Annotated in this window: 49 protein-coding genes, 1 tRNA gene, 1 pseudogene and 1 riboswitch; of the genes and pseudogenes, 32 read left to right on the top strand and 19 right to left on the bottom strand. The window is 65.2% G+C overall.

The window, feature by feature from the left end; all coding sequences use genetic code 11:
• Positions 1 to 176: pseudogene (locus BJ122_RS19695) on the top strand (IS481 family transposase); the annotation flags it as partial.
• Between the two features lie 328 nt (positions 177 to 504).
• On the opposite strand, the gene BJ122_RS16940 reads toward BJ122_RS19695, so the two are convergent.
• Complete coding sequence (locus tag BJ122_RS16940; protein WP_110782372.1) at positions 505 to 1,014, bottom strand: GcrA family cell cycle regulator; 510 nt, start codon at positions 1,012 to 1,014, stop codon at positions 505 to 507.
• Between the two features lie 491 nt (positions 1,015 to 1,505).
• Here BJ122_RS16940 and BJ122_RS16945 point away from each other — a divergent pair, with 491 nt between their 5' ends.
• The 3 genes from BJ122_RS16945 (at position 1,506) to BJ122_RS16955 (ending at position 4,904) form a co-directional block, all read left to right on the top strand.
• On the top strand, positions 1,506 to 2,723 hold the full coding sequence (locus BJ122_RS16945; RefSeq protein ID WP_110782373.1) for an aspartate aminotransferase family protein: 1,218 nt from the start codon (positions 1,506 to 1,508) through the stop codon (positions 2,721 to 2,723).
• A complete protein-coding gene (gene argF / locus BJ122_RS16950) occupies positions 2,723 to 3,664 on the top strand; it encodes an ornithine carbamoyltransferase (RefSeq protein WP_110782405.1) in 942 nt (313 codons plus the stop codon). Before BJ122_RS16945 ends, argF begins: the two co-directional genes overlap by 1 nt.
• A gap of 214 nt (positions 3,665 to 3,878) precedes the next feature.
• Positions 3,879 to 4,904, top strand: coding sequence for an Hsp33 family molecular chaperone (locus tag BJ122_RS16955; RefSeq protein WP_110782374.1), 1,026 nt, complete (start codon positions 3,879 to 3,881; stop codon positions 4,902 to 4,904).
• Here the strand turns inward: BJ122_RS16955 and apaG are convergent.
• A complete protein-coding gene (gene apaG / locus BJ122_RS16960; protein WP_110782375.1) occupies positions 4,901 to 5,293 on the bottom strand; it encodes a Co2+/Mg2+ efflux protein ApaG in 393 nt (130 codons plus the stop codon). The genes BJ122_RS16955 and apaG overlap by 4 nt on opposite strands.
• A gap of 301 nt (positions 5,294 to 5,594) precedes the next feature.
• Here apaG and BJ122_RS16965 point away from each other — a divergent pair, with 301 nt between their 5' ends.
• The 3 genes from BJ122_RS16965 to BJ122_RS16975 are packed head-to-tail and all read left to right on the top strand — an operon-like array spanning position 5,595 to position 8,568.
• Positions 5,595 to 6,833 carry an OpgC domain-containing protein gene (locus BJ122_RS16965; RefSeq protein ID WP_110782376.1) on the top strand — a complete coding sequence of 413 codons (1,239 nt, stop codon included), beginning with the start codon at positions 5,595 to 5,597 and terminating at the stop codon, positions 6,831 to 6,833.
• Positions 6,830 to 7,591: an SGNH/GDSL hydrolase family protein gene (locus BJ122_RS16970; RefSeq protein WP_110782377.1), complete on the top strand. Its 762-nt coding sequence runs from the start codon at positions 6,830 to 6,832 to the stop codon at positions 7,589 to 7,591. Before BJ122_RS16965 ends, BJ122_RS16970 begins: the two co-directional genes overlap by 4 nt.
• A complete protein-coding gene (locus BJ122_RS16975) occupies positions 7,591 to 8,568 on the top strand; it encodes an SGNH/GDSL hydrolase family protein (protein ID WP_103011655.1) in 978 nt (325 codons plus the stop codon). The genes BJ122_RS16970 and BJ122_RS16975 overlap by 1 nt, the downstream gene beginning before the upstream one ends.
• A gap of 190 nt (positions 8,569 to 8,758) precedes the next feature.
• On the opposite strand, the gene BJ122_RS16980 is transcribed toward BJ122_RS16975, so the two are convergent.
• The gene (locus BJ122_RS16980; protein WP_110782378.1) at positions 8,759 to 9,958 is read right to left on the bottom strand and encodes an O-succinylhomoserine sulfhydrylase; all 1,200 of its coding nucleotides are present in this window, start codon (positions 9,956 to 9,958) and stop codon (positions 8,759 to 8,761) included.
• A gap of 65 nt (positions 9,959 to 10,023) precedes the next feature.
• Positions 10,024 to 10,103, bottom strand: a riboswitch (SAM riboswitch).
• Positions 10,104 to 10,214: 111 nt separating this feature from the next.
• Between BJ122_RS16980 and BJ122_RS16985 the strand changes: the two genes are divergently transcribed.
• Both BJ122_RS16985 and BJ122_RS16990 read left to right on the top strand, forming a co-directional pair.
• On the top strand, positions 10,215 to 11,321 hold the full coding sequence (locus tag BJ122_RS16985) for a 2'-deoxycytidine 5'-triphosphate deaminase (RefSeq protein WP_110782379.1): 1,107 nt from the start codon (positions 10,215 to 10,217) through the stop codon (positions 11,319 to 11,321).
• A 130-nt stretch (positions 11,322 to 11,451) separates the two neighbouring features.
• Positions 11,452 to 12,873: an MATE family efflux transporter gene (locus tag BJ122_RS16990; RefSeq protein WP_110782380.1), complete on the top strand. Its 1,422-nt coding sequence runs from the start codon at positions 11,452 to 11,454 to the stop codon at positions 12,871 to 12,873.
• A 171-nt stretch (positions 12,874 to 13,044) separates the two neighbouring features.
• Here the strand turns inward: BJ122_RS16990 and BJ122_RS16995 are convergent, their stop codons facing one another.
• Complete coding sequence (locus BJ122_RS16995) at positions 13,045 to 13,632, bottom strand: methylated-DNA--[protein]-cysteine S-methyltransferase (RefSeq protein WP_110782381.1); 588 nt, start codon at positions 13,630 to 13,632, stop codon at positions 13,045 to 13,047.
• 202 nt (positions 13,633 to 13,834) lie between these two features.
• Here BJ122_RS16995 and BJ122_RS17000 point away from each other — a divergent pair.
• Positions 13,835 to 13,908: transfer RNA gene (locus BJ122_RS17000), tRNA-Gly, on the top strand.
• A gap of 193 nt (positions 13,909 to 14,101) precedes the next feature.
• Here the strand turns inward: BJ122_RS17000 and BJ122_RS17005 are convergent.
• Positions 14,102 to 14,608: a hypothetical protein gene (locus BJ122_RS17005; RefSeq protein ID WP_110782382.1), complete on the bottom strand. Its 507-nt coding sequence runs from the start codon at positions 14,606 to 14,608 to the stop codon at positions 14,102 to 14,104.
• 268 nt (positions 14,609 to 14,876) lie between these two features.
• On the opposite strand from BJ122_RS17005, the gene BJ122_RS17010 reads away from it, so the two are divergent.
• A complete protein-coding gene (locus BJ122_RS17010; protein WP_110782383.1) occupies positions 14,877 to 16,493 on the top strand; it encodes an alpha-amylase family glycosyl hydrolase in 1,617 nt (538 codons plus the stop codon).
• Between the two features lie 10 nt (positions 16,494 to 16,503).
• Here BJ122_RS17010 and BJ122_RS17015 read toward each other — a convergent pair whose 3' ends face one another.
• Positions 16,504 to 16,857 carry a PRC-barrel domain-containing protein gene (locus BJ122_RS17015; protein ID WP_110782384.1) on the bottom strand — a complete coding sequence of 118 codons (354 nt, stop codon included), beginning with the start codon at positions 16,855 to 16,857 and terminating at the stop codon, positions 16,504 to 16,506.
• 260 nt (positions 16,858 to 17,117) lie between these two features.
• Between BJ122_RS17015 and BJ122_RS17020 the strand changes: the two genes are divergently transcribed.
• The 3 genes from BJ122_RS17020 (at position 17,118) to BJ122_RS17030 (ending at position 18,911) form a co-directional block, all read left to right on the top strand.
• Positions 17,118 to 17,687 carry a response regulator gene (locus tag BJ122_RS17020; protein WP_245407774.1) on the top strand — a complete coding sequence of 190 codons (570 nt, stop codon included), beginning with the start codon at positions 17,118 to 17,120 and terminating at the stop codon, positions 17,685 to 17,687.
• 87 nt (positions 17,688 to 17,774) lie between these two features.
• Positions 17,775 to 17,984, top strand: coding sequence for a hypothetical protein (locus BJ122_RS17025; protein ID WP_110782386.1), 210 nt, complete (start codon positions 17,775 to 17,777; stop codon positions 17,982 to 17,984).
• A 93-nt stretch (positions 17,985 to 18,077) separates the two neighbouring features.
• Positions 18,078 to 18,911, top strand: coding sequence for an MBL fold metallo-hydrolase (locus BJ122_RS17030; RefSeq protein ID WP_110782387.1), 834 nt, complete (start codon positions 18,078 to 18,080; stop codon positions 18,909 to 18,911).
• A 4-nt stretch (positions 18,912 to 18,915) separates the two neighbouring features.
• On the opposite strand, the gene BJ122_RS17035 is transcribed toward BJ122_RS17030, so the two are convergent.
• Complete coding sequence (locus BJ122_RS17035) at positions 18,916 to 19,572, bottom strand: DNA-3-methyladenine glycosylase family protein (protein WP_110782388.1); 657 nt, start codon at positions 19,570 to 19,572, stop codon at positions 18,916 to 18,918.
• Positions 19,573 to 19,693: 121 nt separating this feature from the next.
• Here BJ122_RS17035 and gluQRS point away from each other — a divergent pair, with 121 nt between their 5' ends.
• Positions 19,694 to 20,575, top strand: coding sequence for a tRNA glutamyl-Q(34) synthetase GluQRS (gluQRS, locus tag BJ122_RS17040; RefSeq protein ID WP_110782406.1), 882 nt, complete (start codon positions 19,694 to 19,696; stop codon positions 20,573 to 20,575).
• 78 nt (positions 20,576 to 20,653) lie between these two features.
• Positions 20,654 to 22,003 carry an ATP-binding protein gene (locus BJ122_RS17045; RefSeq protein ID WP_245407775.1) on the top strand — a complete coding sequence of 450 codons (1,350 nt, stop codon included), beginning with the start codon at positions 20,654 to 20,656 and terminating at the stop codon, positions 22,001 to 22,003.
• Here the strand turns inward: BJ122_RS17045 and BJ122_RS17050 are convergent.
• Positions 21,927 to 22,820, bottom strand: coding sequence for a YihY/virulence factor BrkB family protein (locus BJ122_RS17050; RefSeq protein WP_181418978.1), 894 nt, complete (start codon positions 22,818 to 22,820; stop codon positions 21,927 to 21,929). The genes BJ122_RS17045 and BJ122_RS17050 overlap by 77 nt on opposite strands.
• Before the next feature lie 128 nt (positions 22,821 to 22,948).
• Here BJ122_RS17050 and BJ122_RS17055 point away from each other — a divergent pair, with 128 nt between their 5' ends.
• The 7 genes from BJ122_RS17055 (at position 22,949) to BJ122_RS17085 (ending at position 27,585) form a co-directional block, all read left to right on the top strand.
• Entirely contained in the window at positions 22,949 to 23,143 is a 195-nt protein-coding gene (locus BJ122_RS17055) for a twin transmembrane helix small protein (protein ID WP_110782389.1), read from the top strand.
• Positions 23,144 to 23,181: 38 nt separating this feature from the next.
• Positions 23,182 to 23,754 (top strand): cob(I)yrinic acid a,c-diamide adenosyltransferase, encoded by a 573-nt coding sequence (locus BJ122_RS17060; RefSeq protein ID WP_110782409.1) that lies wholly within the window; start codon positions 23,182 to 23,184, stop codon positions 23,752 to 23,754.
• 111 nt (positions 23,755 to 23,865) lie between these two features.
• A complete protein-coding gene (locus BJ122_RS17065) occupies positions 23,866 to 24,615 on the top strand; it encodes an electron transfer flavoprotein subunit beta/FixA family protein (protein WP_110782390.1) in 750 nt (249 codons plus the stop codon).
• On the top strand, positions 24,615 to 25,562 hold the full coding sequence (locus tag BJ122_RS17070; RefSeq protein ID WP_110782391.1) for an electron transfer flavoprotein subunit alpha/FixB family protein: 948 nt from the start codon (positions 24,615 to 24,617) through the stop codon (positions 25,560 to 25,562). Before BJ122_RS17065 ends, BJ122_RS17070 begins: the two co-directional genes overlap by 1 nt.
• A 166-nt stretch (positions 25,563 to 25,728) precedes the next feature.
• Positions 25,729 to 26,610, top strand: a complete 882-nt coding sequence (locus BJ122_RS17075; RefSeq protein ID WP_110782392.1) for a 3-hydroxybutyryl-CoA dehydrogenase — start codon at positions 25,729 to 25,731, stop codon at positions 26,608 to 26,610.
• Positions 26,611 to 27,043: 433 nt separating this feature from the next.
• Entirely contained in the window at positions 27,044 to 27,235 is a 192-nt protein-coding gene (locus BJ122_RS17080; protein WP_110782393.1) for a hypothetical protein, read from the top strand.
• Positions 27,236 to 27,384: 149 nt separating this feature from the next.
• Positions 27,385 to 27,585 carry a hypothetical protein gene (locus tag BJ122_RS17085; protein ID WP_103011639.1) on the top strand — a complete coding sequence of 67 codons (201 nt, stop codon included), beginning with the start codon at positions 27,385 to 27,387 and terminating at the stop codon, positions 27,583 to 27,585.
• A 32-nt stretch (positions 27,586 to 27,617) separates the two neighbouring features.
• Here BJ122_RS17085 and tlpA read toward each other — a convergent pair whose 3' ends face one another.
• Complete coding sequence (gene tlpA / locus BJ122_RS17090) at positions 27,618 to 28,298, bottom strand: thiol:disulfide interchange protein TlpA (RefSeq protein ID WP_103011638.1); 681 nt, start codon at positions 28,296 to 28,298, stop codon at positions 27,618 to 27,620.
• Positions 28,299 to 28,399: 101 nt separating this feature from the next.
• Between tlpA and argH the strand changes: the two genes are divergently transcribed.
• The 4 genes from argH to BJ122_RS17110 all read left to right on the top strand — a co-directional run bounded on the left by argH (position 28,400) and on the right by BJ122_RS17110 (position 34,173).
• Entirely contained in the window at positions 28,400 to 29,797 is a 1,398-nt protein-coding gene (gene argH / locus BJ122_RS17095) for an argininosuccinate lyase (RefSeq protein ID WP_110782410.1), read from the top strand.
• 80 nt (positions 29,798 to 29,877) lie between these two features.
• Positions 29,878 to 30,132 carry an LPS translocon maturation chaperone LptM gene (gene lptM / locus BJ122_RS17100; protein ID WP_103011792.1) on the top strand — a complete coding sequence of 85 codons (255 nt, stop codon included), beginning with the start codon at positions 29,878 to 29,880 and terminating at the stop codon, positions 30,130 to 30,132.
• Positions 30,133 to 30,139: 7 nt separating this feature from the next.
• Positions 30,140 to 31,405 (top strand): diaminopimelate decarboxylase, encoded by a 1,266-nt coding sequence (gene lysA / locus BJ122_RS17105; protein WP_110782394.1) that lies wholly within the window; start codon positions 30,140 to 30,142, stop codon positions 31,403 to 31,405.
• 251 nt (positions 31,406 to 31,656) lie between these two features.
• The gene (locus BJ122_RS17110; RefSeq protein WP_110782395.1) at positions 31,657 to 34,173 is read left to right on the top strand and encodes a TIGR02302 family protein; all 2,517 of its coding nucleotides are present in this window, start codon (positions 31,657 to 31,659) and stop codon (positions 34,171 to 34,173) included.
• Positions 34,174 to 34,449: 276 nt separating this feature from the next.
• Here the strand turns inward: BJ122_RS17110 and BJ122_RS17115 are convergent, their stop codons facing one another.
• The 5 genes from BJ122_RS17115 to BJ122_RS17135 all read right to left on the bottom strand — a co-directional run bounded on the left by BJ122_RS17115 (position 34,450) and on the right by BJ122_RS17135 (position 40,274).
• Entirely contained in the window at positions 34,450 to 35,919 is a 1,470-nt protein-coding gene (locus BJ122_RS17115) for a pyridoxal phosphate-dependent decarboxylase family protein (RefSeq protein ID WP_245407776.1), read from the bottom strand.
• Positions 35,916 to 37,169: an ATP-grasp domain-containing protein gene (locus BJ122_RS17120; RefSeq protein WP_103011633.1), complete on the bottom strand. Its 1,254-nt coding sequence runs from the start codon at positions 37,167 to 37,169 to the stop codon at positions 35,916 to 35,918. Before BJ122_RS17120 ends, BJ122_RS17115 begins: the two co-directional genes overlap by 4 nt.
• On the bottom strand, positions 37,150 to 38,769 hold the full coding sequence (locus BJ122_RS17125) for a hypothetical protein (RefSeq protein WP_181418979.1): 1,620 nt from the start codon (positions 38,767 to 38,769) through the stop codon (positions 37,150 to 37,152). Before BJ122_RS17125 ends, BJ122_RS17120 begins: the two co-directional genes overlap by 20 nt.
• Positions 38,770 to 38,914: 145 nt before the next feature.
• Entirely contained in the window at positions 38,915 to 39,286 is a 372-nt protein-coding gene (locus tag BJ122_RS17130) for a response regulator (protein ID WP_103011791.1), read from the bottom strand.
• 1 nt (position 39,287) lies between these two features.
• Positions 39,288 to 40,274, bottom strand: coding sequence for an MJ0042-type zinc finger domain-containing protein (locus BJ122_RS17135; protein ID WP_110782396.1), 987 nt, complete (start codon positions 40,272 to 40,274; stop codon positions 39,288 to 39,290).
• A gap of 228 nt (positions 40,275 to 40,502) precedes the next feature.
• Here BJ122_RS17135 and ftsE point away from each other — a divergent pair, with 228 nt between their 5' ends.
• From ftsE to BJ122_RS17155, 4 genes are all read left to right on the top strand, one after another.
• Entirely contained in the window at positions 40,503 to 41,162 is a 660-nt protein-coding gene (ftsE, locus tag BJ122_RS17140; RefSeq protein WP_110782397.1) for a cell division ATP-binding protein FtsE, read from the top strand.
• Complete coding sequence (locus BJ122_RS17145) at positions 41,155 to 42,126, top strand: cell division protein FtsX (protein ID WP_110782398.1); 972 nt, start codon at positions 41,155 to 41,157, stop codon at positions 42,124 to 42,126. Before ftsE ends, BJ122_RS17145 begins: the two co-directional genes overlap by 8 nt.
• 170 nt (positions 42,127 to 42,296) lie before the next feature.
• Positions 42,297 to 43,001, top strand: a complete 705-nt coding sequence (locus BJ122_RS17150; RefSeq protein ID WP_110782399.1) for a YdcF family protein — start codon at positions 42,297 to 42,299, stop codon at positions 42,999 to 43,001.
• Positions 43,002 to 43,068: 67 nt separating this feature from the next.
• Positions 43,069 to 43,863: a lysophospholipid acyltransferase family protein gene (locus BJ122_RS17155; protein ID WP_110782400.1), complete on the top strand. Its 795-nt coding sequence runs from the start codon at positions 43,069 to 43,071 to the stop codon at positions 43,861 to 43,863.
• Between the two features lie 154 nt (positions 43,864 to 44,017).
• On the opposite strand, the gene BJ122_RS17160 is transcribed toward BJ122_RS17155, so the two are convergent.
• The 4 genes from BJ122_RS17160 to BJ122_RS19075 form a co-directional block, all read right to left on the bottom strand.
• On the bottom strand, positions 44,018 to 44,665 hold the full coding sequence (locus tag BJ122_RS17160) for a gamma-glutamylcyclotransferase (protein WP_110782401.1): 648 nt from the start codon (positions 44,663 to 44,665) through the stop codon (positions 44,018 to 44,020).
• Between the two features lie 36 nt (positions 44,666 to 44,701).
• The gene (locus tag BJ122_RS17165) at positions 44,702 to 45,535 is read right to left on the bottom strand and encodes an acyl-CoA thioesterase (protein WP_110782402.1); all 834 of its coding nucleotides are present in this window, start codon (positions 45,533 to 45,535) and stop codon (positions 44,702 to 44,704) included.
• Between the two features lie 289 nt (positions 45,536 to 45,824).
• Positions 45,825 to 48,308, bottom strand: coding sequence for a glycogen/starch/alpha-glucan phosphorylase (locus tag BJ122_RS17170; protein WP_430694796.1), 2,484 nt, complete (start codon positions 48,306 to 48,308; stop codon positions 45,825 to 45,827).
• 7 nt (positions 48,309 to 48,315) lie between these two features.
• The gene (locus tag BJ122_RS19075) at positions 48,316 to 48,573 is read right to left on the bottom strand and encodes a hypothetical protein (RefSeq protein WP_146227216.1); all 258 of its coding nucleotides are present in this window, start codon (positions 48,571 to 48,573) and stop codon (positions 48,316 to 48,318) included.
• Between BJ122_RS19075 and BJ122_RS17175 the strand changes: the two genes are divergently transcribed.
• Complete coding sequence (locus tag BJ122_RS17175) at positions 48,563 to 48,994, top strand: hypothetical protein (protein WP_110782404.1); 432 nt, start codon at positions 48,563 to 48,565, stop codon at positions 48,992 to 48,994. The two genes, BJ122_RS19075 and BJ122_RS17175, sit on opposite strands and share 11 nt — an antisense overlap.
• Positions 48,995 to 49,020: 26 nt before the next feature.
• Here BJ122_RS17175 and BJ122_RS17180 read toward each other — a convergent pair whose 3' ends face one another.
• Entirely contained in the window at positions 49,021 to 49,797 is a 777-nt protein-coding gene (locus tag BJ122_RS17180; protein WP_430694797.1) for a DUF2865 domain-containing protein, read from the bottom strand.
• Between the last annotated feature and the right edge of the window lie 284 nt (positions 49,798 to 50,081).

The following is a 50,081-nucleotide window of genomic DNA, read 5'->3' on the forward strand; positions in this document are numbered from 1 at the left end:
GCCTCTGGCAGGTGCCACGCGCCTTGCGCGGTGAACGCCTCGCCGTGCGGCCGCTCGACCAGGACGGTCGCTATGGAATCTTCTTCGGATCGTGGCCAGTCGCAACGATCGACTTGACCACGCCCAAAAGTGTCAGTGATGTCCCCGAACAGGTGTCCGACATGTCGCCGGGCTAAACAACAAGCGCGGGCATGACGCCTTATTAGTTCACGGCCACGGCAATAACTGGTCGTGCCGCGTGTTCGCGGGTACGTATTGAGGGGCAACGCAGCGCAACATCGGTGCACCACGCGGCCATGCGGCCGCGGTGCCCGATGAAACGCCACCTGATGGCTTCGCTGGTTGTTGGTGTTGCTGTTGTCAGCGCCTGCGCAATATCGCGGGAAAAATCGGCTGACAAAATCGACTAATCAAAAAGGCTGATAACTAATTGGGTATCTATTGCGGCACAGCCTGACGCGCATGTGTCGGTGCGCGGACCTTGCCGCGCCCCGCCGTCGCGCATTAGCGCGTCGGCTTGGACTGGGTGCGCCGGCGATCGTTGGCCGGTTGATAGGCAATGCGCGAGTGATGCGCACAGTAGGGCAGTCCCGGCAGCGCTTTGCCGCCGCAGAAGAAGAATTCCGGATTGCTCGGGTCGCCGATCGGCCAGTGGCAGGTGGCTTCGTTCAGTTCCAGCAGGGTCAACCGCTGATTCATCGGCACCACATTATCGTAGGCTACCGGATCCGGCTCGGCTTCCACTTCAAACACATGCGCCAGCGCCGTGTTGCCGCGGGCCACCGGCCGGGTCACGCGCATCATATGCGGTGCCGGACGAGCCTTGCGCGGACGCGGCGCTGCGGCGGAGGGGCTCTTGGCACGGCCAGAAAGCCCCAGCCTGTGGACCTTGCCGATCACGGCGTTGCGCGTCACGTTGCCCAGCTCTGCAGCAATCTGGCTGGCGGACAGACCGCCTTCCCAGAGCTTTTTGAGCTGTTCGACGCGATCGTCGGTCCAGGTCAATACCGTCATCGCTCTATCCCTTCGTGTCGCAGCGGCCATTTCCGAGAGCGTCGCTGCGGCTCTTTGGTCTCCAAATCCCCTGCCGGCAGAATCCCTTAGCCCTCGCCGGACGCGCTTTCACGCCCGGGCGTTACGCCGTACTCAGGACTCAACGAAGGATCACAAACCGTGCACGAGATGTCGTACCCGACACCCAAAACGCTACAATATGGCCTGACTCTCGCGCAAGAGTCCGCCCTGGTGCGTCCACACCTTCTAACTACCAGGTCGATTTAGGCCGATATTTTGGCCTTGTTTTGGCGGTTATGACCACAATTGAGGGTAAGCGCGACCCCGAGATTTCCAGCGCATACATCGGTTGACAGTGCTTGCCGTCGACTTAGAATGTCCACCGTGCCGCCTGGAAAGGCGGCACATTTCGTTTTCGGGGTCTGCTGTCCTGTCGTCATTGGGGCGTAATCGGCGGCTCATCCCCTCCCCATTTTCCGATCGGAACGGCCATGGCCAACAGCACGACGAGTTCTCATCTTTTGCCGGTATTCGCCAGGGCGGACCTCGCCTTCGAACGCGGCGAGGGCGTCTGGCTGATCACTGCGGACGGCGAGCGATATCTCGATTTCACCAGCGGCGTTGCGGTCAACGCGCTCGGTCACGCGCATCCGCATTTAGTCGCAGCCCTGCAACAGCAGGCCGCTAAGCTCTGGCATACGTCCAACCTGTTCAAGAGTCCGGAAGGCGAGCGGCTCGCCGCGCGGCTGTGTGAGCACAGCTTTGCCGACTTCGTGTTTTTCGCCAATTCCGGCGCCGAAGCGATGGAATGCGCGATCAAGATGACGCGCAAGTATCACGCGACCAACGGGCAGCCGGAGCGCTACCGGATCATCACCTTCGAAGGTGCCTTCCACGGCCGCACGCTGGCGACGCTGGCGGCCACCGGCGCAGCCAAATATCTCGACGGCTTCGGCCCGCCCGTCGAAGGTTTTGACCAGGTGCCGCACGGCGACCTTGATGCGGTGAAAGCTGCGATCGGGCCGGCCACCGCCGGGATTCTGATCGAGCCGGTGCAGGGCGAGGGCGGGGTGCGCGCCGCCGACCCGGCGTTCTTCCGGGCGCTGCGCGAGCTGTGCGATGAACATGGTTTGCTGCTGATGTTCGACGAGGTGCAGACCGGCATGGGCCGCACCGGCGAATTGTTTGCCCATCAGCGCTTTGGCGTCGCGCCGGACGTGATGGCGCTCGCCAAGGGTCTTGGCGGCGGCTTCCCGATCGGCGCGTGCCTGGCGACCGCCGAGGCCGCGTCCGGCATGACCCCCGGCTCGCATGGGTCGACTTTCGGCGGCAATCCGCTGGCGGTGGCTGCCGCCAATGCGGTGCTCGACGTCATGCTGGAACCGGACTTCCTGCCGCGCGTGCAATCGATCGCGCTGCTGGCCAAGCAGAAGCTCGCTTCGGTGGTCGATCGCTTTCCCCAGGTGCTGAGCGAACTGCGCGGCGAGGGATTGTTACTCGGCCTGAAAGCCGTGGTGCCGGCCGCCGAGCTGATGGCGGCGCTGCGCGCTGAAAAGATGTTGTCGGTCGCCGCCGGTGACAATGTGGTGCGGCTGTTGCCGCCGCTGATCCTGAGCGAAGCGGAACTCGCCGAGGCCGTGGAGCGGCTGGAGCGCGCGTGCGCGTCGCTGTCGGCGCCCGCGACCACCGCGCAGCGGGAGGCGGTGTGATGACCAGCACCACGCCCCGTCACTTCCTCGACCTCACCGATCTGCCCACCAAGGAGCTGCGCGCGGTGCTCGATGCCGGCGTGGCCATGAAGGCCAAGCTCAAGGCTGAAAAGGCGCAGCGTCTGCCGCGCGAAAAGCCGCTTGAGGGCAAGACCTTGGCGATGATCTTCGAAAAGCCGTCGACCCGCACCCGCGTCTCGTTCGATGTCGGCATGCGCCAGCTCGGCGGCGAGTCGATCATGCTGACCGGCGCCGAGATGCAGCTCGGCCGCGGCGAGACCATTGCCGACACCGCGCGCGTCCTGTCGCGCTATGTCGATGCCATCATGATCCGCATCCTCAATCACGATGCGCTGCTGGAGCTGGCGGCGCATGCCACCGTGCCGGTGATCAACGGCCTGACGCGCCGTTCCCATCCCTGCCAGGTGATGGCCGATCTGATGACCTTTGAGGAGCATCGTGGCCCGATCGAAGGCCGCACCATTGCCTGGACCGGCGACGACAACAACGTGCTGGCGTCCTGGGCCCATGCCGCCGACCGCTTCAACTTCAAGCTGCGGGTGGCGACGCCGCCCGAGCTGGCGCCGAACAAATCGATGCGCGACTGGATCAAGAATTCCGGCGCCTCGATCATGCTCGGCTCCGACCCCGAGGAAGCCGTGCGCGGCGCCGATTGCGTGGTCACCGACACCTGGGTGTCGATGGGCGACAAGGACGGCGAGCATCGCCACAATCTGCTGCGGCCCTATCAGGTCAACGCCAAGCTGATGTCGCTGGCCAAGCCGGACGCGCTGTTCATGCACTGCCTGCCGGCGCATCGCGGCGAGGAAGTCACCGACGAGGTGATCGACGGTCCGCAGTCGGTGGTGTTCGACGAAGCCGAAAACCGCCTGCACGCCCAAAAGGGCATTTTGGCCTGGTGCCTCGGCGCGGTGGCGTAGGTCTCTTTCCCTCTCCCCGCGTGGGAGAGCGTGCTTGATCGCAGCGAAGGCAGGAGAGGGCGAGCCCTGCGCCCGCGTCCACCCCTCCCGGGCGCCTTACGTCCGCGACACCTTCTCCCACAAGGGGAGAAGGACAAGCCCCGCTGCATCGCTGCCATTCCTCGCCGCCGTCCGGCCCTTCCGATCCCCGCCACCTGCCCCCAGATAGAGCGCCATGACCTCGCAATCCTCCGATCCCCACGCCGCGTCCGACGTTCCGAGCCGCGCGCCGTCCGCCATTGCCGTCGACGACGAGGTGCTGCCGTTCGAGATCGACAGCCTCGATCTGCGCGGTCGGATGGTCCGGCTCGGCCCGGCGCTCGACGATATTCTGACCAAGCATGATTATCCGGCGCCGGTCGGCAAGCTGCTCGGCGAAGCGATCGCGCTCACCGCGCTGCTCGGCTCGGCGCTGAAATTCCAGGGCCGGTTCCTGTTGCAGACCCAGACCGACGGCCCGGTGTCGTTCATGGTGGTCGATTTCAAGAGCCCCGATCAGATCCGCGCCTATGCCCGGTTCGACAAAGCCCGGCTGGCCGAGGGCCTGAGTTCCGGCGCGCTGCTCGGCAATGGCCATCTCGCCATGACCATCGACCAGGGCGCCCATATGAGCCGCTACCAAGGCCTGGTGGCGCTGCATGGTGGCTCGCTGGAAGAGGCCGCCCACGAATATTTCCTGCGCTCCGAGCAGATCCCGACCCGGGTGCGGCTCGCGGTCGGCGAGGAATGGCGCGGCGAAGAGGGTGGCCCCAAGCATCGCTGGCGTGCCGGCGGCATGCTGCTGCAATTCCTGCCGCAATCCACCGAGCGCGCCCGCCAGGCCGATCTGCACCCCGGCGATGCCCCGGAAGGCACCGCGCCGCATGTGGTCGCCGAGGATGACGCCTGGGTGGAAGGTCAGTCGCTGATCGCCACGGTCGAGGATCTGGAGCTGCTTGATCCGGATCTGTCCGGCGAGCGGCTGGTGTACCGGCTGTTCCATGAGCGCGGCGTGCGGGTGTTTTCACCGCAGTCGGTGCGGGCGCAGTGCTCCTGCTCGCGCGAGGCGGTGGCCGCCATGCTGGCGAGCTTTGAGCCGGCCGATCGGACCGACATGGTCAAGGACGGCCAGGTCGAGGTGACCTGCGAGTTCTGCTCCTCGGTGTATCGCTTCACGCCGCAGGAAGCGGGGGTGGAAGATCAGGCGCCGGGCGCACCCTAATTCAGCGTGCGCCTTGCGTCCGGGCTGTCCAGCGAGAATGCCGGCACGTTGATCTCGAACGGCTCGCCGTCGGCGGTGACCATCTGATAGCTGCCGGCCATGAAGCCGGAACTGGTCGCCAGCGGCACGCCGCTGGTATATTCAAACCGCTCGCCCGGTTCCAGCACCGGCTGTTCCCCGACCACGCCTTCGCCGCGCACCTCCTGTGTGCGGCCAATGGCGTCGGTGATGATCCAGTGCCGGGTGCACAATTGGACGGTCTCGTCACCCGCATTGGTGATGACGATGGTGTAGGACCAGAAATACTGGCAATTTTCGTCGGACGAGCGCTCGGGCAGAAAGTTCGGCTCGACGGTGACCTCGATCTGACGGGTGACGGCACGATACATGTCAGCAGTCTCTCGAAAACCGCCTAAATAATAACCTAGATTTTCAGACGGAACCAGATCTGCACGGCCGCTGAGCGGCAAAGATCACCGCCGGCGCGGATCGTGGTTTCAACATAGTTCCAGGCCAAGGTTCCCGTCGCTCGGCGCGCGCGCTGGCCGGCTTACGGGTTCCAATGCGAGACGGCGCAACAGGCGGCTTGCCGCGGCAAAGCGCAGCTTGGTGGTCATTGCGCAGTTGACCCGCTGCGCTGTTCCTCCCTATCTGCGGCTGCCGATTTTCGCTTTGCCAGAACGGGGTCTTATGAGCTCTGTTGCCGAGTCCACCGTAGCGTCGCAGCGCCCGGAACCAGCGGCGCGGCCGGTAGTCCATGCTTCGCCGCCGCCGCTGCCCAAGGTCAGCCAGCGCGAATTGCGGCTCGATCTGTTTCGCGGCATGGCGCTGTGGCTGATTTTTATCGATCATCTGCCGGCCAATCTTCTGACCTGGCTGACGATCCGCAATTACGGATTCAGCGACGCCACCGAGATTTTCATCTTCATCTCCGGCTACACCGCCGCGTTCGTCTATGGCCGCGCGATGCGCGAGAGCGGCTTTGTGATCGCGGCCGCCCGCATTCTGAAGCGGGTCTGGCAGATCTATGTCGCGCATGTGTTTCTGTTCGTGATCTTCCTGGCGGAGATTTCCTACGTCGCGACCTCGTTCGAGAACCCGCTCTATTCCGAAGAAATGGGCATTCTCGATTTTCTCAAACAGCCCGACGTCACCATCATTCAGGCGCTGCTGCTGCGGTTCAAGCCGGTCAATATGGACGTGCTGCCGCTGTACATCGTGCTGATGTTCTTTTTGCCGCCGATCCTGTGGCTGATGCTACGCAAGGCCGATCTGGCGCTGGCGCTGTCGGTGGCGTTGTACGCGGCCACCTGGCATTTCGATCTGGCGCTGTCGGCCTATCCGAGCGGCGTGTGGGTGTTCAATCCATTCGCCTGGCAGCTCTTGTTCGTGTTCGGGGCCTGGTGTGCGCTCGGCGGCGCCCAGCGCATGACGCGGATCTTGGCCTCTAACGTGACGCTGGTGCTGTCGGCCGCCTATTTGCTTGCGGCATTCTTCGTCACATTGACGTGGTACGTGCCGCAGCTTCACCCGCTGATGCCGAAGCAACTCGAACAATGGATGTATCCGATCAACAAGCCTGATCTCGATGTGCTGCGCTTTGCGCATTTCCTGGCGTTGGCAGCGATTACGGTGCGATTCTTGCCTAAGGATTGGAGCGGGCTGCGCTCGCGCTGGCTGCGGCCGGTGATCCTGTGCGGCCAGCATTCGCTGGAAATCTTCTGCCTTGGCATCTTCCTGGCGTTCGCCGGCCAGTTCTTCCTGGCCGAGATCGCCGGTGGCGCCTTTGTGCACTTCCTGGTCAGTCTGACTGGTATTATCCTAATGTCTTCAGCGGCGTGGCTGTTTTCGTGGTACAAGCGGGTCACAGCCAAAGGAGCAACGCGCAGCGCAAGCAATGACGCGGACTTGGCAGGAGGAACGCTATGAAGGCCGGCTACGCGGTCGCGCTGGGCTTGTCATTGCTGGTCGGGTCGAACGGCCTTGCAGCGGCCGATGATATCAAGCCGACCTGCGACGTTCCTGCTTATCTGCTCGCTACCGATAGTGTGCTGACCAAGGTCGGCGAGGCGCTGAAAGCGCGCCAGCCGCTCGACATTCTGGTGCTGGGCAGCCGGTCCTCGACCATCATGGCGGCGGACGGCACTTCCTATCCGTGGCGGCTGCAGTCGGCCTTGCGCGACAAACTGCCGGCCTCGACTGTCAATGTCGCGGTGGAGTTGCGGGTCAAGAAGACCGCCAAGGAGGCGGTGGCCGGGCTTGGCAAGATCCTGGAGGAGCGCAAGCCGACCCTGGTGATCTGGCAGACGGGCACTTTCGATGCCACGCGCTCGGTCGATCCGGATGAGTTTCGTGACGCCGTCAATGAAGGCGTGACCATGATGCAGGCGGCCGGGGCCGACGTTATCTTAATGAATCTGCAGTATAGTCCTCGTACGGAAACGATGATCTCGCCTTCGCCGTATTTGGATCATATGCGTGTCGTCGCCCAGCAGCATGACATTCCGTTGTTCGATCGCTTCGCGATCATGCGGCATTGGAACGAGAACGGCGACTTCGACTTCTTCAGCCCATCCCCGGGCATCGAACTGGCCAAGCAGGTTCATGAGTGTATCGGGCGGGCGCTGTCGGTGTTCGTGATCGAAGCGGCGCGGGTCAATTTAGGGGAATTGAGGACACAGCGTTGATGTGGCGTGGTGGCGTGGGCAGGGCCGCGGGTCTTGCGGCAATTCTGGCGGTGACGGGCTGTGCGGTTGGAGCGGCGCCTTCGGCTCAGGCGCAGACTGCCCAGGCGGCGACGTCGAGTGCCTTCGCCGCCGTTCAGCCCTCGGGCAGTGGTTCGGGTGACGATGCACAATCTGCGCAGCGCGAACGCAATCTCGCCGGCCGCGCGGTCGATAAGATGAAAGACGTGGCGCGGCAGGCTGGCGACATTTTTAGCCGGGTGCCGTGTTTGCCGCCCAAGGGCGGGGTCCGTCCGCTCGGCTCGCTGCCCCATGTCGCGAGCAAGCTGATCGCCGGCGATCCGGTGGTGATCGTGGCGTTCGGCTCGTCCTCGACGCAGGGCCATGGCAGCTCCTCGCCGGCCTTCAACTATCCCAACCGGCTGGCCTCCCAACTGCGTCGCCAATATCCGACCGCGGAAATCTCGGTGATCAATCGCGGCAAGGGCGGCGAGGACGCGCCGGAAATGCTGGCGCGGCTGAAAAGTTCAGTGCTCGATCTGAAGCCCGATCTCGTGATCTGGCAGGTCGGCACCAACGCCATTCTGCGCGATCTTGATCCGGCAGACACCGCCAAGATGGTCGAAGAAGGCGTTTCGGCGATCCAGGCCGCCGGCGCCGATCTGGTGCTGGTCGATCCGCAATATGCGCCGCGCGTCAATGAGCGCGCCGAAAACGCCGGGCGGATGATGAAGCTGCTCAACAGGGTCGCGGAAATCCGCCATGTCGGCCTGTTCCCACGCTTTGAGGTGATGCGCGATTGGCACGAGCGGCAATCGGTGCCGATCGACAATTTCATCACCCCGGACGGGCTGCATATGAACGATTGGGGCTATGCCTGCTTCGCCCAATTGCTTGGCGACGACATCATTCGTTCGGTCGGCCAGATCAAGCTCGGCATCCACGTGCCGTCCGACGTGCACACCTACCGGCCGATGTAACGCCGCTGGCGGCGCTGCTCCCTTATGGGAGTGCCAGCTCCGCCATGCGCGATGGACCCGTCGCCTCCACCCCACACGTCATGGCCGGGCTCGTCCCGGCCATCGACGTCTTTGATCCAGCGGCGCTTTTAAGACGTGGATGCCCGCGACAAGCGCGGGCATGACGGGTCATTGGTGATACCTGTTGGGTTTAAATCTGATCGAGCGCGGCCAACAGGTCGGCGATCAGATCGTCTTGGTGCTCGAGCCCGGCCGACAGCCGCAGAAAACCGTCATCGATATTGAGTTCGGCGCGGATTTCCGGCTTGAGCCGCTGATGCGTGGTGGTCGCCGGATGGGTGATCAGGCTGCGCGCATCGCCAAGATTGTTGCTGATCTTGACCAGCTTGAGCGCGTTCAGGAACCGGAACGCCGCCGCCTGGCCGCCTTTGACCCCAAAGCCGACCAGGGTCGAGCCACCGCGCATCTGCTTGGCGACGGTCGCGGCCTGCGGGTGATCGGCGCGGCCGGGATAGACCAGGCGCGCCAGCTTGGGATGGCCGGCCAGCGCGTCGGCGATCGCGGCGGCATTGGCGGTCTGGCGCTCGACGCGCACGCCGAGCGTTTCCAGCCCCTTCAGCATCACCCAGGCATTGAACGGCGACAGCGTCGGGCCGGTCTGGCGCAGGAACATCTGGATCTGTTCTTCGATCAGCGCCTGCGAGGCCAGGATCACCCCGCCGAGACAGCGGCCCTGGCCGTCGATATGCTTGGTGGCGGAATAGACCACCACATCGGCGCCTAGTTCGAGCGGGCTCTGCCACAGCGGCGTCGCGAACACGTTGTCGACCACCAGCTGCGCATTGGCGGCATGGGCGATCTCGGCGATCGCGCCGATATCGAGCACGTCGAGCGTCGGGTTGGTCGGGCTTTCCAGAAAGAAGGTTTTGGTGTTGGGGCGCACCGCGCGCTGCCAGGCGCCGAGATCGAGCCCATCGATCAGCGTCGAGGCGATGCCGTAGCGCGGCAGCAGGTCTTCCACCACGTAGCGACACGACCCGAACATCGCCCTCGACGCCACCACATGGTCGCCGGCCTGCAGCGGCGCCAGCAGCGCCGCGGTCACCGCCGCCATGCCCGAGGCGGTGGCGCGCGCCGCTTCGGCGCCTTCCAGCTCGGCCATGCGCTGCTCGAACGCCGACACGGTCGGGTTGGACAGCCGCGAATATTGGAAGCCGGGATCATCGCCGGTGAAGCGCGCCGCGCATTCTTCGGCGGAGGCGTAGACGAAGCCCTGGGTCAGAAACAGCGCGTCGGAGGTTTCGCCATATTGCGAACGCAGCGTGCCGGAATGCACCAGCCGGGTTTCGCGATGGAGGGATGACAGCGAGGGAGCCTTGATGGTCGACATGTGTTCTCCACTGCACCCGCGTGATGGGCACAAAAAAACCGGCCTGGGAAAATACCCACAGACCGGGACACACATCCCCGGCCTGTTTAGCTACTTGTTTAACGTGGCTGCAAGCCGGCCGGCTCAAATCACCACGGGATAAGTTCCGCTCTTAATCCGCCGTGCTCTTTCCGTCAAGCCGGGCATCGGCTAGCGATAGGCTTCATGTATTTTGCGTAGCCCGGATGGCACGGCCGCCGTCCGAAGGACCGACACCGTGCCGTTCACGATCCCGCCTGACGCCGATGGAATCCTGCCCGATCGCATGATTGCGGCGATGGCGGATGCCGGCATGATCCGCCCCGAATATCCCTTCGTCGAGAGCCAGATCCAGCCGGCCAGCCTCGATCTGCGCCTTGGCGACATCGCCTACCGGGTGCGCGCCAGTTTTCTGCCGGGGCCGGATTGCACGGTCGCCGAACGGATCGACGAACTGAAGCTGCATCAGATCGATCTCACCGACGGCGCGGTGCTCGAGACCAACTGCGTCTATATCGTGCCGCTCTTGGAGAGCCTGGCGCTGCCGCCGGATATCGTGGCCGCGGCCAATCCGAAAAGCTCGACCGGCCGGCTCGATGTGTTCACGCGCGTGATCGCCGACGGCACCAGGCGCTTCGACAGTATCGATGCCGGTTACCACGGCCCGCTTTATGCCGAGATCAGCCCCAAAACCTTCCCGGTGCTGCTGCGCGAAGGCTCGCGGCTGTCGCAGCTCCGGTTTCGGGTCGGCGAAGCCACGCTGAGCGCCGGCGAACTCGACGCGCTGCATGAGGCCGAGCGGCTGGTCGATGTCGATGACGCCGATCTTGCCCATGGCGTGGCGGTCAGCGTCGATCTGTCCGGCGAAAGCTCGGGCGGCTTTGTCGGCTACCGCGCCAAGCGCCATACCGGCGTGGTCGATATCGATCGCCGCGGTGGCTATCCGGTGCACGAATTCTGGGAGCCGATCCCGGCCCGGCGCGATGGCAGCCTGATCCTCGATCCCGGCGAGTTCTACATCCTGGCTTCCAAGGAGGCGGTGCAGGTGCCGCCCGACTACGCGGCCGAGATGGTGCCGTTCGATCCGCTGGTCGGCGAATTCCGTGTGCACTATGCCGGGTTCTTCGATCCCGGTTTCGGCTATGAGGGTGCTGGCGGCCACGGCTCGCGCGCGGTGCTGGAAGTGCGCTCGCGCGAAGTGCCGTTCATCCTTGAGCACGGCCAGATCGTCGGCCGGCTGGTTTATGAGCGCATGCTGGCGCGGCCGGCCTCGCTCTATGGCCAGCGCATCGGCTCGAACTACCAGGGCCAGAACCTCAAACTGTCCAAGCATTTTAAGGCGTGAGCGCCTGAGCGAACGGCCGCCGTCAGCGCGCCGGGCAGAGGGCTATGCGTTTCCGGCGGCTCGCAGCGCCGCCGTTCGATGCTAGGGAGGGCGAGGCGCGGCACCAGACCCCGCCACCCCGGGGAAACGCATGACCGATGTTGCCGTCGCTGCCACGCCGCCGCCGGACCAGCCGCCGCAAGCGCCGCCACCCTCCGCTGCGACCACCCCCAATCCGCTGCTGAACGGACCGATCCTGCCGACGCTGTTGCGGCTCGCCTGGCCCAATGTGATCGCACTGACCGCCGGCACCTGCGTGGTGATCGCCGAGACCGCCTATATCGGCCGGCTCGGCACCGAAGCGCTGGCGGCGATGGCGCTGGTGTTCCCGTTCGTGATCTTGACCATGACCATGTCGGGCGGTGCGATGGGCGGCGGCGCCGCCGCGGCGATCGCGCGGGCGCTCGGCGCCGATGATACCGAGCGCGCCGCCGCGCTGGCGGGCCATGCGCTTTTGATCGGCATCGGCTTTGGCCTGTTGTTCACCGCGCTGATGCTGCTGTTCGGCCGGCCGCTGCTACAGCTGCTCGGCGGCCGCGGCGAGGTGCTGCGCCAAGCGCTCGATTATGTCGCGGTGTTTTTCGGCGGCGGCGTGGTGCCGTGGCTGATGAATACGCTGTCGGCGGTGCTGCGCGGCACCGGCAATATGAAGCTGCCATCGTTCATGGTGCTGACCGCTGCCGTGCTGCAGATCGTGCTCGGCGGCATTCTCGGACTTGGCCTTGGCCCGGTGCCGCAATTCGGCATGAAGGGCGTGGCCGCCGGCACGCTGATCGCCTTTTCCAGCGCGGCGGCGGTGATGGCCTGGTACATCGTCTCCGGCCGCGCCCGCATCACGCTGCGCCTTGCCGGGCTGCGCCTGCAACGGCGGATGTTTGTCGATATTCTCAAGGTCGGCGCGGTGTCGTGCTTCTCGCCGCTGCAATCGGTGCTGACCATCGTGATTTTCACCCACATGCTGGCGGCGTTCGGCGACGCGGTGCTGGCCGGCTATGGCATCGGCGCGCGGCTGGAATTCATGCTGACCTCGCTGGCGTTCGCGGTCGGGGTCGCCTCGGTGCCGATGGTCGGCATGGCAATCGGCGCGGGGCGGGTGCAGCGCGCGCGCCGCATCGCCTGGACCGCCGGTGCGGTGTCATTCACGGTGGTCGGGCTGTTTGGCGTCGCGATCGCGGTGTTTCCTGATCTGTGGGTCGATCTGTTCACCGACGATCCGCGTGTCACCACTGCTGCGCATCATTATCTGCGCGCGGCGGCGCCGATGTATGCCTTCATCGGGCTGGCGCTGTCGCTGTATTTCTCCTCGCAGGGCGCCGCCAAGGTGCTCGGCCCGGTGCTGGCGCAGACTGCGCGGCTGCTGTTTGTGGCGCTTGGCGGGGCCTGGCTGATCGCGGCAGGCGGGGGCGCTCAGGCGTTCTTCCTGCTGGCGGCGGCGTCGATGGCGGTGCTGGGCGTGCTGGCAGCGCTCAGCGTAGCGCTGAGCCGCTGGGGCGCGCGTGGGCAGCCGGTGTGAGCGCTGTCGGTATGATACCAACGGCGATTGATACCAACCACTCCACACGTCATGGCCGGGCTCGTCCCGGCCATGACGTCTTTGATCTTGCAGCGATTTTAAGACGTGGATACCCGCGACAAGCGCGGGTATGACGGTCATTGATACGACCCGATGGTATGAGTGCTGCTGCTATGCGCTTTCCGCGCTGCGCGGCGGCGGCGCCAGCGACAGCAGCGCGTCGAACAGCGTGACGCCGCGCCCGGCCAAGGCCCCTTCCAGCGCCAGCAGCCGTGACCTTGTGACGATGCCGCCAAAGGTCGGCGCGCCGCTGGTTTCGCCGGGGCTGGGCACGGCGCGATGGCACGGCACCAGCACCGGAAAAGGATTGCGGCTGATCGCCTGTTTCACCGAATGAATGACGCCGGTCATGCCGAGCCGGCTGGCGATCTCGTCAAAACTGACGGTTTCGCCGCGCGGCACCCGCTGCAGCAACTCATAGACCCGTCGGCTGAACGGCGGCGCGCTGGTCATATCGAGCTGCAGCCCTGCCGGCGCATGGCTTTGACCGCGCAGCGCGCTGCTGACGGCGTCAATCGCCGGTGCAACTTCAGCGGGTGGCGTGCGCTCGCGTGCATCCGGAAAACGGCGCAGCAACTCGCGCCGCGTCTCGATTTCGCGCATCGCGGGGAGCTGAACGCCAATGACGCCGCCGTCGCTCCAGGCAATGCCACAGCGACCGAGCGACGTGTCGAACATTGCATAGGTGCGCCCCACCATGGCCCGACTATAGCAACGCCATTGCCGGCCGCATCCGTAAAATTGTCAGAAAATTGCTCGAATTTTGCCAGTGCCCCGGGGCCGGATCGTGCTGCGCCGCAAAAGGGGCGGCGAAAACCCTGTGCACTTCGCCGCATCGCCATCGATCCGCTTGGCGACGCGGCTCATCTCGGCTAGATGAAGAACGTGGCCACGCGCCGCTGCGGGCGTAGTTCAATGGTAGAACGGCAGCTTCCCAAGCTGCATACGAGGGTTCGATTCCCTTCGCCCGCTCCAAGACTTCTTGTTCCGACCGCCGGGCCTGAATGAGCGCGCTGTTGCATGCGGCGCGATGCGCGCATCACGTCCTTCAACACGTCAATGCCGGACGGCGCGCGCCATCCGGCATCTTGTTCGCAGGCGATGATCGTGAGGCGATGCCGATTTCAACTCGGGTCACCGCAACGACTGAACGGCTGCTCGCGTCGGGTTAGCTGCGCGATTTGATCAGCACCGGCAGGCCGAGTGCGGTCGAGAACGGCGCCGGGTTGTCGATTAGCGTCGCCGAAGCGTTCTGATTCTTCGACAGCGACGAGAACGGCTTTGATCGCAGCAGCAGCGGGAAGCCGGATACGAAGGTGTTGGAGTCGATCAGCGTCGGCAGGCCGAGCCATTCCGACGTGGTCTTCGGCCCGAGCAACAGCGGCGCGCCGCTCAGCCGGGTGGACGAACTGATCGTTGCACCATTGCCGGCATGGCCATTGGCGGCGCCATTGCTTGCGCGCGGCGCTGCGCCATTGCTGGGCTTGCTGCCCGGCGCGCGCGACAAAATCGCTTCGGCCCGCGAGCCCATGCCGAATGGCGGTTCGACGGCAACGATCGTGCCGCCATTGCCATCGGACACCTGTTCGACATTCGTGAAATTGGCAGCTTTCAATTCACTGACCGCCGCGCTGGCGGCCTTTGCATTATCAAAGCTGCGGATGATCTGCGCCATTGCCCATCAACTCCTTTATCGATCGGCCGGACCTCCTTGAGATCCGAATCATGTTTCGGGGGGAGACAATCCCACTGTTAATTGACATTGGTGTGGACAGTTCCGAACTCACGTCGTTGTCATCATTCCGTGAGAAAGCTTGAGCAGCATGATTGTGCGGGTGTTAGCGCCACTCAGCGGCGTTGTGTCGCGGCGGTGAGCGCGGTCGCGCCACGCGCCGGCAGCGGAACCGCCACAGCCGCGCCGTGTTGCCATGCTGGGATCAGCCATGAGTGATCAAGCCGACATGATCTGGTGGAAGACGGGGGTGATCTATCAGATCTATCCGCGCTCGTTTCAGGACAGCGATGGCGATGGCGTCGGCGATTTGCGCGGCATCAAGCGCCGGCTGCCTTATCTGCGCGAGCTTGGCGTTGATGCGATCTGGCTATCGCCGATCTTTGTCTCGCCGATGGCCGATTTCGGCTACGACATCTCGGACTACACCGCGATCGATCCGCTATTCGGCACCATGGCCGATTTCGATGCGCTGCTTGAGGCCGCCCACCAGCATGGCCTGAAACTGCTGCTCGATCTGGTGCCGAACCACACGTCGGAGCAGCATCCGTGGTTTGTCGAGAGCCGGTCGTCGCGCGATAATCCAAAGCGCGATTGGTATCTGTGGCGCGACCCGGCGCCGGATGGCGGACCGCCCAATAATTGGCTGTCAGAATTCGGCGGCAGCGCCTGGCATTATGACGACACGACCGGGCAATATTATTATCACGCCTTTCTCGCGCAGCAGCCCGATCTCAATTGGCGCCATCCGCAAGTGCGTGCCGCGATCTATGAGGTGATGCGATTCTGGCTGCGCAAGGGTGTCGATGGCTTTCGCGTCGATGTGCTCTGGCATCTGATCAAGGACAGCCAGTTCCGCGATAATCCGCCCAATCCGGACTATCAGCCGGGGCGGCCGCCGCATGAGCAACTGCAGCCGCTGTACTCGGCCGATCAGCCCGAAGTGCAGCAGGTGGTCGCCGAACTGCGTGCCGTGGTCGATGAATTTCCCGATCGGCTGTTGATCGGCGAAATCTATCTGCCGCTCGAGCGGCTGGTCGCTTACTACGGCATCGATCTCAGCGGCGCCCATCTGCCGTTCAATTTCGCGCTGTTATCGGCGCCGTGGCATGCCCGCGCGCTCGCCGAGCTGATCGATCGCTATGAGGCGGTATTGCCGCAGGGCGCCTGGCCGAACTGGGTGCTCGGCAATCACGACCGGCCAAGGGTGGCAAGCCGGGTCGGCGCGGCGCAGGCGCGGGTGGCGGCGATGCTGCTGCTGACGCTGCGCGGCACGCCCACCATCTATTACGGCGATGAAATCGGTCTGCGCCAATTGCCGATCGCGCCGGATCAGGTGCGCGATCCATTCGAGAAAAATGTCCCGGGTGTCGGCGTTGGCCGCGACGGCTGCCGCACGCCGATGCAATGGGACGCATCGCCCTTTGCCGGGTTCTCGACGGTCGAGCCCTGGCTGCCACTGGCCGACGATTATGCTCAAGACAATGTCGTCAACCTGTCGGCCGCCGACACGTCGCTGCTCAGCCTGTACCGCGCGCTGATCGCGCTGCGCAAACGGCAGCCCGCGTTGCAGCTTGGCGATTATCAGCCGCTGGCCGCGCAGGGCGATGTGCTGCTGTTCCGCCGGGTCGGCGGCGGATCGTCGCTGTTGGTCGCGCTCAATCTCGGCGCCGCGCCGGTCGCGGTGTTGTCGGAGCAGTTCAGCCTTGATGGCGAGATCCTGCTCTCGACCTTCATGGACCGTGCCGGCGAGCGCGTCGGCGCCACGCTCGATCTGCGCGGCGACGAGGGCGTGATCATCGGGCCGGTGCCTGACCCGATCGTGTAGCTTCCGTGGTTCAGGTCATTGCAACGCCGTAATACTCGTCGATCTCGCGGCTGCCACGCCAATTATAGTCGTCGTCGCGTGCGTATTTCGGTGCCTGGTGGATCTGATCATTGGTGATCATGGTCTGGTAGCCGCCCAGCTCGACATTGTATTTCAGCGACGGCCAGGGCAGCGGATAATGATCGTCGCCGATGCCGAGAAAGCCGCCGAAACTCAGGACGGCGTAGGAAACCCGGCCGCTGATCTTCTCGATCATCACCCGTTCGATTGAACCGATCTTCTCGCCGTCCGGACCATAGACCGCGGTTCCCTGCACTTTGTCGCTGCCGATCAGGTGACTGGTTTCGCTAACGTCGATCGCCATTGGCGCGCTCCTTCGGAAAGTGTTGGCAATTCTTTGCTATTTTGCGAGCCAACGACGCCGGTGGCGTTCAGTTCCGGCGATCACCAACAGTGATGATAGTGATCGCCGGAACGATCAAAGCGCGGCAGCGGCTTGATAATCTGGAACACAATCTGATTGTGGAAAGTCTCTGCTAACCATAGGCGCGCCGCGGCGCGCATCAAAACGTTCGGCTGGCGCTCGGGATTCTACGGGGCGCGGAATTACAGGTTAGTTCACCAATGGAATGGCAAGCTCGGCGATCAAGTAGCGCGACACCGCTCGAACCGACCGGTGCGCAGCGGGAAATGACACATACTGGGACAGCGTCAATGAGCTTGCGAGAAGTGGTTCAGCGTGCGGCGGCAGCCCTTGCTCCATTCCAACGCATCCGCCAGGACAAGGAACCGCAGATTCTGGTGATCGATAACGACGAGATCCACCGCAGCATTATCAGCAAGGTGGCGGCGCGGGCTGGCTTCCTGCCGGTGCAGGCCAGCGATTGCGGCAATGTGGTTCGGCAGACGCTGCTGAACGAATTCGATTGCGCCACGCTCGACATGTCGCTCGGCGAGCGCGAGGGCGCCGAAGTGCTGCTGCATTTCTCGATTTGCAAGTTCCACGCGCCGGTCCAGATTTTGAGCGGGGCCGACGCCGACGCCACAGCCAGGGGCTACGAACTGGGCCGTAGACTCGGGCTGACCATGATGGAGCCGCTCACCAAGCCGGTCGATCTTGGCGTACTGCGTGATCAGCTTGGCAGCGTCGCCCAGCATTGGCGTGATCGCCGCGCCCATGCGACGGCGGCCTGAGCGGGGCGTAGCCGAACCGATCATTGTTGAAAGCTGAGGCGCGCCGCGACCTGAGTCGATGTGCCGCGGCCTGCGATGAGAACGTCGATGCTCTGGAAGTCGATGCGACATTCCGATCCGGAATGGTTCCACTTTGCCTTCCACGGTGAGGTCTGTCTCGGCTCGTTCGTGCTGATCGATGATCGGTTGATCACGGTCACGGTAGCAGGCCATCGGCGCACCATGGAGCTCGGCAGCACACCGCCGCTGGCGCTGGCCGAGCGGATTGCGGTCGACATGCTCAATTCCACCGGTTAGCGGCCGCGTGTTGCGCTGCCCTGTGAAGCCGGTGACGGCCTGCCGGTTTCCGGGTAGGCTTGCGGCTCTGTGCCATCCACCCGTGAGACCGTTATGCTGCGATGCCTGTTTGTCGTCGTTGCCGGACTGATTGCGTTGCTGGCGCCCGATCGCGGCGCTCGCTCGGCCCTTGCCGCGGAAGCCGGGCGCAGCAGCGAGTGCCTGGCGATGGCACAGGGCCCGCGCGCCACGCCGGTCAGCCTGCGCCGCACCGCAGGAGCGGCGGCCAGCGTCAGTATCAGCTATGCCGGGCACGCGACTTATTACATCGAAAGCCCGGACGGGGTGCGGATCGCCACCGATTTCAGCGGCCGCTACACGCTCGGCCGGCTGCCGGATGTCGTGACCATGAACCGCGCGCACGCTACGCATTATTCGCTGGCGCCGGACCCCAATATCAAACATGTGCTGCATGGCTGGGGTGACGACCGCGAGCCGGCGCATGTCCATCTGCGGGTCGGCGACGTGCTGATCCGCAACGTCACCACCGACATCCGGCGCTATCAGTTCGACGGTTTTGACGCCGCGATGATCAAGGACGGCAATTCGATCTTCATTTTCGAGATCGCGGGGCTGTGTATCGGCCATCTCGGCCATTTGCATCACAAGCTCGACGACAGCCATTTCGCCCAGATCGGCCGGCTCGATGTGGTGATGGTGCCGATCGACGGCGGTTACACCATGTCGCTGGAGGGCATTTCGGACATCACCAAGCGGCTGCGCGCCTCGGTGGTGCTGCCGATGCACCGCTTCATGACGCCGCTCGATGATTTCATGCAACGCATTGGCCGTGATTTCGTGATCGAACAGCGTAGCGAGCGTACCCTTGAGCTGTCGCGCGACACGCTGCCGACCGCGCCGACGGTGATCATTCTGGACGGGGTGTAAGCGCTCAGCCCGCGCTTTGGCCGATCACGCCCTCGCGGCGCTTTACGACATGATAATAGCCCCACCACAGATGCGCCGCGGCGCCGCGCAGCGGCCGCCACGGCTCGGCGAGCGGCATCATCTGTTTGGCGGTCGGGCGGGCCGGCAGCCCAAGCCCGATCCGCATCGATTCCTGCAAAGCGAGATCGCCGGCCGGCCAGGCATCGCCATGGCCGAGGCAGAACAGCAGATAGAGGTCGGCGGTCCATGGCCCGATACCGTGCAGCGCGGTCAGCGTGGCATGGGCGGCGTCGGCGTCCTGTTCGGCCAAGACCTCGAGATTGAGCCGCTCGGCCGCCAGTTCTTTGGCCAGGCTTTTCAGGGTCTTGATCTTGGCGACCGACAGGCCGAGCCGCGCCAGCCGGTCGGCGCGAGCGCGGCGGATGGCGTTGTGGTGAAACGGCACGAATGCCGCCGACACCCGGCCCCAGATCGCCGCCGCCGAGGCGGTCGATAATTGCTGGCCGCAGATGATGGCGGCGAGCCCGGCAAAGCCCGGCTCGCGCCGCCGCAGTGCCGGCATGCCGGCGACCTCCAGCACCGGCCGTAGCCGCGGGTCCTGGCGCACCAGCGCGCGCACCGCGTCATCAAGCGCGGCCTGGCTCTCGAACTGTACGGTCATGGCATCTCGTTCCAGCGATTTGGCGGCCTTCAGGGCTTGACCCGTTTCCGCTTCTGGGGCCGTAAGCTCACGATCGAGCCCGGCCCGGTCAAGGGCGGGCCTTCGTTGCGCCGAGTTGCTGATGCTGCCACCCGTTTTCCGATTTGCTCCATCGCCGAACGGCCGGCTCCATCTCGGCCATGCCTATTCCGCGTTGCTCAATTTCGATCTGGCGCGGCGCAGCGGCGGCCGTTTCCTGCTGCGCATCGAGGATATCGACCAGACCCGCTGCCGGCCGGAATTCGAAGCCGCGATCTATGACGACCTCGCCTGGCTCGGCATCGAATGGCATGAGCCGGTGCGCCGGCAGTCCGAGCATCTTGAGCTTTACCGGCAGGCGATCGATCGGCTGCAAGCGGCCGGGCTGCTGTACCCGGCCTTTGAAAGCCGCGCCGAAATCGCCCGGCTGGTGGCGGCACGCGAGCGCGAGGCGCCGTGGCCACGCGATCCTGACGGCGCGCCGCTTTATCCCGGCGAGGGCCGCAGGCTCAGTGCCGAGCAGCGGCGCTCGCGGATCGACGCCGGGGCGCCGTTCGCTCTGCGACTTGACGTCGCGGCGGCGCAGCAAATGACCGGCCCGCTCGACTGGCAGGAACTGGGCGCCGGGCCGGGCGGCGAGACCGGAACGGTGATCGCCGAGCCGCAGCGCTGGGGCGATGTGGTGCTGGCCCGGAAGGAGATACCGACCAGCTATCACCTGTCGGTGGTGATCGATGACGCTTTGCAGGGCGTTACCGAGGTGGTGCGCGGCCAGGATTTGTTTTGGTCGACCAGCGTCCATCGGTTGTTGCAGCAATTGCTGGGGCTGCCTGCACCACGCTACCGCCATCACAGTCTGGTGCTGGGGGACGACGGTTTGAAGCTGTCGAAATCCACCAAGGCCACCGCGCTCGCGGAGTTGCGGGCTGCTGGCCTGACCCCGGCCGCCATTCGCGATCAGCTCGCCCTGCCGCCGGCGACGTAAACTTGCGGAACTTGAGGCCGCTCACCGCGTGACTCGCCGTCCGAGATCGGGCATGTTGCGTGGGTGGACGGGGGATTTATGGCGGGGACTTCACGCCAGTTGCGTCGCGGCGGGCTGTCCGTCAAACGGACAGCGACCACGCGCGCGCGTCAGCCAGCAGCCAAACAAACGGCGCTGATCGATCCGCCGATCGAACGCAAATCCGCGCCAGCAGCTAAAGCCAAATCCCGCCCAGCGAAATCAGCCAAGGCCGGCACCGCCAGCAAGAGCCGGTCGCGCAAACGGGCGCCGGGGCCAAGCGTGGTCGAAGCGGCGCTGGCGGCGTTTGCCCATGAGGTGCGCACGCCGCTGACCGGCATTCTGGCGGTTAGCGATCTGCTCGCCACCTCCGATCTCGACGCCCGCGAACGCCGCTGGGTCGATACCATCAAGGCCGGCGCCGAGCATCTCGCCGGGCTCGCCACGCTGTTCGTCGATGCCGCGCGCAGCCATGCGTCCGGGCTCGGGCTGCGCCAGGATTTCTTCGACCTGCGGGCGCTGGCTTATCACGCCGGCGAGTCGCTGGCCGGACGGGCGGCCGCCAAGGGCCTGCAGGTGGTAGTCAATATCAGTGACAAGCTGCCGGCCTTTGTCGAGGGCGATGCCATCCGGCTGCGCGCCGCGCTGGAAAACCTGATCGATAATGCCGTGAAATTCACCGAGCACGGCAGCGTCAGCCTGAAAGTCTCGGCGGTGCGCGCGCCGCGCGGACAGGTCGGCGTCGCCTTTGCGGTGTCGGATAGCGGCATCGGCCTGACGCTCGCCGAGGTGAAGCGGCTGTTCCGGCCGTTCACCCAGGCCAATGTCAGCATCGCGGCGCGGTTTGGCGGCGCCGGGCTCGGGCTGTCATCGGTGCGGCAGATCGCGCGGGCGATGGGCGGCGACGTCACCGTGGCGCCGCGCGCCCGGGGCGGCACCACCTTCACCCTGACCGTGCTGCTGAAACGCGCCAAGCCGGTGCCGACCGCGACCGGCGCGGCCCATGACGATGCCGCCGCGGCCACCGGGCCGCTGCGGCTGCTCAGCGTCGAGGACAATCCGTTCGGCCGCGTGGTGCTCAATGCCGTGCTGTCCGAACTTGGCCATCACACCGAATTTGTCGGCCGCGGCGAAGCGGCGCCCGCGCGGATCATGCAGGGGCAATTCGACGCGGTGCTGATGGACATGGTGCTGCCCGGCATCGACGGCATCGAAGCGATCCGCCGGATTCGCGCCCTGAAAGCGCCGGCCGGCCTGGTGCCGATCATCGGTCTGTCCGGCCGCAGCGAGGACGAGGTCGCCTCGCTCGCCGCCGGCGCCAATGCTTTTCTGCTTAAGCCGGTTTCTCCGAGGGCGCTCGCAACTGCACTGCTTGAAGTGAGACGCCCTTCGGCAGCCGCGAGCGCATGATCGCGGCATTCAATTCGCCGCCGAACACGAAGATCGCGGCGATGAAATACAAAAACACCAGCGCGATGATCAGCGACGCCAGCCCGGCATACATCGTCACGTAATTGTGGGCGAAGCGCGCCAGATAGAAGCCGAAGCCCGCGCCCGACAGCAGCGACGCCACCATGGTGAAGATGATGCCGGGCAGGATCTGGCGGAAGGTGCGCCGGCCGCACGGCAGCCAGGCATGCAGGATCAGCAGCGCGGCGGTCATGGCGATGATGGTGATGCCGTAGCGTCCGATGGTGAGCAGCCGCTCATTGCTCTCCACCATCAGCGGCACATACAGCCGCGCCGTTTCCAGCAGCAGCGGACCGAGCACGATCAGGAATGCCATCGCCAGCGCGGTGAACGCCGCCACCAGCGTGTAGCCGATCGATTCCAGCCGCAGCCAGTACCAGCGCCGCATCTCGACCACCGAATAGGCGCGGTTCAGCGCCACGCGCAGGCTCTCCACGCCGTTCGAGGCGAAATACAGCGCCAGCAACAGGCCGATGGTCAGCGCATCGCCGCGCGCCGTCATCAGCACATCGTGAATCTGCACCGACAGCGCATCCGATACCTGCATCGGCCAGATTTGCAGCAACAACTCGGCGGCGCGCTCGGCGAGGTTCTTGGAACCGATGAAGCCGGCTATCGAGGTCAGCACGATCAGGAACGGAAACAGCGCCATCAACGATGATAGCGCGATGTGGCTGGCGATCGCCCAGCCGTCATCGGCGAGGAACGTATAAAAGGCGTCCATGCCGACCTGATAGGCGTAACGGATGCGCCTCACGTGCCACCTGAAAGCAAGCCGCTCAACGAAGAAACCAGATACTAGCATCGACCACCGCTTCGACAACGCCGGAACGGCAGCCACGATCCACCATGGCGCTAACCGCGTGGTGGTGCTATGAGACCCTTATGACGACGGCGCTCAGCTCGGTTCTGCTTCCGATAGCGCTCGCAGCGGTTGCTGTCGTGCTGCTGCTTGGGCTGATCAATATGATGCGCGGCGGCTCCCCGAACCGATCGCAGCGTCTGATGCGACTGCGGGTCCTGCTGCAACTGGTCGCGATCGCCGTTACCATGGCCGCGGTGTGGGCCATCGGACGCTGACACCGCCTTGACCGGCGTGTTTGGAGGGCAAAGCGGCCATGGTGGTGCTCAATCGGATTTACACCCGTCGCGGCGATGACGGCACCACCGCTTTGGCCAATGGCGAGCGGCGGCCGAAATCCGACCTGCGCATTGCGGCCTATGGAACCGTTGATGAAACCAATGCGGTGATCGGCATCGCGCGGCTGCATCTTGCGGATCAGCCGGTGATCGACGCCATGATGGCGCGGATCCAGAACGATTTGTTCGATCTTGGCGCTGATCTGGCGGTGCCGGAGCGGCAGGGCCAAGCCGAACGGCTGCGTGTGCTGGAGAGCCAGGTGATGCGGCTGGAACAGGAGATTGACGCGCTCAACGCGCAGCTCGCGCCGTTGAATTCATTTATACTTCCGGGCGGGTTGCCGGCCGCCGCGCATTTGCATCTGGCGCGCACCGTCTGTCGCCGCGCCGAGCGGGCGCTGGTGGAACTGGCGCAGAAGCCCGAGGAAGCGCTCAGCCCGTTCGCCCTCCGTTACATCAACCGGCTGTCCGACCTGTTGTTCGTGGCGAGCCGGGCCGCCAACGACAACGGCGCGCGCGACGTGCTGTGGGTACCAGGGCAGAACCGTTAGGGCTGCGGACTAAGGGCCGCTACATTTTGTCTTTGCCGCGTTGACCAGTGATTTCCAGGGCTTTAGGTTCCGCGGCCACGGGATTCAACAAAGCAACACGAAAGAGGATCGATGAAGGTTCTGGTGCCGGTTAAGCGGGTCGTCGATTACAACGTCAAGATCCGTGTCAAGGGAGACGGTTCGGGCGTTGAATTGGCCAACGTCAAAATGTCGATGAACCCGTTTGACGAGATCGCGGTAGAGGAAGCGCTCCGCCTGAAGGAGGCCGGTAAGGCCACCGAAGTCGTCGTGGTGTCGATCGGTCCGGCGCAAGCCTCGGAGACGATCCGTACCGGCCTGGCGATGGGCGGCGACCGGGGCATCCTGGTCAAGGCCGAGGGCAATGTCGAACCGCTCGCGGTCGCCAAGATCCTGAAGGCCGTGGTCGACGAAGAAAAGCCGGGTCTGGTGATCCTCGGCAAGCAGGCGATCGACGACGATTGCAATCAGACCGGCCAGATGCTGGCCGCGCTGCTGGGCTGGGGCCAGGCCACTTTCGCCTCCAAGGTCGAGGTCGATGGTTCCGATTTCGTGGTGACGCGTGAGGTTGATGGCGGCCTGCAGACTCTGAAGGTCAAGGGTCCGGCGATCGTCACCACCGATTTGCGGCTCAACGAGCCGCGCTATGCCAGCCTGCCCAACATCATGAAGGCCAAGAAGAAGCCGATCGACGAAAAAACGGCCGATCAGTACGGCGTGGACGTCACGCCCCGTCTGGAGATTCTGAAGACCGTCGAGCCCGGTGGCCGCAAGGCCGGCGTCAAGGTCAAGGACGTCGCTGAACTTGTGTCGAAGCTGAAGAACGAAGCCGGGGTGATCTGATGACGACGCTGCTGATTGCTGAACACGACAACGCCGCCCTCAAGGACGCGACCCACAAGGCACTGACCGCGGCCGCGCAACTGGGCGGCGAGGTTCACGTGCTGGTGGCCGGTAGTCCGGGTGCCAAGGCGGCGGCCGATCATGCCGCCAAGCTCGCTGGCGTCACCAAGGTGCTGGTCGCCGAGAGCGACGCGCTCAGCCACGATGTCGCCGAGCCGCTGGCCGCGCTGATCGTGTCACTGGCGCCGTCCTATGACGCATTCGTCGCGCCCGCGACCTCGCGCTTCAAGAACGTGATGCCGCGCGTCGCTGCGCTGCTCGACGTGATGCAGGTTTCGGAAATCACCAAGGTGGTGGCGCCCGACACTTTTGAACGTCCGATCTATGCCGGCAACGCCATCCAGACGGTGAAGTCGAAGGACGCCAAGAAGGTGATCACCGTGCGGACCTCGACCTTTGCCGCCGCCGCCGAAGGCGGCAGCGCGGCGGTGGAAGCGGTCGCCGCGGCGGCCGATCCGGCGCTGTCGAGCTTCGTCGGCGAGGAAGTCGCCAAGAGCGATCGTCCGGAGCTGACCTCGGCCAAGATCATCGTCTCCGGTGGCCGCGCCATGCAGAGCCGTGAGAACTTCAGCAAGTACATCGAGCCGCTCGCCGACAAGCTCGGCGCCGGTGTCGGCGCTTCGCGCGCCGCGGTCGATGCCGGCTACGCGCCGAACGATTGGCAGGTCGGTCAGACCGGCAAGGTGGTTGCTCCGGAACTCTATGTCGCGATCGGCATTTCCGGCGCGATCCAGCACCTGGCCGGCATGAAGGACTCCAAGGTGATCGTGGCGATCAACAAGGACGAAGACGCGCCAATCTTCCAGGTCGCCGATTACGGCCTGGTGGCTGACCTCTATCAGGCGGTGCCGGAACTAACCGAAGAACTCGGCAAGCTCGGCAAGTAACGAGTTGGCGGCGCGCCGTTGGTTGTTTGACCGCGGCGCGCCGTTCACGACATCAGGCGCTGGATGGTCGGTGCACCAGGCCTGAACGACACGCTCCGACCAAAGCGGGTGAGATTTTCATGCCAGGACGGCGCCGAGCGATGGCGTCCCCCGACGAGATGATGAGATGGCACTAGCAATCAAGAAGGTGGGCGTGATCGGTTCGGGCCAGATGGGCAATGGGATCGCGCATGTCGCGGCACTGGGCGGATTCGACGTGGTGCTGAACGACATCGCCGCCGACCGCATCAAATCGGCGCTCGCCACCATCAATGGCAATCTGTCGCGGCAAGTCGCGAAAAAGACCATCACCGAGGAGCAGCGCAAGCAGGCGCTGGCGCGCATCTCCGGTGCCGAACGTCTCGAGGGCCTCGCCGATTGTGATCTCGTGATCGAGACCGCAGTCGAGAAGGAAGACGTCAAACGCAAGATCTTCAACGAGCTGTGCAGCGTGTTGCAGCCGGAAGCGATCATCGCGTCCAACACCTCATCGATTTCGATCACGCGGCTCGCCGCCAGCACGGACCGGCCGGAGCGCTTCATCGGCATTCACTTCATGAATCCGGTGCCGCGCATGGAGCTTGTCGAGCTGATCCGCGGCATCGCGACCGACGATGCCACGTTCGAGACCTCCAAGGAGTTCGTGGCCCAGCTCGGCAAGCAGGTCGCGGTGTCGGAAGATTTTCCGGCCTTCATCGTCAATCGCATTTTGCTGCCGATGATCAACGAGGCGATCTACACGCTGTATGAAGGCGTCGGTAACGTCGAGGCGATCGACGCGGCGATGAAGCTCGGTGCCCATCATCCGATGGGGCCGCTTGAGCTGGCCGATTTCATCGGCCTCGATACCTGTCTGTCGATCATGCAGGTGCTGCATGAAGGGCTGGCCGATTCCAAATACCGGCCGTGCCCGCTGCTGGTGAAATATGTCGAGGCAGGCTGGCTCGGCCGCAAGACGCAGCGCGGCTTCTACGATTATCGCGGCGATAAGCCGGTGCCGACGCGCTGAGCCCGCGCGTCCGTTCAAGGCTCGTTAACTTAGAAGCGCGGGCCTCTGATACAATAGCGATTGCTACCAACCGCTCAGCACGTCATGACCGGCGGCGTCCCGGCCATCCGCATCTTTGATCTTGTGCAGCCTTCAAAACGTGGACGCCGCGACCAGCGCGGGCATCACCAAGCCCATTTGAAGGGCGTTGCTATCACCTGGCCTGGCGCGCGCGGCGTTGCTGGTTAATGGCTGGCGAATTTCCACAGCAATTGTAACTAAGCGTTTCACGCGCCGCTAACGCTGCCCTTAGCGCAATGGGCGGTTGCGTGTGGCTCATACCGCTCTTTAACTCCTGAGGCCAAACATGGGTCGCGAGAGACGGGCATCGTCTTTCGCACGCACATGGGAGCATCTGTGCGAGCAACGTCGCGCTCGAAATGGAATACGTATCATGGCAAGCATTACCTATACGTCCCTGGACCGAGATGACACTGCTGAACATGGTTCCTTGTACTGGGGCATCCACGCTTTTCTTCGTCAATTCGTGCTCGTCGCGATCGATCTGACCGAAAACACGGCGCGCGATATGCGCGGCCTGGTTCCGGCGCGCGTCGAGGTGCAACGTAGCGAAGCGTCGTTTTAAGCCGGCTAGGCTGATGCCTGCGGGCAGCTCACACAATAGCGGCGGCCTCGGATCGCTCCGGGGCCGGGCGGCGAGATCAGGGCCGGGTCGTCACTCAAGAAAGCTTCGTTAACTACGGACGACTAGGCTGATCTCAAGGAGATACGGAAATGGACATGAGCTTGGTGGCGGCCGCGCTGTCAGCCCGCGCAGGGCAGACCCAGATGCAGGTCGCGGCAACCATCGCCAAATCCAACGCCGACGCGGAGAAATCCGCCGTTCTGACCCTGCTGGGGGCCGCACAGCAGAATATGAACTCGCTCGCCAACGTTGCCGACGGCATCGGCACCAACGTCAATATCTCGGCGTAATCCGCCCCGCTGCCATCAGAACCGAGATAGCTTTAGGGCGACCTCGTCAGCGCTTTTTTCAGCAGCGCGATCGCTTCCGGGCTGTCCCATTGCGCCGGGCCGGCGATCGAGGCGATCTCGCAGCCCTGTTCATCAAGCAGCAGCGTAGTCGGCATGCCCAGCGCCTTGCCTGCCGACTTAAGGTCCTGGAAAACCTTGGCTTTAGCGTCGGCATAATAGCCGAGCCGGGTTAGCCCGGCGTCTTTCAGGAACGCTTTCGGCTTCTCGGCGTCGCGGGTGTCGATATTGATGGCCAGCACCTCGAACTGGTCGCTGCCGAGTGCGGCCTGCAGATTGTCGAGTGCCGGCATCTCCTTGCGGCACGGCACGCACCAGGTCGCCCACAGATTGACCAGCACCGTGCGGCCGCGCCATTCCGACAGCTTGCGCGGCTTGCCCTCGCCATCCTCAAACGCCAGTTCCGGGATCCGCAGCGGCGCCTTGGCGACCGAGACCGCCGCCACTTCGCCTGTGGTCAGCGGCGCGATTTTCTGCGCCAGATCGAGCGCCGGCCGGCAGGTGGCGTCACCCGGCGGATTGCGCTGCAGGGCGTCGATCCCGTATACCCCGCCCCATCCGATCGCCGAGGCGACCAGGATTGCGGCCAATCCCACGGTCAGGCGGCGAACGACGCGGCGCCGGGGCTTGGTCGATGGATCGGTGCCGCCGGTCATGACAGCACAGGCGCACAGGGCGCAGCACGGCGGTGATTGAGAGACATTGAATGGGACATGGTCAGGTGCGGCGTCAGCGGCAAACTCAGGTGCGGCAGAGCATGAGCAACAAGATGTGGGGCGGCCGGTTTAGCGAGCGCCCCGACGCGATCATGGAAGAGATCAACGTCTCGATTGATGTGGATCGCCATCTCTACGCCCAGGACATCACGGCGTCCAAGGCCCATGCGGCGATGTTGGCTGCACAGGGCATCATCACCGCGAACGATGCGAAAAATATCAGCAAGGGTCTAGACACGATTTTGTCAGAGATCCGAAAGGGTTCGTTCGAATTCAAGCGCGCGCTCGAAGACATCCATATGAATGTCGAAGGCCGGCTGTCCGAGCTGATCGGCCCGGCTGCCGGGCGGCTGCATACCGCGCGCTCGCGCAACGATCAGGTCGCCACCGATTTCCGACTGTTCGTGCGCGATACCATCGATGACATCGACGCGGCGCTGGCGCGCTATCAGGCCGCGCTGGTGCGCCGCGCGCTGGAACACGCCGACACCGTGATGCCGGGCTTCACGCATTTGCAGACCGCGCAGCCGGTGACGCTCGGCCACCATCTGATGGCCTATGTGGAAATGGCGGCGCGCGACCGCGGCCGGTTCCGCGATGCCCGCAAGCGGCTCAACGAAAGCCCGCTCGGCGCCGCCGCGCTCGCTGGCACCTCGTTCCCGATCGACCGCGAACTGACCGCGCGCACGCTCGGCTTCGACCGGCCGATGGCCAATTCGCTCGACGCCGTGTCAGACCGCGATTTCGTGCTGGAGACGCTGTCGGCGGCCTCGATCACCGCGGTGCATCTGTCGCGTTTTGCCGAGGAGATCGTGCTGTGGACCTCGCCGCTGGTCGGCCTGGTGCGGCTGTCGGACAAGTTCACCACCGGCTCCTCGATCATGCCGCAGAAGCGCAATCCGGACGCCGCCGAGCTGGTGCGCGCCAAGACCGGCCGGGTGATCGGCGCGCTCAATGGTCTTTTGATTGTGATGAAGGGCCTGCCGCTCGCCTATCAAAAGGACATGCAGGAAGACAAACAGGGCGCGATGGAAGCCTTTGCCGCGCTGTCGCTCGCGGTGCGCGCCATGACCGGCATGGTCGATGACCTGATGCCGGAGGCCGAGCGCATGAAGCAGGCGGCCGGCGAGGGCTATGCCACCGCCACCGACCTCGCCGACTGGCTGGTGCGCACCCTGAAAATGCCGTTCCGCGACGCCCACCACGTCACCGGCCGGATCGTCGGCCTTGCCGCTAAGGACGGCGTGGCGCTGCACGAGCTGCCGCTCGAGGTGATGCAGTCGGTCGAGCCGCGCATCACCGCGCAGGCGCTGACCGTGCTGTCGGTGGAATCCTCGGTGAAAAGCCGCACCAGCTATGGCGGCACCGCGCCGAAAAACGTCCGGGCGCAGGCCAAGGCCTGGCAGAAGCGCCTGGAAAAGGAACAGAATTCGCGTTGACGACCGGGCGCCGGCGCAAGCCGGCTCTCGCCAGATCGCGGCAATCTTTGTATGGTGCCGACGCAATTGGGGACTTCGCCGTGAACCGTTCTCGCCATCCGTCCTGGGCCGTGCTGGCCCTTGCCGCCGTTGCCCTGACCCTGGTCGGCTGCGGCCGCAAGGCAGGTCTCGACGCGCCGCCGGGCAATCCGTCCGCCGCCACGGCCGCGGAGCCGGCGAGCAATGATCCGGCGGCCAAAAGCGGCCTGTTCGATACGCCGGCAGCGGCCAACGCCGCGCCGCAGGCTTCCAAGGGTCGCAAGAAGCCGTTCATTCTCGATCCGTTGCTCGACTGAGTTTCCGATGCACCATTTTGACTACAGCAACGGCGTGCTGCACGCCGAAGCGGTGAACCTGTCAGCGATCGCCGAACAAGTCGGCACGCCGTTCTATTGCTATTCCACCGCGACCTTGGAACGGCACTACCGCATCTTCAGCGATGCGTTTGCCGAGACCGACGCGCTGGTGTGCTACGCCATGAAGGCGAATTCCAACCAGTCGGTGCTGCGCACGCTGGCCAAGCTCGGCGCCGGCGCCGATGTGGTGTCGGGCGGTGAAATGGCGCGCGCGCTGGCGGCCGGCATTCCGCCCAGCAAGATCGTGTTCTCCGGCGTCGGCAAGACGGTCGATGAGCTGCGCGCCGCGCTGGCGCACGACATTCTGTGCATCAACATCGAATCCGAGCCGGAACTGGAAGTCTTGTCAGCGCTGGCAACGGCGATGAACAAGACCGCGCACATCTCGATCCGCGTCAATCCGGACGTCGATTCCGGCAGCCACGCCAAGATTTCGACCGGCAAGTCCGAGAACAAGTTCGGCATTCCGCTGGTGCGGGCCCGCGAGGTCTATCAGCGCGCCGCGTCGCTGCCCGGCATTCAAGTCAGCGGCGTCGATGTCCATATCGGCAGCCAGATCACCGATCTTGGGCCGATGGAAGCCGCGTTCCGGCTGCTCGCCGATTTCGTCACGGTGCTGCGCAGCGATGGCCACACCATCAACCACGTCGATTTCGGCGGCGGCCTTGGCATTCCGTACTACGAAGACCCGAGCCTGCCGCCAGAGCCGGTGGTCTATGCCGAGATGGTCAAGCGCATCAGCCACAATCTCGGCTGCCGGCTGTTGTTCGAGCCCGGGCGGATGATCGTCGGCAATGCCGGCATCCTGGTGTCGCGCGTCACCTATGTGAAGCATGGCGACGCCAAGAACTTCGTGATCATCGACGCGGCGATGAACGATCTCATTCGGCCGACGCTGTACGAAGCCTATCACGACATTCTGCCGATCAACGCGCCGCCCGCCGGTGGCCCCGAGATCGTCGCCGATGTGGTCGGCCCGGTGTGCGAGAGCGGCGATTATCTGGCGCTGTCGCGCCGGCTGCCGGCGCTCAAGGCCGGCGATCTGATCGCGATCATGACCGCCGGTGCCTATGGCGCGGTGCAGTCCTGCACCTACAACACCCGGCCGCTGGTGCCGGAAGTGCTGGTCAAGGGCGATCAGTTCGCGGTGATCCGGCCGCGCCTGACCGTCGAGCAACTGATCGCGATGGATCAGCCGGCGCCCTGGCTATAGTCAGCGCCGGCGCCTCGCGCCGGATCAAGCGCGGTCGCCGTTGCTGCCGTCAGGGGCGCGCGGTGAAAATCGTCGGCATTTCTCAACGTATTCCCGACACAGTGCGGCCCGATATCGCTGTGCCCGCGTCGCTTGGATGGCGGTGCCCGTCACGCGTTCGTGCGCGGCGGGGCTGGTCGCGGTGATGCTGCCGGGCGGTGCCTCATTGCCGCCGCTGTGTTAGGCTGATCTCAGGTAAACGGGAGAAATTGTTGAGCGCCACGCGCCCGAACGTCCCGCAGCGACCTGCCCTTGATGTGGCCGCCCCGTCGTTTGACCGGGCGCTGCGCCGTGCCGCCTGGGTGATCGCCTGGGAACGGCTGTGGCCGCCGCTCGCGAGGCTCGCCAGCGTGATCGGCCTGTTCCTGGCGGTGTCATGGGCCGGGCTGTGGCAGCTGCTGCCGGTGCTCGGCCGAGCCATTGGGCTCAGCCTGTTCCTGGTGCTGCTGCTGGCGGCGCTGGTGCCGTTTGCGAAACTGCGCTGGCCGAGCCGCAGCGAGGCGCTGAGCCGGCTCGATCGCGGCAGCGGCTTGCGCCATCGCCCGGCCACCGCGCTGCAAGATACCCTCACCACCAATGACCCAGTGGCGCGCGCGCTGTGGGAGGCGCAGCGCCAGCGCATGCTGGCCGCGCTCGCCCGGCTGCGCGCCGGCGTGCCGTCGCCGGCGCTGGCAAAGCATGATCCGATGGCGCTGCGGGCGCTGGTGGTGTTGCTGCTGGTTGCGACCTTCATCGCCGCCGGCGACGAACGACGCGCGCGGGTCGCCGCGGCGTTCGACTGGCAGGGCGTGCTGACGCCGGCCGGCGTGCGGGTCGATGCCTGGGTGGCGCCGCCGCTCTACACCAACAAGCCGCCGATCATCCTCACCGCCGCCAAGGACGGCGCGGCCACCGATCCCAGCGCCAAACTGCCAGTGCCGGCCGGCAGCACGCTGATCGTGCGCGCCAGCGGCGGCACGCTCGATGTTGCGGTCAGCGGCCAGATCACCGAGGCCGCGCCGCCCGAACCGGCGCCCGGCGGCGCCAGCGAGCGCCATTTCGCCATTGCCGGTGACGGCACCGCGCAGGTGCGCGCGCCGGCGTCCGGTGCGCTGTGGAGCTTCGTCACCGCGCCGGATCGGCCGCCGTCGATTGCGCTCGCCAAGGACCCTGAGCGCGTCGCCCGCGGTGCGCTGCAACTGATCTACAAGCTTGAGGACGATTACGGCGTCACCGAAGCCAATGCTGAGCTTGCGGTGCGCCAAAGCGCGCAGCCAACGCAGGCCCGGCCGCTGTTCCAGCCGCCGCGCTTTGCGCTGGTGCTGCCCAATGCCCATACCCGCAGCGGCGTCGGCCAGACCGTCAAGGACCTCAGCGAAGATCCCTATGCCGGCGCCGAGGTGACGCTGACGCTGACCGCGCGCGACGAAGCCGGCAATGACGCGCGCAGCACGCCCTATCAGCTGCGGCTGCCGGAACGGTTGTTCACCAAGCCGCTGGCGCGCGCCTTGATCGAGCAGCGCCGGATTTTGGCGCTCGATGCCGAGCAGCGCGAGCTGGTCGCGGCCGCGCTCGACGCGCTGCTGATCGCGCCGGAAGTGTTCATGCCGGACTCGGCGGGCCAATATCTCGGCCTGTACACCGTCAATGATCAGCTCGGCCACGCCAAGAACGACGACGCGCTGCGCGAGGTGGTCAGCAGCCTGTGGGCGCTGGCGGTGTCGATCGAAGACGGCGACATCACCGACGTCGACAAGGCGCTGCGCGCGGCGCAAGAGGCGTTGAAACAGGCGCTGGAACGCGGCGCCAGCGACGAGGAGATCAAGAAGCTCACCGACAATCTGCGCGCCGCGCTCGACAATTATCTGCGCCAGCTCGCCGAGCAGCTGCGCAACAATCCGCAGCAATTGGCGCGGCCGCTCGATCCCAACAGCAAGGTGATCCGCCAGCAGGATCTCAATGCCATGGTCGAGCGCATGGAGCGGCTGTCGCGCAGCGGCGACAAAGAAGCCGCCAAACAGTTGCTCGATCAGCTGCAGCAGATGCTGGAGAATTTGCAGATGGCGCAGCCCGGCCAGGGCGGCGACGGCAGCGGCGAGCAGGCGCTCAATGAACTGGGCGACGTGATCCGCAAGCAGCAGCAATTGCGCGACAAGACCTTTCAGCAGGGCCAGGAACAGCGCAGCGATCGCGACAGCGGCGAGCCCAATCTCGGCGACCTGCAGCAGGATCAGCAGGCGCTGCGCGACCGCTTGCACAAGCTGCAACAGGAGCTGGCGAAACGCGGCATGACCCCGGGCGCCAACGGCCAGCAGGGTGAACAGGGCCAGCAGGGACAAGGCGGCCAGTCCGGCGATCCGCTCGGCGACGCCGATTCCGCGATGGCCGATGCCGATGGCCGGCTCGGCGAGGGCAATGCCGACCGCGCGGTCGACTCGCAGGGCAAGGCGCTGGATGCACTACGGCGCGGCGCGCAGCGGCTCGCCGAAGCGATGCAGCAGGGTGAGGGCGACGGCCAGGGCAACGGCCCCGGCCAGCGGCTCGGCCGGCAGCAGGGCGGAAATCAGAGCGATCCGCTCGGCCGGCCGCTGCGGGGCCGCGATCTCGGCGATGATTTCTCGGTGAAGATTCCGGGCGAGATCGACGTGCAGCGCGTGCGCCGCATTCTGGAAGAACTGCGACGTCGGCTCGGCGATTCCCAGCGCCCGCAGCTCGAACTCGATTACCTCGAGCGCCTGCTCAAGGATTGAGACGCTGAGTGATTGCAGCGGCGCCCGTACGGGTGCGGCGCCTTCTTCTCCCTCCCCCTTGCGGGGAGGGTGGCCGGCCTTAAGGCCGGTCGGGTGGGGGGCATGTAGCGAGCGGTTAGCTCCGCCTCCATCAAGTTGAAGCTTCGAGCTGGCGTCGGCGCACAGCCCCCCACCCCGGCGCTTCGCGCCGACCCTCCCCACCGCTGCGCGGGGGGAGGGAGGGCAGATCGTTTTTAGGTTGGTATCAATCGCCGTGAGATGACGGTGCGGCCGCGATCAGGCCGCCGCTGCAACCCGCGCGGCGCCAAAGCGCAGCACCGCATCGAACATCGCATCGAGATTGGCGGTGTCGGTGCGATGGTTGACCACCGCAACGCGGATCGCCAGCTCGCCGCCGATCATGGTGGTCGAGGGCGCGGCGATGCCGGACTCGTGCAGATCGGCGACGATCTCGGCATTGACCGCATTGGCGTCGTCGCAGCGGAACCGGAAGCACACGATGTTGAGCGTCACCGGCGCCAGCAATTGCAGTCGCGGCTCGGCGGCGATCTTGGCTTCGAGATATTTCGCCAGCGTGCAGGTGCGCGCGATCATCGCGCCCAGCTTGTCGGCGCCATAGGTGCGCAGCGTGAACCAGGTTTTCAGCGCGCGAAAGCCGCGCGACAGATCGGGGCCGAAATCGCACGGCCAGGGCGAGCTGCCGGCGAGACCCCGGGTCTCGCGGCGCAGATAAGCGACCGGCGCCGCAAACGTATCGCGATGCTGCTCGCCGTCGCGCACCATCAGGAAGCCAGCGTCATATTGCACCTGGCCCCATTTGTGGAAATCGAACGCGATCGAATTGGCCTGTTCCAGCCCGGCCAGCAGCGGCGCGATCTGCGGCGACAGCATGCCGAGCGCGCCATAGGCGCCGTCGATATGGAACCAGAGCTGTTCCTCGCGGCACAAAGCGGCGAGCGCGGCGAGATCGTCGATCGCGCCGGTATCGACCGTGCCGGCCGAGCCGATCACCAGAAACGGATCAAGACCGTCGGCGCGATCCTGCTTGATGCGGGCATGCAAGGTGGCGACATCGACGCGGTGCGCGCGGTCGGCGTGAATGCGGCGCAGCGCCTCGCGGCCGAGCCCGGCGAGGTCCATCGCTTGCGCGACGCAGCCATGGGCGGAAACGGAAGTGTAGGCGGTCAGCTTGGCGTTGCCGAGACCGTGGTGGCGCACGTCCGGGCCGAGCTTGGCACGGCGCGCCACCAGCACCGCCATCAGATTGGCCATCGAGGTGCCGGTCACGAACACGCCGCTGGCGCCTTCCGGGAAGCCGAACAGCTGCCGGACCCATTCCACCACCTGCCGCTCGACCTCGATCGGCATGTGATTGCGGCCGCCGCAATTGGCGTTCAGCCCGGCCGCCAGCATTTCCGCCAGCAGCCCGGCGACGGTGCCGCCGCCATGGACCCAGCCCATGAAGCCGGGATGGACATTGCCGGTGGCATAGGGCGCGATGCGTTCGCTGAACTCGCCATAGACCTCGGCAAGATCGGACGGATCGCGCGGCAGCGGCTTGCGGAACTCGGAGCGGACGGCGTCGGGGATCGGGCGCCACACCGGACGGTCGCGGACATTGGCGACATAATCCAGCATGTCATCGAGCATGCGATGACCCAGCGCGCGCACTTCGTCCCAGTCTTGCGGGTCGAGGGTTTCACTCGGCCCCGCGATGGTGCCGGGACGGCCTTCCAGTTTGCTCACGCCGCGTGTTCCGCGTGTTGGGCGGCCCGCTTTGTCAGCATGGCCGCGAAGGCATCGAAGATCTTCTGCATCTGCGGAGGCTTATACGGAAACAGCGTCGGCGAATCCATATTATGTACAACCGCGGTATTGTCGGCTTCGAAGATCAGCAGATCGCCGCTTTTGGTCTCGGCGCAGTCGATGATGAAGTAGTCGAGCCCGACCCGCGCGCTCAGCTCGGTGAGCGCGCTGCGGTGGCGGCGGCCAAAACCGATGTCGAAAGTCTGCATGAAGGTCGATTCTTCGAGGCGCTTGCTGGCGCTCTCCGACATGCCGGCGTTCAGATACCAGATGTTCCACTGATCGGCGATCGCCATATGGCAGGCATAGGGCTTGCCGTCGGCAATCACCACCCGATACTTGCGGAACAGGCCGTCCTCGCTGGCATAGTCGACATAGCGCGCCACGAAAAATTCCTGGTCCTGCCGCTCGGTGAGATATTTGCCGAGCGCGAACACGTCGTCGATCTTGGCCAGCCCGACGCCGGCATGCGAACCGCGCGGCCGGATGATCACCGGAAAATCGGTGCCGGCGGCGACTTCGGGCAGCGAACAATTCGACAGCAGCACGTCGAGCAATTGCGCACGGCCAACCGTGATGGTGGCGGGAATGTCGAGCCCTTCGATGCCGCCCAGCAGCCGGAACAGCTTGTCGCGATCCAGGCCGACGATCTTGGCGGGGGCGTTGAGCAGCGGCCGCGGCCAGTTCGCCGCCAGCCGATCGATTTCGGCCAGCGCCGGCCGGCATTCCTCGGAGTCCGAGGCGATCACGATCGCGACGTCATGCTCCGGCAGCGGCGAGGGCAGCTCCGTGCCCGGCACCACATAGAGCGTGGTCAGTTCGATGTCGGTGTCCTGCAGCAGGAATTCGATCGGGGTGTTGCCGCCCATGTCGATCGCGGCCGCCAGTGCCAGCACCCGCAGCCGCGGCGTCGGCGTGGCGCAAGGCGAGCGGAACAGCCGATGCTGCGCCAGCACCTCGTCCTGGATCGCAAGGCCGGTGGCCTTGTCGCCCAAAAGCTGCGTGATCAGCGACAGATCCATGCCATCGCCGGCGCTGGCCGTGCCGTTGTCGATCTTGCGGGTCAGCTCCTGCAACAGCGGCGCCAGATTGACACCGTCAAACGCGAGCTTGGTGATTTTGGCGAAGCCGATCCGTTCCGCCGCCATGGTCGCGGCTGCTTCGCTGAGGTTACTGGACGCGGGGGCCATGGGACTCCTTGGACGGTTCGTTGTCGTCGCGATGCGTGAGCTGCTGCTCAACCCTGGCCAGGGTGGTAGCAACCTGTTGATGCAGTTCGCCGAGCTGAGCCTCGGCGTGCGCCGGATCGGACGACCAGGCGTCGGTGATATGGCGTGCGCTGAGGCACAGCCGCAGCACGCCGCAAGCGCCGCCATCGTCCTGGTGCCACTCAACCGGCTGGCCGAGCAGGCATGGCGCGGCGCTTGGGTCGGATGGCAGCGCCAGCTTGCGATGGATGTCTTTACAGGCCGCTACCGGCAGCGCCGCGCCATCCCGCTTGAGCGTGAATGCGAAAATGGTCGGCAGCGCCAGTTCCTCATTGCGGCTGGTGGCGGCGACCGGCTGCTGCGGCAACAATTGCAGGTGCGGCGAGGCGTCGATCCGCTGCGCGATGTCGTTACCGAGTTGCCGCAGCGCTTGCTGCCGGAATGTGTCCGGCACGGCGAAGTAGCCGGCGATTTCGGCCAGCGCCGCTTCCCAGCGCAGCCATTGTCCGAAATTCGGCCCGGCCGGCAATTGCGCGCGCGCGCCGTGCCAATGGCGTGGCCAATCGCTCTGCTGGCCATAGACTTTCAGCCCGGTGAGATCGGGACCGGCTTGCAGAATGCGTTTGGTGAGCGCGGGCGGCAGCAGCAGCGCGCCGCTGAACGGCGGGCCGGTGAAAAACTTCGAGCCGGTGATCAGCACCATGAAGCCGGCGTCGAGATACCAGGCGATCTGGCGCCGCGACAGCCGCATCTGGCAGGCGTCGATCGCGATCAGCACCTCGCGCGGCCAACGCGCCGCGATCTGCAGCAGCAGCTCGTCGCTCGGCGCCCGGTAGCCGAGCTTGGAGCAGTCCATGGCGTGCAGCAGCACATTGCGCCGCGCGAACGTTTGCCGCTCGACGGCGTCATACACTTTGGCATCAAGCTCGGTGTCGCCAACAAAGCCGCCATAGCCATTGCCGAGCGGCACCGCGACGCTGTCGATCTGCGCCGATAGCCCATCAAGCAGCGCGCCCTTGGTGACCACATGATCGCTGGCGGTGCGTTCGCCAAAATGCTGGCCGCGCGCGGTGAACACCGTGCCGCTGCCGGTCTGATCGGCGCCGACCACCACATTGCTGAAGGACGGGCCGAGCAAGGCGCGGCCGCAATGCAGCGCCTGCAATTGCGCATCGGTGCCGGAGGCGGAAAAGATCACGTCGATATTGGCGGCGAGGCCGAGCTGCTTACGCAGCTCGCTGCGCATCGCTTCGATCCGGTCGTCGAACGCGCTCTCGATGCCGTCGCTGATCGCGGCGCGCATCAGCGCATCGCGCGCGTTGCTGGCGGCGTCATAGCCGCGCTGCGAAATCGACGTGGCGGTGCTCGAGGAAAATTCCAGCGTGTCCGGGCACGGCGCGGGGCGGCAGAAGTAACCATTGGCGCCGGTTGAACGATCGAGCTGCAACCGGCTGTCGCCGCCGGACACGATCAGCTGTTCGAGCGGCGCAAACAGCGCGCGCAACACGCCACCAGGCTGGTCGCGACGCGAGGCAGCCGGATTCTGTTCGGCCGCGGGCAACGGAAGTGTGCCGTTCGACATAGTTCAACCTCTCGTCCGGCGCGGCCACCTTCGAGGGTTTTCGGACGGGTCAGTGGTCGTCGCGGCCCACGCCGGGACGGAGTAAAACCGTAGGACAGCCATGGTTAATGATGTGTTAGCGGCGGGTGCTGCGGCCCCGGCTGGGTCAGCTCCGGCTGGCCAGCGCCTCGGCCACCGCGGCGCGGATCTCGGCCACCGAGAACGGCTTGGTGACGACGTCATGGATGATGGCGTCCAGCCCCGAGGCCCGTTCGCGTTGATCGGCAAAGCCGGTCATCAGCAGGATGGTCAGCTTCGGGAAGTCGCGCGCCACGGTCAGCGCCAGCGCGATGCCGTCCATGATCGGCATCTTGATGTCGGTCAAAAGCAGATCAAACGCGCCGTCTTCCTGCACCAGGATTTCCAGCGCGTGGCCGCCATCCTCGGCGGTCACGGTCTGGTGGCCGTCCATGGCGATGGCGCGCGCCACGAGTAGGCGCATCGACTCTTCGTCGTCGGCGATCAGGATACGGGCCATCTCAAGCGCCTCCGGCGGCCAGGTCGCGACGGGTGAAGAAGCGGACATCGATGGAACGCGCCTCGGCGGGCGGCGACGCCAGCCGTGAGCGGAACCAGAGATTTTCGCCGGGATACAGCAGCGATTGCTCAAGCACCGCGTTCCAGGCGTAAATTTCGGTGCCCTTGCTGTCGCGCACCACAAAACGCAGCCGCGGCACTTCCGCTTTGCGCTTGGTCAGGGTGGTAACTTGGCCCTCGATCACCAGCACCGGCTTGCCGTCCACGGTTTCGCTGGCGATCTTGACGTCCTTGATGGCGAGGCCGCGCAGATTGACCTCGAGCCCGACCAGTTTGAAGAAGTCGGCGGTCTGCGGCAGCAGCTTGACCACGTCGGCGCGCCAGATCACCAGCGCGATCACCAGGCTGCCCATCGCGGCGGTGACCATCGGCAGGCTGAAAATGGTGCGGAACGGCTGCGGCAGCTTGGCGAACGGATTTTTCAGGCGCGGCACCCAGGCCGGCACTTTGATCTTGGCCATGAAGGCCGGCATTTTCAGCCAAGCCGGCTTGTGCATCCAGGCCGGCAGCTTGATCGACAGCTTCGGCTTGGCCTTTTTCCGGGCGCGCGGCGGCGGCAGCGCGATGTCGGCGTCTTCGTCCTGCTGCGCCATGGCGGCCCATTCGGCCTGCGCGGCCTGTTTGCGGCGCAGCGCGAGTTCTTCCTCGGTTTCCGGCAGATCGCTGGTGATCGACGGGCTTTCGACCATCGGCGCGTTCTGGTCTTGCCAATCGTCGCTCGCTGCGGCGCGCGGGGCTGGCGGCGCCTGCTCCTCGGGCGGCGGCGCGGAACCGGCCATTGACGGCACGCGCGCCTCGGCCAGCGCGTCTTCCGGCCGGGCGAACCAGACCTGCTTGCAGCGCGCACAACGGACATTGCGGCCGGTTTCGCCCAGGGCGTCGGGGCCGACTGCATAGGATGTCGTACAATGCGGACAGACGATATGCATGGCGAGAATCGTACCAATGATGCTGGGTCGAGCCTACCCCACGTCCGTTAACGAACCGGAAACCATAACGGCCCCACAACCATTGCGGGGATCATGCGCAGCCGTCGGGGTGGACCGGCTGCCTCGGCACCCGTCATGGCACGGGCAGCAGCACGACAGCGCACGCGCCGGCCTGCAACCGCTGTGTCTTGAGTTCCACCGTCGCGCCACCGTCGAACGGAGCTGAATGTGGTCCGCTTCGAAAATGTCGGTCTGCGCTACGGGCTCGGCCCGGAGATCCTGCGCGATCTCAATTTCGAGATTCCGGCGCATTCCTTCCAGTTTCTCACCGGCCCCTCCGGCGCCGGCAAGACCTCGCTGCTGCGGCTGTTGTTCCTGTCGATGCGGCCGACCCGCGGGCTGATCAATCTGTTCGGCCGCGATGTATCGCTGCTCAGCAAGGAAGAAATGGCGACGCTGCGCCAGCGTATCGGCATCGTGCTGCAGGATTTCCGGCTGCTCGACCACATGACCACCTATGAGAATGTCGCGCTGCCGTTCCGCGTTACCGGACGCGATGAAGCGAGCTATCGCCGCGAGGTGATCGATCTTTTAAAATGGGTCGGGCTCGGCGAGCGCATGGACGCGCTGCCGCCAGTGCTGTCCGGCGGTGAGAAGCAGCGCGCCGCGATCGCGCGCGCGGTGATCGCCCGGCCGCATCTGTTGCTCGCCGACGAGCCGACCGGCAATGTCGACCCGACCTTGGGTCGGCGGCTGCTGCGGCTGTTCATCGAGCTGAATAAATCCGGCACCGCGGTGGTGATCGCCACCCACGACATCAACCTGATGGACCAGTACGAAGCCCGCCGGCTGGTGCTGCATCAGGGACGGCTGCACGTTTATGAGTAGGATCGACGAGGAGCGCGGCGTTCTGGTCGATCTCGGTCGCGACCGGCCGCAGGTCGCCCCGCAGGCGCGCAACGTATCGCCGATCGTGCCGCGCGGCTCGATCGCCGGGCGTGCCGTGGTCGCGGTGGTGGCGATCATGACGTTCCTGGCGTCGCTGACCTCGGGCGCGGTGCTGTTGATCAGCGCCTCGGCCGCCGAGTGGCAATCGGAAGTGGCGAGCGAGATCACCGTGCAGGTGCGCGCCGTCAGCGGCCGCGACATCGCGCGCGACGTTGCGGCGGTCGCCGAGGTGATGCGCGCGCAGCCCGGCATTGTCGAAGTGCGGCCATTCACCAAGAGCGAATCGGAAAAACTATTGGAGCCGTGGCTCGGCGCCGGGCTGTCGCTCGACGATCTGCCGGTGCCGCGGGTGGTGGTGGCGCGGCTGACGCCGGGCACGATGCTCGATCTTGCCGGGCTGCGGCAGCGGCTCGCCCAGGTGGCGCCGTCGGCGTCGCTCGATGATCATCGCGCCTGGATCGAGCGGATGCGCTCGATGACCGGCGCCACCGTGGTCGCCGGCATCGCGGTGCTCGGCTTGATGATCCTCGCCACCGTGATCTCGGTGTCATTCGCAACGCGCGGCGCGATGGCCGCCAACCGGCCGATCGTCGAGGTGCTGCATTTCGTCGGCGCCGGCGATCGCTACATCGCCAGCCATTTCTTGCGGCACTTCCTGCGGCTCGGCCTGCAGGGCGGGGTGATCGGCTACGGGCTGGCGGTGCTGGTGTTCGGCTTTTCCGAATCGGTCACCGGCTGGTTCTCGGGCACGCCGGTTGGCGACCAGTTCGCGGCGCTGCTCGGCACCTTCTCGCTGCAACCTTCGGGATATTTGGTGCTGGCAGTGCAGGCGCTGTTGATCGCGGCGGTCACCGGCTGGTCATCGCGGCGCACCCTGTTCGCCACCTTGCAGGAGATCGATTAAGCCGATGCGAGGCCGCGACCCCCCCTTGCTGCGCGCGATCGCTCCCGGCCAGGACAGCCGGGGCTCACATTTGCCGAAAAACGATCTACTGTGCGGGTTCCGAAAGGAGCGCGAAGGCTGCCGAACCGCTTGGTCGCGGCGCGGTGGTCGCTGTCAGAAGTCTATTTGAGATGTCTTTGCCCGAACCCCATGCCCAGCGATCGCAGCGCCGCGGCCCGTTCCGCGCCATGGTGGTGGGAGCGCTGGCGGTTGGCTTCGTCGGTCTGGCGCTCGGCTTTGTCGGCTTTCTGGCGCAGCTGCACGGCACCGAGGTCAAGCCGGCGCGCAATGCCGATGGCATCGTGGTGCTGACCGGCGGCTCGTCGCGGGTCGCCGATGCCATCGAACTGCTCGCGGCCGGCTTTGGCCAGCGGCTGCTGATCTCGGGCGTGCATCCCACCAATGGCGCGCAGGATATTTCGCGAATCGTGCCGGACAGCGACCGTCTGCTGAGCTGCTGCGTCGATCTCGACCATTCGGCGATCAATACCCGCAGCAATGCCGCCGAGGCACGGCGCTGGGTGCATGAGCGCGGTTTTCGCTCGCTGATCGTGGTCACCTCCAACTACCACATGCCGCGCGCGATCGTGGAAATGGCCTATGCGATGCCGGATGTCGAACTGATCCCGTTCGCGGTGGTCGGCGACAAATGGCGGGATGAAGCCTGGTGGACCAGTGGCGCGACCTTGCGGCTGCTGCTATCGGAATACGCCAAATATCTTGCTGCCGAAGCACGGGTCAGGCTCGCCAGCCTCGGGCTCGATCTGTTCCCGGAAGCTGACATCGCACCGGAGCCGGCCGGACGGCGCAAACCCGCAACCGCCCAGGTTCATTGAGCCAAGTTGATTGACCCAAGTTGATTGATCCAGGTTCACTGATCCAGGTTCATTGATCGGAAACTCGATGACGTCGATCTTTCTGCGCTCGCTGGTCTACAACGTGCTGTTCTACATCATGTTGGTATTCTGGGTTCTGGTGGGCTTGCCGACCTTCCTGATGCCGCGGGCCGCGATCGTCAACATCGCTAAGTGGTGGGGGCGCAGCAGCATCTGGCTGCTGCGGGTGGTGTGCAACACCAAGGTCGAGTTCCGCGGCACGGACAAAATCCCGCAAGGACCGCTGATCGTCGCCGCCAAGCATCAGTCGATGTGGGAAACCTTCGCGCTGCTGCAGTTCTTCGATCAGCCGCTGTACATCCTCAAGCGCGAGCTGATGTGGATTCCGGTGTTCGGCTGGTATCTGAAAAAGGCTGACATGATCGACGTCAATCGCGGTGCCGGCAGCCGCACGCTGGTCAACATGGCGCGCCGCGCCGGCGAAGAAGTGCGCCGTGGCCGGCAACTGATCATCTTCCCGGAAGGCACGCGCCGCGCGGTGGGCGCGCCGCCGCATTACAAGACCGGCATCGGCCAGATCTATGCCGATTCCAAAGTGCCGTGCCTGCCGGTGGCGCTCAATTCCGGGCTGTTCTGGCCGCGCCGTAATTTCATGCGCTATCCCGGCACCATTCTGGTCGAATTCCTCGACGTCATTCCGGCCGGCATGGATCGTCGCGAGTTCGTGACGCTGCTCGGCAACATGATCGAGAACGCTTCCAACCGACTGATTGAAGAAGGCCAGCGCGAGCAGGCCGAGCTGTTCGGCCGCGTGCCGACGCCGCTCGCCTATGCCGAGAAAGCGCCGGCCGATCCGGCTTGATACCAACGGCGATTGATACCAACCTGTCCGCACGTTATGGCCGGGCTCGTCCCGGCCATCCACGCCTTTGATCTTGCGGCGATTCCAAGACGTGGATGCCCGCGACAAAGCGCGGGCATGACGGCCATCAGTACGATTCGATGGTAGGAGTAGCCTAATCGCGCGGCAGCGGCGATGACGCATCGTCGCGTAGCTGAGCGGCGAGCCGATGCAGATTGGCGTCGCGGCAGCCCTGCGCTTCCAAAGCCTGCACGGTCGAGAGCACATAGTCGCGATTGGGGCCGGAGATGCCGTGGCCCTGCCGGATCAGATGCAGCTGCTCGGCGACGCTCAAGCGGCCGGAATATTGTTCATGGCCGCGATCGACCACATAGACCAGCGCGCTGACGCGGCGGCGGGCATCGTCCTGCAGCCACACCGAGCGCATCACTTCGCGATAGACATTGGTGACCTGCTCGCGCTCGCGCAGATAGGCGATGGTGGCGGCGCGGTCAGCGGCCGCCACCCGGAACGCAATGCCGCGGCAGGCACCGCCGCGGTCCAGCCCCAGCACCAGGCCGGGCTTCTCCGGCGTGCCGCGATGCACGAACGAATAGACGCACAGCGCGCGGTGCTCGCCGATCAGCCGCGCCGGCACCTGTTCGACAAAGGCAAAGCCTGGCCGCCACATCAGCGAGCCATAGCCGAACACCCACAGATCGCCGTGGGCGTGTTCGGGGCCGGTCGGGTGAAGCGGGTCTTGGGGCTGCTGGTCGTTCAAAGGATAGCTGCTGCGTCGCTCAAGGCCGATAGTTGCAGCCATCCGTTAGCACGTGATGGCTGGCCTGTCCCGGCTATCTCAAGCCTTGAAATAGCCGATCTGATGGGTGGTCGCGAGCAGCCGGCCGCTGGCGGTCCATAGCTCGCCGGTCTGATCGCAATAGCTCTTGTGAAAGACGTTGGCGTCGGCGACGCCCAGCACCGCGGTGGCGTTTTCGGCGGCCAGCTCGGCGGCATCGACGTGGAAATAGGTGGTCATCGACACCGTGCCGAACGGCACCACTTCGCCGCGCACGTGGAACACCCGGGCGAAGAACGCATCGGCGATTGCTGACAGCGAGATCGCGTCGATCGGGCGCGGCACGGCGTTGCCGATCCAGACCTTGCTGTGTGCACTGGCCGGCTCAACCAGCGGCGTCCGGCCAAAGCGCGGCGCGCCATCCGTAAAGCGGAATTCAAACTGGTTGATCCACGGCGCGGCGCCGAAATCGGGCAGCACCTTGGCGTCCTGATAGCGCGTGGTCACCGGCGGCTGCGCGGTTTGATGCGACCAGGTTTCGCGGCGCTGCGCCACCACCACCGTCGCAAACGCCGCCACCCCGATCTCGTCCTGGCTGAGCGTGATCGACCAATGCTGCGAGGAGCGGTTGGCCTTGATCAGGTGCAGATCGAGGTCGAACGTGCCGGGCGCGACCGGCGCGCAGAAATTCACGGTGAAAGCCAGCGGATCGCCGGCGCGGTCGGGATGTTCCAGCAAGGCGCGCAGCATGGTGGCTGCGGTGAAGCCGCCGAACGGGCCGATGAAGGCGCGGTAATCGTCGCTCGTTTCGCCGCGCCAGCGACCATCACGCAGCGTAACGCGGGTGGCCTGGTCGAACGGATGATCGCCAGCCTTGAGCACCGTATCGTGCATCGACGTCTCCTCGATGTTTTTCTACCAACGGCGATTGCTACCAACCACTCCGTACGTCATGGCCGGGCTCGTCCCGGCCATCCACGCCTTTTTGATCTTGCAGCGTTCCAAGACGTGGATGCCCGCGACAAGCGCGGGCATGACGAGGCATTGGTGCGGCCCGATGGTATTGCTTATCCTCAATTGTTAGCATCGATCCGGGATTAGCCGAACCATTATCTGATGGTCATCATGGCAAGGGCGGCCACTAGGGCCGCCCTTTTCGAGGAACCGATATCTGTCAGGCAGGCTAGCGCTGCGCCTGCCGGGCCAGCGTCGGCTGCGACGCCGGGCTGGTCGGCACGTTCCAGATATCCTCGGCATATTCGCGGATGGTGCGGTCCGACGAGAACCACGCCATGCGCGCGACATTGAGGATCGCCGCGCGCGTCCAGGCCGGGCTGTTGGACCAGCGCGCGTCGATGCCGCGCTGGCAATCATAGTAGGACTCGAAATCGGCGCTGACCATGTAGTGATCGAGATGGCGCAGCGCGTGCGAGATCGCGGCGAACCGGCCGGGATCGTCCCGTGAGAACTCGCCGGTTTCGATCGCGCGGATCGCGCGCGCCAGCCGCGGCGAGCGGGTGATCACGTCGGTAGCGTCCAGCCCCTGCGCGCGCCGCTGCACCACTTCGAGCGCATCCATGCCGAAGATCGCGATGTTCTCCGGGCCGACATTGTCGCGGATCTCGATATTGGCACCGTCGAGCGTGCCGATCGTCAGCGCGCCGTTCAGCGCGAACTTCATGTTGCCGGTGCCGGATGCTTCCATGCCCGCGGTGGAAATCTGCTCGGACAGATCCGCGGCCGGGATGATCACCTCGGCGAGGCTGACATTGTAGTCCGGGATGAACACCACCTTGAGCCGGCCGACGGTGTCGGGATCGCTGTTGATGGTTTCGGCGACGTCGTTGATCAGCTTGATGATCAGCTTGGCGTAGCGATAGCTCGCCGCCGCCTTGCCGGCGAAGATTTTCACGCGCGGCACCCAGTCGCGCTGCGGCTCGTCCTTGATGGCGTGATAGAGCGCGATCGCTTCCAGCACGTTCAGCAATTGCCGCTTGTATTCGTGGATGCGCTTGATCTGCACGTCGAACAACGCGCTGGCATTGACCTTGATGCCGAGCCGTTCGCCGATCAGCTTGGCGAGCGCCACCTTGTTGCGGTGTTTGACCTGCCGGAACTGCTGCTGGAACGCGGCGTCGCCGGCATAGTCCTCCATCCGCACCAGATAGGTCGGATCATCGAGCACGCCTTCGCCGCAGGTGGCGCGCGCCAGCTCGGTCAGCCCGGGATTGGCGAGCATCAGCCAGCGCCGGAAGGTGATGCCGTTGGTCTTGTTGGTGATGCGGCCCGGATAGAGATGATGCAGATCGTGGAACACGGTCTCCTTCATCAGCTCGGAATGCATCGCCGACACGCCGTTGATGCGATGCGAGCCGATGAACGCCAGATGGCCCATGCGCACGCGCCGGCCGCCCTTTTCGTCGATCACCGACACCGCGGCGCGGAAGTCGATATCGCCGGGGCAGCGCGCCTCGGCGTGGTTCAGATGCACCTCGTTGATCCGGTAGATGATCTCGAGATGGCGCGGCAGGCTGCGCTCAAACAGTTCGATCGGCCAGGTCTCGAGCGCTTCCGGCAGCAGCGTGTGGTTGGTGTAGGACAAGGTCGCCTTGGTGATCTCCCAGGCGTCGTCCCACACCATGCCGTGATGATCGATCAACAGCCGCATCAGCTCGGCGACGGCGAGGCTGGGATGGGTGTCGTTGAGCTGCACCGCCGCCTTCTTGGCGAGGCTGCGCAACTGGCCTTCCGCGTTGAGATGGCGCTGCACCAGATCCTGCAGCGAGGCCGACACGAAGAAATATTCCTGGCGCAGCCGCAATTCGCGGCCCGCCGGGCTTTCGTCATTGGGATAGAGGAATTTGCAGATCGCTTCGGCGCGCGCTTCGTGGGCGCTGGCGCCGAGATAGTCGCCGGTGTTGAACACGTCGATGCGCAGCGGGTCCGGCGCGCGCGCCGACCACAGCCGCAGCGCGTTGACGTGCTTGCCGCGCCAGCCGACGATCGGCGTGTCATAGGCCACTGCCTGCACGGTCTCGCCGGGATACCAGATCGCGCGCTCGCGTCCGCGGGCATCGACCGAGTGCTCGACGCTGCCGCCGAAATGCACCTGATAGACCACTTCGGGCCGCTGCAATTCCCAGGGATTGCCGAAGCCGAGCCACTCGTCGGGATATTCCTGCTGCCAGCCCTGGCTGATGATCTGGCGGAACAGGCCGAAATCGTAGCGGATGCCATAGCCGAATGCCGGGATTTCCAGCGTCGCCATGCTTTCCATGAAACAGGCGGCCAGCCGGCCGAGGCCGCCATTGCCGAGCGCGGCGTCCGGCTCGCAATTGCGCAGATCGGACAGCCCGACGCCGAGATCGCCGAGCGCCGCCTCGAACAGCGGCATCAAGCCCATATTGTTGAGCGCGTCGGTGAACAGCCGGCCGATCAGGAATTCCAGCGACAGATAATAGACGCGCTTGCGACCGGAGTCGTAGCTCTCCTTCTCGGTCATCAGCCAGCGGTGCACGATGCGGTCGCGCAGCGCCAGTGCCGCCGCCTTGTACCAGTCGTGCTTGGTGGCTTGGCCGGCGTTCTTACCGATCGCGAGCGTCAATTTGGCGACGATCGCGCTCTTGATCTCCGAAAGCGCCAGCTCATCGAGCGGCGGCTTCGGCACTTTGAAATCAGGGGAGCTCGAACCAGGCAAAACTGTATCCCGAAGTTGCTCTGAAAATGGTCACATGCAGATTAGGCTGCGGTGGCACCGCTGACGAGATCATCGTTTGAGCCATCATGCATGGCTTTTGTGCAAGAAAATGTTCACGGGCGCGACAGCTTGTCGGCAGAACAAAGCTAGAACATTGCCGAAAAACATGGTAGCGGTTCATGAATCCATGGCGCGCCGCCATTGCAGGGGCAAAAACAGCCGACATGTCCACCATCGCCTTTGATCCATCGGCGCTGACCCGGATCGCCGATTTTGCTGGAACGCTGACGGAACTGCATCGCACCGGTCGTCATCGCTTGGTCGATGACGACCAGATCGACCGCGCTTTTGACGCGGTGTGCCGCTCGATCTGGGGCTACACCATCGACGACGTCAGCGACGAGCTGTTTTCCGCCGAGGATCACGCCTGGCTCGACGCGCTTGATGAAGCGCGGGCGCGGATCTTTGCCGCCGAGCAGGGTTTTGACCTGATCGACGACGACGGCATGCTGACCGACTGGTGGGGGTTCTGCTGGATGATTTTGGCCGAAAAGCGCGGGCTGCTGACGCCGGACAACCGCGCGGCGGCGCGCGCCGCGCTGGAAGACCATTATCTTGCGACGCCCCATGTGATCGGCGTGGTGCGGATGCGCTAGCGTTGCGCGCGGTACGCAGTCCCGTCTCAGCGCACCTCGGCGCGCCGTGCCGGCTTCGACGTTGCCGCCGGCACCGGGGCTGTGGGCGTGACGCTGATGGCCGGGGAGTTGGCCGCTTCGCCGCCGTCATGATGGGCCGGCGACACCTTCATCTCGCCCAGCCGGGCGCGCAGCTCGGCATTCAGCCCGGGATAGGAGCTGATCGGCGTGAATTCCGCGGTCTGCGCGGCACCGACCCGGATGCCGGAATAGGCGACGAGGCCGTTGCCGGTCGCCACCACATCGCCGGCGCGCAGCGAGGTGTCGAGCGCGAGATCGACCGGCGCCAGCCCGGCCGGGCTGCGGCCGTCGCAGGTGCAATCGGCCTTCAGCGCCTTGCGATAGGCAAAGGCGTTGTCGCTGTCGGCGTAGCGCTCGCCATTGCTGGCGGTGGCGTACTCGATCTGGCTGCCATAAAAGACCCGGGTCTGGCTCGCCGGGCAGAATGCCTGACACATCTGCGCGGCGCTGGCGCCGCCACGGGTGCTCAGCGGAAAATATTTGCCGTCGCAGCTGCGCACGCAAAACGCCGAACCGGAGCCGGAGGCCACGGCGGGCCGTGCCGGCGGCGCCGATGACGCGCCGAGGCCAAACGGATCAGCGAAGAAATTTTGCTGCGATGACCGGGCGGGCGGCGACTGAAAGCCGCCGAACAGCATGTCGAGCAGGTTTTGGGCGGATGCGGGCGGCGCGGCCACGGTGAGCGCGGTCAGCAGCAAAGCGGCCGGCAGCGCCGCTTGTCGGCGCGGAAGGCTGAACTCGATACGCAACGCTCACCCCACCCAAGTTCAGTCGGCCGCACCGCATGGCCCGGCAACCGCCAAACTTTAGGTCGGGATGGTAAACGGCGGGTAACCGGGCGGCGCGAAGCACCGGGGTGGGGTGGGGGCTTGGCGCAGTCGGCCCCACCCGGCCGGCCCGATTGTCATCGGGCCGTCCACCCTCCCCACGAGGGGGATCGTTGCGTAATTTGATGACGCAGGTTTTTGAGGGGACTTTGGACAGGTTTGCGGTGTGTCTTGGAGCGTCCGCGGGCGGCTAAGCGAGG

It is taken from the genome of Rhodopseudomonas faecalis, assembly GCF_003217325.1.
Classification (GTDB): Bacteria; Pseudomonadota; Alphaproteobacteria; order Rhizobiales; family Xanthobacteraceae; genus Rhodopseudomonas; species Rhodopseudomonas faecalis.

Coding starts and splice junctions, on each gene's coding strand:
- BJ122_RS16940 (WP_110782372.1), bottom strand. CDS start 1,014: ATGACGGTATTGACCTGGACCGACGATCGCGTCGAACAGCTCAAAAAG.
- BJ122_RS16945 (WP_110782373.1), top strand. CDS start 1,506: ATGGCCAACAGCACGACGAGTTCTCATCTTTTGCCGGTATTCGCCAGG.
- argF (WP_110782405.1), top strand. CDS start 2,723: ATGACCAGCACCACGCCCCGTCACTTCCTCGACCTCACCGATCTGCCC.
- BJ122_RS16955 (WP_110782374.1), top strand. CDS start 3,879: ATGACCTCGCAATCCTCCGATCCCCACGCCGCGTCCGACGTTCCGAGC.
- apaG (WP_110782375.1), bottom strand. CDS start 5,293: ATGTATCGTGCCGTCACCCGTCAGATCGAGGTCACCGTCGAGCCGAAC.
- BJ122_RS16965 (WP_110782376.1), top strand. CDS start 5,595: ATGAGCTCTGTTGCCGAGTCCACCGTAGCGTCGCAGCGCCCGGAACCA.
- BJ122_RS16970 (WP_110782377.1), top strand. CDS start 6,830: ATGAAGGCCGGCTACGCGGTCGCGCTGGGCTTGTCATTGCTGGTCGGG.
- BJ122_RS16975 (WP_103011655.1), top strand. CDS start 7,591: ATGTGGCGTGGTGGCGTGGGCAGGGCCGCGGGTCTTGCGGCAATTCTG.
- BJ122_RS16980 (WP_110782378.1), bottom strand. CDS start 9,958: ATGTCGACCATCAAGGCTCCCTCGCTGTCATCCCTCCATCGCGAAACC.
- BJ122_RS16990 (WP_110782380.1), top strand. CDS start 11,452: ATGACCGATGTTGCCGTCGCTGCCACGCCGCCGCCGGACCAGCCGCCG.
- BJ122_RS16995 (WP_110782381.1), bottom strand. CDS start 13,632: ATGGTGGGGCGCACCTATGCAATGTTCGACACGTCGCTCGGTCGCTGT.
- BJ122_RS17005 (WP_110782382.1), bottom strand. CDS start 14,608: ATGGCGCAGATCATCCGCAGCTTTGATAATGCAAAGGCCGCCAGCGCG.
- BJ122_RS17010 (WP_110782383.1), top strand. CDS start 14,877: ATGAGTGATCAAGCCGACATGATCTGGTGGAAGACGGGGGTGATCTAT.
- BJ122_RS17015 (WP_110782384.1), bottom strand. CDS start 16,857: ATGGCGATCGACGTTAGCGAAACCAGTCACCTGATCGGCAGCGACAAA.
- BJ122_RS17020 (WP_245407774.1), top strand. CDS start 17,118: ATGGAATGGCAAGCTCGGCGATCAAGTAGCGCGACACCGCTCGAACCG.
- BJ122_RS17025 (WP_110782386.1), top strand. CDS start 17,775: ATGCTCTGGAAGTCGATGCGACATTCCGATCCGGAATGGTTCCACTTT.
- BJ122_RS17030 (WP_110782387.1), top strand. CDS start 18,078: ATGCTGCGATGCCTGTTTGTCGTCGTTGCCGGACTGATTGCGTTGCTG.
- BJ122_RS17035 (WP_110782388.1), bottom strand. CDS start 19,572: ATGACCGTACAGTTCGAGAGCCAGGCCGCGCTTGATGACGCGGTGCGC.
- gluQRS (WP_110782406.1), top strand. CDS start 19,694: ATGCTGCCACCCGTTTTCCGATTTGCTCCATCGCCGAACGGCCGGCTC.
- BJ122_RS17045 (WP_245407775.1), top strand. CDS start 20,654: ATGGCGGGGACTTCACGCCAGTTGCGTCGCGGCGGGCTGTCCGTCAAA.
- BJ122_RS17055 (WP_110782389.1), top strand. CDS start 22,949: ATGACGACGGCGCTCAGCTCGGTTCTGCTTCCGATAGCGCTCGCAGCG.
- BJ122_RS17060 (WP_110782409.1), top strand. CDS start 23,182: ATGGTGGTGCTCAATCGGATTTACACCCGTCGCGGCGATGACGGCACC.
- BJ122_RS17065 (WP_110782390.1), top strand. CDS start 23,866: ATGAAGGTTCTGGTGCCGGTTAAGCGGGTCGTCGATTACAACGTCAAG.
- BJ122_RS17070 (WP_110782391.1), top strand. CDS start 24,615: ATGACGACGCTGCTGATTGCTGAACACGACAACGCCGCCCTCAAGGAC.
- BJ122_RS17075 (WP_110782392.1), top strand. CDS start 25,729: ATGGCACTAGCAATCAAGAAGGTGGGCGTGATCGGTTCGGGCCAGATG.
- BJ122_RS17080 (WP_110782393.1), top strand. CDS start 27,044: ATGGCAAGCATTACCTATACGTCCCTGGACCGAGATGACACTGCTGAA.
- BJ122_RS17085 (WP_103011639.1), top strand. CDS start 27,385: ATGGACATGAGCTTGGTGGCGGCCGCGCTGTCAGCCCGCGCAGGGCAG.
- tlpA (WP_103011638.1), bottom strand. CDS start 28,298: ATGACCGGCGGCACCGATCCATCGACCAAGCCCCGGCGCCGCGTCGTT.
- argH (WP_110782410.1), top strand. CDS start 28,400: ATGAGCAACAAGATGTGGGGCGGCCGGTTTAGCGAGCGCCCCGACGCG.
- lysA (WP_110782394.1), top strand. CDS start 30,140: ATGCACCATTTTGACTACAGCAACGGCGTGCTGCACGCCGAAGCGGTG.
- BJ122_RS17120 (WP_103011633.1), bottom strand. CDS start 37,169: ATGGCCCCCGCGTCCAGTAACCTCAGCGAAGCAGCCGCGACCATGGCG.
- BJ122_RS17125 (WP_181418979.1), bottom strand. CDS start 38,769: ATGTCGAACGGCACACTTCCGTTGCCCGCGGCCGAACAGAATCCGGCT.
- BJ122_RS17130 (WP_103011791.1), bottom strand. CDS start 39,286: ATGGCCCGTATCCTGATCGCCGACGACGAAGAGTCGATGCGCCTACTC.
- BJ122_RS17135 (WP_110782396.1), bottom strand. CDS start 40,274: ATGCATATCGTCTGTCCGCATTGTACGACATCCTATGCAGTCGGCCCC.
- BJ122_RS17145 (WP_110782398.1), top strand. CDS start 41,155: ATGAGTAGGATCGACGAGGAGCGCGGCGTTCTGGTCGATCTCGGTCGC.
- BJ122_RS17150 (WP_110782399.1), top strand. CDS start 42,297: ATGTCTTTGCCCGAACCCCATGCCCAGCGATCGCAGCGCCGCGGCCCG.
- BJ122_RS17155 (WP_110782400.1), top strand. CDS start 43,069: ATGACGTCGATCTTTCTGCGCTCGCTGGTCTACAACGTGCTGTTCTAC.
- BJ122_RS17160 (WP_110782401.1), bottom strand. CDS start 44,665: ATGGCTGCAACTATCGGCCTTGAGCGACGCAGCAGCTATCCTTTGAAC.
- BJ122_RS17165 (WP_110782402.1), bottom strand. CDS start 45,535: ATGCACGATACGGTGCTCAAGGCTGGCGATCATCCGTTCGACCAGGCC.
- BJ122_RS17175 (WP_110782404.1), top strand. CDS start 48,563: ATGTCCACCATCGCCTTTGATCCATCGGCGCTGACCCGGATCGCCGAT.
- BJ122_RS19075 (WP_146227216.1), bottom strand. CDS start 48,573: ATGGTGGACATGTCGGCTGTTTTTGCCCCTGCAATGGCGGCGCGCCAT.